Source organism: Mycobacterium sp. NTMscope_MAC_269, assembly GCF_976985695.1.
The window spans coordinates 5,099,927-5,156,474 of record NZ_OZ335668.1 but is presented as its reverse complement, the minus strand read 5'-3'; the positions used below and the strand labels follow the sequence as shown (position 1 = coordinate 5,156,474).

The window sequence follows — 56,548 nt, the reverse complement described above, 5'->3', positions numbered from 1 at the left end:
CGTCAGCCTGTTGGCGACGGTATCGAGCTTCTCGAGGCGGACCTGCACGACGCTGTCCTCGGCCTCGAACTTGCTCAGGTCCACCGCGGGCAGCGCGGGCGCCGATTTGGCCAACAGGTGCACCGCGATCAACGACAGCACGTAGATCACGACGAGGAAGGCGACCACGCCGAAAGCGATCGCCGCTTGCCGTCCGCGTGCACCGGCCGGCGCCGTGGGACCGGTGGTCATTGGGGCACCCATCAGTCCCTCGAAAAGGCAAGTGCGATCTCGGTTTCCACGTCCCGGTAGGGCCGCCCGGACAGGTCGACGGCGACCTGGGCGATGGTTCCGCCGGTGAACGTGAAAGGCGCCTTGTAGCGGCTCGACACACCGGATCCGCCGTTGCGCCCGACCGTGATGCCGGCGCCTGCCAGTCCGAAGGTGCCCGGGTGGGTGGTCACCGCGGCCAGCGTGCCGACGACCTCGTCGTCGATGAACAGCGTCAGGTCACCCAGCGGCGTATGGCTGTTTTCGACCGTGCCCGTCCGCGAATAGCTGGCGCCGAACAGGTGCCTGCCCAACGGGACGGGCCGCGACGAGGAGACCTCCTGCTGGCCCTCGCCGAGGAAGTTGTACACGTAATGCAGCCGGCCATCCTGGATGAACAGGACGTGCCCGCCGTGCGCGCCGCCCTGCTTGAACACCACGCCCTCGGCGCCGGTGGTGTCAATGGTGACGTCGGCCAGCACCGAGTACGACCGGCCGCGGATTTCGGCGGCCGCGCCGATGCCGACATCCGCGCAATCGGGATAGTAGATGTAGCTGGTCCGATCGCCGGCCAGATACGGCCGTGGCCGCCCCAGCGTCTCCATCATGTTCAGGTCCGACAGCGGCAGCCCGTTGTACTTGGCGGCCTCCGAGAACCACAGCGCCTTGAGTTCCTCGAGCTTCTCCCGGTTTTCGGCCGCCAGATCGTGGCACTGGCTGCGGTCTGCCTCGATGTGGAACAGTTCCCAGCGATCGGCGTCGAAATGCGACCAGCCGGCCGGCGTGGCCGCGTGCACGGTGTTGGCGAACCAGCCCTCATGCCAGATCCCGCGGGTGCCCAGCATGGTGTAGAACTGGGTGCTTTTGCCGGTGTCGGCACCCGGATCAGCAAGTGCCGCTTTGAAACTCACGCCATCCAGTGGCTTCTGGGCGACCCCCTTGACGGTTTCTGGCGGCGCCATGCCCAGCAGGTCGTAGATGGTCGGGGTGATGTCGCAGACGTTGACGTAGGTGTCGCGGACCTCGCCGTGCGCGGCAATCCCGTTGGGCCAGGAGATGATTGCGGTGTCGGCGATCCCGCCCTCGTGGGAGGCGTAGCGCTTGTAGAGCTTGTAGGGCGTGTTGAACGCCATCGCCCACCCGATCGGGTAGTGGTTGTAGGTCTGCGGGCCGCCGAGATGCTCGAAGAGCTTCATGCTTTCTTCGACCGTGTCGATGTAGCCGTTGAAGAACTTGCCCTCGTTGACCGATCCGTTCGGGCCGCCCTCGCCGCTGGCGCCGTTGTCGGAGATCACCACGATGATGGTGTTGTCGAGCTGACCCGATTCCTCGAGATAGTCCAGGATCCGGCCGATCTGGGCGTCGGTATAGCTCAGGAACCCGGCGAACACCTCGGCCATCCGGGAAAACAGCTTCTTCTCGTCGTCGCTCAACGAGTCCCACGGGCGCACCGTGTCCTGCAGCGGCCAGTCCTGGCCGTCGGGCCCCTTCACGTCCAGATAAGGGTTGACCGGCGACAGTTCGGTGTCCGGCGGCACGATTCCCATCGACTTCTGCTTTTCCAGCACGACCTCGCGGTAGCGCTCGTAGCCCATGTCGAAGCGGCCGGCGTAGCGGTCGGCCCATTCTTTGAAGACGTGATGCGGCGCGTGCCCGGCGCCGGGGCACACGTAGGAGAACCAAGGCTTCTCGGGCGCAATCACTTTCGCGTCGCGGATGAATTCGATCGTCTTGTCGGCGAGGTCCTTCGAGAGGTGGTAGCCGTCCTCCGGGGTCGCCGGCGGGCTCACCGGGTGGTTGTCGTAGACCAGATCGGGATACCACTGGTCGGTCTCCCCGCCCAGGAAACCGTAGAAGCGTTCGAAGCCGCGCGAGACCGGCCAGTGCCGCTTGGTCGACGCCAGGTTCGATTCCTCCAGGGGCGTCAGGTGCCACTTGCCCACGCAGTAGGTGTTGTACCCCTGTTCGGCGAGGGCCTCGGACAGCAGCGCGGTGTCGAACGGGATGCGGCCGTTGGCGTTGGGGAAGCCCTCGGTGAACTCTTCGATGGTGGCCATGCCCACGGTGGTGGCGTTGCGCCCGGTGAGCAGCGACGCCCGGGTCGGCGAACACAGCGCGGTGGTGTGGAACTGCGAAAGCCGGACGCCGCGCTCGGCGATGCGCGACATGGCGGGCATCTCGACCAGGCCGCCGAAGCAGTCCCAGGTTGCGATGCCCGTGTCATCCCACACCAAATACAGCACGTTCGGTGCGTTCTGCGGCGCGGTCGGCGCGGTGTAGGGTCCCCAATCCGGTTCGGAATCCCGGATATCGAGCGCGATCTTGCCCTGAAAGTGTCGCGAGTCAGTGGACATGCGCCGAGCGTAACGTGACCGCGAATTTTCCGATCTTTTTTCGCAGCGGCGTTACATTCGGCAAAGCGAAACGCCCGAGACGATACGTCTCGGGCGTTTCGCTGTCGCTCGAGGGCTTACTTCGCCTTTTCCAAGATTTCGACGAGCCGCCAGCGCTTGGTCGCCGACGTCGGGCGCGTCTCCATCAGCGAGACGCGGTCGCCGATCCCGGCGGCGCTGTTCTCGTCGTGCGCCTTGACCTTCGTGGTGGTCCGGATGATCTTGCCGTACAGCGGGTGACGCACGCGGTCTTCCAGTTCGACCACGATGGTCTTCTGCATCTTGTCACTCACCACGTAACCGATGCGCATCTTGCGCCGCCCGCGGACCTTCGGGTTCGCCGGAGTGTGCTGGGGGCCTTTGGGATTCCCGTCCTTCGACGCGGCTTGGGCTGCGGCGGCCTTCTTGGGGGCGGCCTTCTTGGCTTCTGCCATCACGATTCCTTACCATCGGGCCCGGAAGCCAGGCCCAGTTCTCGTTCGCGCAGCACGGTGTAGACGCGCGCGATCTCCTGACGCACGGTGCGGAGCCGGCGGTTGTTGGTGAGCTGGCCGGTCGCCATCTGAAAGCGCAGGTTGAACAGCTCTTCCTTGGACTCGCGCAACCGCTCGGTGAGCTCGTCGTCGGTGAGCTCGCGCAGTTCGCCCGGCGAAATTCCCACTGCCATCAGAACTGATCCTCTCGAGTCACGATGCGCGCCTTGATCGGCAACTTGTGGATCGCGCGGGTGAGCGCCGCGCGGGCGGTCTGCTCGTTGGGGTAGCTGAGCTCGAACAGCACCCGGCCCGGCTTGACGTTGACCACCCACCACTCCGGCGAACCCTTACCCGAACCCATCCGGGTTTCCGCGGGCTTCTTGGTCAGCGGGCGGTCGGGGAACACGTTGATCCACACCTTGCCGCCACGCTTGATGTGCCGGTTGATGGCGATACGAGCGGACTCGATCTGCCGGTTGGTGACGTAGGCGTGCTCCAGAGCCTGGATGCCGTAGTCACCGAAATTCACCGCCGTGCCGCCGCTGGCGATGCCGCGCTGGCGGGGGTGGTGCTGCTTGCGGTGTTTAACTCTGCGTGGAATCAACATGATTCAGCTCTCCGTGCTTTGCGGTTCTGCAGCGGGTGCGGCGGCGCTCGCAGCGCCCTCTTCGGCGCTGGCGGCCCGGCCGGCCTCGGTGCTGGTGGCCGTCGTGCCCGACGCGCCACTGCGGCGCGGGCGGGTGCCCGACGGACGCTCGCGGCGGGAACGCTCGGCACCCGCGGGAGCGGCGGCGGCCAATTCGCGCTTGCCGCCGACGATGTCGCCCTTGTAGATCCACACCTTCACGCCGATCCGGCCGAAGGTGGTCTTGGCCTCGTACAGGCCGTAGTCGATGTCGGCGCGCAGCGTGTGCAGCGGCACCCGGCCCTCGCGGTAGAACTCCGAGCGGCTCATCTCGGCGCCGCCGAGGCGGCCGGAGCACTGCACCCGGATGCCCTTGACGTTGGGCTGCCGCATCGCCGACTGGATGGCCTTGCGCATCGCCCGGCGGAACGCGACCCGGTTGCTCAGCTGCTCGGCGACGCCTTGGGCCACCAATTGTGCTTGCGACTCAGGGTTTCTGACCTCGAGGATGTTGAGCTGCACCTGCTTGCCGGTCAGCTTCTCCAGGTCGGCGCGGATCCGGTCGGCCTCGGTGCCGCGACGGCCGATGACGATGCCCGGACGCGCGGTGTGGATGTCCACCCGGACGCGGTCGCGGGTGCGCTCGATCTCCACGTCGGCGATCCCGGCCCGCTCCAGGCCGGTCGACAGCAGCCGCCGGATCGCGACGTCTTCCTTGACGTAGTCCGAGTACTGCTTGTCGGCGTACCAGCGTGACTTCCAGTCGGTCGTGATGCCCAGCCGGAAGCCGTGCGGATTGATCTTCTGGCCCACTAGTCTGAGCCTCCCTTCGCGTCAGAAGTCTCAGACGTCTTGGCTTCGGCTTTCGGTGCGGCCTTCTTCGCGGGCGCTTTCGTCGCGGCCTTCTTGGCGGGCGCCTTGGTGGCCGGCGCCTTCTTGGCGGCGGCCTTGCTGGCCTCGGCGCGACGGGCCCGGGTCGACTTCGCCGACCGCTGGTCCTTCGCCGGGCGGCTCTCCACCACGACCGTGATGTGGCTGGTGCGCTTGCGAATCCGGAACGCGCGGCCCTGGGCCCGCGGGCGGATGCGCTTGGCGGTCGGGCCCTCGTCGGCGTAGACGGTGGCGACCACCAGGGTCGCCGGGTCCAGCCCGTTGTTGTTCTGCGCGTTGGCCGCGGCGCTGGCGATCACCTTGGCCACCGGCTCGCTGGCGGCCTGCGGCGCCCAGCGCAAGATGTCGAGCGCGTCGGCCACCGAGCGGCCGCGCACCAGGTCGATCACCCGTCGCGCCTTTCTCGGCGACACCCGCACGAAGCGTGCTTTGGCCACCGCCGAGGGAAATTCAGTCGTGGTCATCGCCGTTTGGCCTTCCGGTCGTCCTTGATGTGTCCCTTGAAGGTGCGGGTGGGCGCGAACTCACCAAGCTTGTGGCCGACCATCGACTCGGTGACGAACACCGGGACGTGCTTGCGTCCGTCGTGGACCGCGAAGGTGTGGCCGATGAAGTCAGGAATGATCGTCGAACGCCGCGACCATGTCTTGATCACCTGTTTGGTGTTCTTCTCGTTCTGCGTGTCCACCTTCTTGAGCAGGTGGCCGTCGACGAACGGGCCCTTCTTCAGGCTGCGTGGCATGTGCTACTCCTGACTTCCCTAGCGCCCGTGCTTCTTGCCGGTGCGCCGGCGTCGGACAATGAGCTTGTTGCTGGCCTTGTTGGGATGGCGGGTGCGGCCCTCGGGCTTGCCCCACGGGCTGACCGGGTGGCGACCACCGGAGGTCTTGCCCTCACCACCACCGTGCGGGTGGTCCACCGGGTTCATGACCACACCACGGACCGAAGGGCGCTTGCCCTTCCACCGCATGCGGCCGGCCTTGCCCCAGTTGATGTTCGCCTGCTCGGCGTTGCCCACCTCGCCGACGGTGGCGCGGCAGCGCACGTCGACGCGACGAATCTCACCGCTGGGCATACGCAGCGACGCGTAGGTGCCCTCCTTGCCGAGCAACTGGATGCTCGCCCCGGCCGACCGCGCCAGCTTGGCGCCACCACCCGGCCGCAGTTCCACGGCGTGGATCACGGTACCGGCCGGGATGTTGCGCAACGGTAGGTTGTTGCCCGGCTTGATGTCCGCGTTCGGACCCGTCTCCACCACGTCACCCTGCGAAAGTCCTTGCGGCGCAATGATGTAACGCTTCTCCCCGTCCAGGAAGTGCAGCAACGCGATGTTGGCGGTCCGGTTGGGGTCGTATTCGATGTGCGCGACCTTGGCGTTCACGCCGTCCTTGTCGTTGCGACGGAAGTCGATCACCCGGTAGGCGCGCTTGTGGCCACCACCCTTGTGGCGGGTGGTGATGCGGCCGTGCGCGTTACGCCCGCCGTGACCGTGCAGCGGCCGGACCAACGACTTCTCCGGAGTGGAACGCGTGACCTCGGAGAAATCGGACACGCTTGCGCCGCGACGGCCGGGGCTCGTCGGCTTGTACTTACGAATTGCCATGTCTAATCAGGTCTTCCTCTCGCGGCGGCTAGGCCGGTGCCCCGAACAGATCGATCGGCTTGCTACCCGGCGCCAGCGTGACGATGGCCCGCTTGGTGCTCTTGCGCTTGCCGAACCCGGTCCTGGTGCGCTTCCGCTTACCCTGCCGGTTCGCGGTGTTCACCGATGCGACCTTGACGGAGAAGATCTTCTCGATGGCGATCTTGATCTGCGTCTTGTTCGAATCGGGGTGCACCACGAACGTGTACACGTTGTCATCGAGGAGCGAATAGGACTTCTCCGAGATGACCGGAGCCAGAATGATGTCGCGGGGGTCAGTAACGGTCGCCATCAGGCCGAAACCTCCTCGGGAGTACCGGTGTTGGCGCTGATGTAAGCGTTGAGCGCCTCCACACTGAACACCACGTCGTCGGAGCGCAGCACGTCGTAGGTGTTGAGCTGGCCGGGAGTCAGGATGTGCACACCGGGCAGGTTGCGCACGCTCTTGGCGCCGGCTTCGTCGCTGCGTCCGATCACGACCAGCACCTGCTTGCGGTCGGTCAGCGTGCCCAAAAACGCCTTGGCGCTCTTGGTCGACGGCGTCTGCCCGGCGACGATTTCGGTGACCGCGTGGATGCGCCCGTTGCGCGCCCGGTCGGACAGTGCACCGCGCAATGCCGCGGCGATCATCTTCTTGGGCGTGCGCTGGCTGTAGTCACGCGGCTTGGGGCCGTGCACGACGCCACCACCGGTGAACTGCGGGGCCCGCGTGGAACCCTGCCGGGCGCGGCCGGTTCCCTTCTGCCGGTAGGGCTTACGGCCACCACCGCTGACATCGCCGCGCGTCTTGGTCGAGTGCGTGCCCTGGCGCGCCGCCGCGCGCTGCGCGGTGACGACCTGGTGCATCAGCGCGATATTGGCCGGGGCATCGAACAATTCGGCCGGCAACTCGATCGAGCCGTCGACCTTGCCGGCCGGCGTCTTGACGTCGATCTTGAGTGTCTTAGAACCTTGTGCTGCCATCACTTCTCACCTCGTTTGACCGCGCTGCGGACCACCACGAGTCCACCGGTGCGGCCGGGGACCGCACCCTTGATCAGCAGCACGCCGTTCTCGGTATCGACCTTGTGCACCAACAGGTTTTGGACGGTCACCCGGTCGTTACCCATCCGGCCCGCCATCCGGGTGCCCTTGAACACGCGGGCGGGGGTGGCGCAACCACCGATGGAACCCGGGCGACGGTGCACCGCCTGGGCACCGTGGCTCGCGCCCTGACCACGGAAGCCGTGGCGCTTCATGGTGCCGGCGAAGCCCTTCCCCTTGGAGGTTCCGGTCACGTCGACGTAGCTGCCGTCGGAGAAAATCTCGGCCGTCAGCTCCTGGCCGACCTGGTATTCGGCCGCGGCGTCCGGGTTGTCCAGCCGCAGCTCGGCCAGAAACCGGCGCGGGTTGACGCCCGCGGCCGCGTACTGACCGGTCACCGGCTTGTTGACCTTGCGCGGACTGATCTCGCCGTACGCCAGCTGAACGGCGCTGTAGCCGTCCTGCTCCGGCGTGCGGATGCGGGTCACCACGTTCGGCCCGGCCTTGACGACCGTCACCGGCACAATCCTGTTGTTCTCGTCGAATACCTGCGTCATGCCCAGCTTGGTACCGAGAATGCCCTTACGCGCCATTGCTCTGTAACTCCCTACTGGATGTTGACGTCGACACTGGCCGGAAGGTCGATGCGCATCAGCGCGTCAACGGTCTTCGGCGTCGGGTCGAGGATGTCGATCAGCCGCTTGTGCGTGCGCATCTCGAAGTGCTCCCGCGAGTCCTTGTACTTGTGCGGAGAGCGGATGACGCAATACACATTCTTCTCGGTCGGCAGCGGCACCGGCCCTACGACGCTGGCACCCGTGCGGACGACGGTCTCGACGATCTTGCGCGCCGACGCGTCGATAGCCTCATGGTCGTAGGCCTTAAGCCTGATGCGGATCTTCTGTCCCGCCACGCTTCTCCTACCCTCGCTCCTGTTGAGGCCCGGTATCCGGGCTCAAATAATCCATGTCCTCAGTGCCACCGGCGCGCCGATCGGGCCGGCCGAATGTTGGCCGATCGAGCGTTGCGCCGGATGTTGCGCCGCTGTTTACCTGTCGTGGTCCACCGGCCCCCGCGGTCGGGTGTGTCACCCTCACGCGACCTCGGCGCGCCGATTTCAGGATCGAAATCGTCGCTCTCGAAGGATGGGACCGGACGCGCCCGTTTGGACGCTGGTCGTATGCCCGACCAGGCGCAAACCCGGCTCAAGGCAACCTGAACAGTATGCCCTAGATCGGGGCCCGAGCAAAATTCGGGCGAGATCTAGGCCCAGATCCGCCGCGCCCGCCCCGGACGCGGCCACCATGCGGGGTTAACGCGCAGGTCAGAGGCCTTGAGATGACCGGTGCCGGAGCCAAGACTAGTGCCATGAGCACACCGACAGTCGAGCCGAAAACCGCACAGGCCGTCAAGGTCTTCGCGGACCCCACCGCGTACGCCGACGAGCCGCGGCTGCATGCGGCGCTGACGCACCTGCGCGCGCACGCGCCGGTGTCGTTGGTCGACTGTCCGCCGTACCGGCCGTTCTGGGCGATCACCAAGCACGCCGATGTCATGGAGATCGAGCGGGCCAACGACCTCTTTCTCAACGAGCCGCGGCCGCTGCTGGCCCCCGCCGAGGCCGACGACTTCGCGCGCGCCCAGCTGGACGCCGGGATGGGGCTGCGCACGCTGATTCACATGGACGATCCCCGGCACCGGGTGGTGCGCGCGATCGGTGCCGACTGGTTTCGCCCCAAGGCCATGCGGGCGCTGAAGATCAGGGTCGACGAGCTGGCCAAGATCTACGTCGACAAAATGATGGCCGCGGGCGGCGAATGCGATTTTGTGCAGGAGGTCGCCGTCAATTACCCGCTGTATGTGATCCTGTCGCTGCTGGGCCTGCCGGAATCGGATTTCCCCCGCATGCTCACACTCACCCAGGAGCTGTTCGGCGGCGACGACGAGGAGTTCAAGCGGGGCACCACGCCCGAGGAACAGATGCAGATCCTGCTCGACTTCTTCAGCTACTTCAGCGATCTCACCGCGGCCCGGCGGGCCGAGCCCACCGACGATCTGGCGTCGGCGATCGCCAACGCGCGAGTCGACGGCGAGCCGCTGTCGGACGTCGACACGGCCTCCTATTACGTCATCATCGCGACCGCCGGCCACGACACCACCAGCGCCACCATCGCCGGCGGGCTGCAGGCGCTGATCGAAAACCCCGACCAGCGCGCCCGGTTGACCGCTGACCTGGGACTGATGCCGCTGGCGACCGAGGAGATGATCCGCTGGGTGACGCCGGTCAAAGAGTTCATGCGCACCGCGGCCGCAGACACCACCATTCGCGGGGTTCCTATCGCCGCGGGTGAATCGGTGTATCTGTCCTATGTGTCGGCGAACCGCGACGAGGAGGTGTTCGAAGACCCGTTCCGGTTCGACGTGGGCCGAGACCCCAACAAGCACTTGGCCTTTGGCTATGGCGTGCACTTCTGCCTGGGGGCCGCGCTGGCCCGGATGGAAGTGAACAGCTTTTTCACCGAACTGCTGCCCCGGCTGGAGTCCGTCGAGTGCGCCGGGGAGCCGGAACTCATCGCCACCACGTTCGTGGGTGGTCTCAAGCACCTGCCGATTCGATATTCGCTGCGTTAGCCCGATTCGTCTGCACGTGCAGGAAGCCGTCGACGGCCGCAAGCGCGCATTCGTGGTAGTCGAAATCGGGCAGGGTGGACAGGCGGCCCAGCACCAGGGGGCCGATCAGCATGGCGATCGCCCGGGACCGGTCCACCTCGCCCAGCTCGGCGGCCTCCGGGCTGTCGAAGATGACGTCGAAGGGCTCCGCGTATTGCTGAGCGATCCGCTCGCGCAGGGTGGTGATCGCCGCGCTGTCGGCGTTGACGCTGTGCCGGGGTTGGGGCAGCCCCTCCAGGTCACGGCCCAGCGCCAGCCAGGACATGGCCGTCATGACGGTCGGCGCGTGGGCCACGGATTCGGCCTGGGCCAAGACCACCGCGATCAGGCGGTCGCGCAGCGACCCCTCGGCCGGCGGGGTCGGTGACGCCGGTATCAGGCTGTTGAAAGCCGCTGCCAGTAAGTCGTTTCCGCTCGGGAAGTGGCGATACAGGGTCGCCCTGGCCACGTTGGCGGTGCGGGTGACCGCGTCGACCGTCACCGCGCTGGGGCCCCCGGCGCGCAGCAGCGTGACCGCCGCGTCCAGCAGCCTGGCCCGCGATCTCGCTGGGCGCGGATCCGTCCCGGCGGTAATGGCGACCACCTCCTGTCTGAGACGAGACTATCGGGTCCAAATCCCGGTGTCTGCTGCCAAAGGGATCACCGCCGGCGTCACCGAACGAATTCCGCGGCCCGGTGCCCGATCATCACGATCGTGGCGTGCGGTCCGCGGCTGGTGATCGAGGGCAGGATTGAGCCGTCGATCACCCACAGGTTGTCGACGCCGTACACCCGGCACCGGGGGTCGACGACGGCGCGCGGATCGCCGTCGAGACCCATCGGCGCGGTGCCGCACAGATGCTGCGACGTCGACCAGACGGCTGACCCTGAACCGATTGTGCTGCTCGCCAATTCGCGGGCCAACTCGGCGCCGCGGCGCAGGGCCGCGACGTCGTCGGGCTCGCTGTCGTAGCGGTGCTCGATGCGCGGCGTCACGTCGGGATCGGCCGAGACCAGCGTGATGCGGCCCCGCGCCCGTGGTTGCATGAGCGCCACCCCGATGTGCGGCCAGTCGGCATGCCCGGCGGTGCCGTCGCCGGTCATCGCCACGAATCCACCGGTGTACGGCCTGATCTCGAGGTCGTCGGCCGTTCTGAGCACCACCTCGAGCACCGGCCGGCCGGGGGCCACCGTCCAGTCGGTGGGCAGGACCCACTCGGCGTGGTCACTGAACGACGCCCCCACCGGCAAGGCCGCCACCACCGGCACCCCGGCGGCGGCGAGCATGTCGGCCTCGCCGATGCCCGACAGCATCAGGAGGTGCGCCGTTTCGATGGCGCCGCCGCACAAGACGATTCGCTCGGCGGTGAATGTGGTGTGGCCGTGCGGCCCTATCGCGTCCACCCCCACCGCGGCGGTCCCCGCGAAACGCAACCGCGCCACCCGGGTCCGCGCGTGCAGGTGCAGATTCGGCCTGCTCAGCGCCGGGATCAGATACCCCGCGCCCGAACCCCGGCGCACGCCGTCGACGATATTGAGCGGGACGGCGCCTATCCCCGAAACCGGCTCCGCCGCAACGTCGTTGAGGTCGGCGATCCAGCCGAACCCGGCGCGCTCCGCAGCGGCGATGAATCGCTGCGTGGTGCCCGTCATCTCGTGGGTGCGACGCACGAGAATGGGGCCGCGGTCGCCGTGGGCGGGACCGTCGAAATCCAGGTCGGTCTCGATGGCGCGGAAGCTGTCCAGCACGTCGGACCACCCCCAGCCCGGCAGGGCGATGCGGTCGAAGTCGCGGGGCAATCCGCGGCAGAAGTAGCCGCCGTTGATCGCTCCCGATCCGCCCACCGTGGCCCCGCGCACAATGGGATGCTGGCGGGAGGGTTCGTCGGTGAGACGGGTCTGATAGCGCCGGACCAGTGGGCTGCCGACGCCGATCGGCAACTGCAGCCCGTTGGCCGTCTGCGCGAGCAGCCCCGGATCATCGAGGGCCGGCCCCGCCTCGAGGACCGTGACCGTGCGGCTCGAATCGACGGAAAGACGTTCCGCGACAACCGATCCAGCACTGCCGGCGCCGACGATCAGCACATCGCTGTGCGAGACGGCTGCGGTCAAGGCGGTGGCTAACTCCGGATCTGGGGTTTCAGGGCGCGCACGTTGCGCTCCCGTAGCACACCCCACCACAACCCGAGCCCGTATGCCAGGTCGTCGACGCGCTTGAGCACCAGATACGTCGGCAACCCGATCGGTTCGACGTCGTCGTCGATGGCGTCGCGGCGGCGAAGCCAGTCCACCACCCCGTCCATGACGGCCGCGACCACCACCACCCGGCGGAAATGCCGCGACATGGTCGCGGCCACCAACGCCAACGGCCAATAGTGCCGGCACAGCGCCGACGCCAGCTGCAGCGCCGCTGACCACAGGCCGCGGCCGGCGATCATCGCGACATCGGTCATCGACGTCTCCGCGGTGCGCATCGCCCGGGCGATACGCCGCCCCGTCACGACGGCGAGCAGGATGGACGCCAGCCGCGACAGCGTGGACCCGAAGGCCATCAGGATCCACGTCGTCAGGGCCCAGCCGGAGATCACCACCGGCGCCGTCTTGTCCGGGTGGCGCACCGACAGCGGGGCCGCCGACCCCCCGTAAAAGGCTTTGCGCGCAAGCCAATCCCGTAGTTCGGTGCGGTGGTCGTGGGCGACCAGCGCGATCGGCTCGTAACGCAGCCGGGTGCCCGACTCGATCAGCCGCCAGCACAGGTCGACGTCCTCACCGGACTGCAACGTCTCGTCGAACCCGCCGACCTCCCGGATGGCCGCGCACCGGCAGATGATCGCCGCGCTGGGGACGTAGGACACCGTGCTGTGGGGCAACACCGGGGCTTCGCGCTCGCCGAGGTCGAGCGAGGAGTGCACCGCCTCGTAGCGCGCCACCACGTTCTCGCTGTGCGAGAGGCCGACGATTCGCGGTGCGACCAGGCCGACGGTGGGATCGCAGAAGTGACCGAGCAGGGCCTCCAGCCAGCCCCGGCGTGGCGCCACGTCGGAATCCAGGAATGCCACGAAGTCCGTCCGGCAGGCCGCCAGCCCGGTGTTGCGGGCTGCCGCCGGGCCCTTGCTGCGGTGGTGGCGCAACACCTCGATGTCGCAGTGCGCCCCGACGAAATCTTCGGGCTCGACGGCGTGGCATGAGCCGTCGTCGACCACGACGACGCGCAGGCCGCGCAGCGAACTCACCAGGCGTCGCACGCCAGAAAGGTTGTTGCGCACCGGGATTACCACGGTGACGTCGTGGTGCGAGGGGCCGCCCGCGGGCCGGGGGTGCGCCACGGTGGCGTCCAGCAGGGTGCGGGCGAGCTGGGCGCTGACGTCGTCACGCACCTTCAGTCGGCCGTCGCAGAGCATGTCCTGCGCGGCCGGGGCCAGCTTCAGCAGCCGGGTCGGCGAACCGCCGAGCAGCGCCGAGCCGTCGCCGAGCACCCGCACGCGGCGATCGACCTGGACGGCGAAGCCATCCGGCAGGCGGAGGGCACGCGCGCTCATGCGAGCATCCCGCCGGGGCCGGGCCCCCACCGGGCGACGCGCCGGACACACTCGTCGACCATCGTCGTGACGATGCGCTCACCGTCGGCGGCGGTGGCGGTGGTCGGGTCACCCAGCACGCCGACCGGGCTGACCGCCGCGACTCCCCCGCGGCGCATCGACCCGAGCAACTCGGGGAGGGGCGCGGTGTTGCCGGGTCGCCACCGGTCGGTCCGGACATCGGCCGGCGAGATATGCAGCAACACCGACGTTTCGGTATGCCCGGCGTGGGCGTCACCGCCGGCGGCCACACAGGGGCACCATGCGGCGTCGCGGCCCTCGGCACGCAACCTGGCCACCGCGGCGTTCAGCGCGGCGACGTTGCCACCGTGGCCGTTGACGAAGACCAGGCGCCGGGCCCACGTGCCTGCCGACCTGCCGTACTCGACCAGCAGCAGCGTCAGCGCCTCGCTGCCGAGCGAGATCGTCCCGGCAAAGCTCTGGTGCTCGCCGCTCGCGCCGTAGGCGATAGCCGGCGCCACCAGCCACTCGTCGCCGAGGCGTACCCGAGCGCGGCCGGCGACGGCCGTCGCGATCCGGGTATCGGTGTCCAGCGGCAGGTGTGGGCCGTGTTGCTCCGTCGACCCCAGCGGCACCATGATCGACGGCGCCGTGCCGGACAGCTGGCTCGACGTCGCTGTTCCGAGTTCGCCGGGTACGGGCACTCGGTGATGGTAGGACGAATTCACCTGGCGTGCACCAATTGTTGAAGCTTGAAAATAACTTTTTTTCCGTGCCGTTCATCGGGCATTCGAATTGTCGGCTCGTTCGTCACGGTTACCCCGCCAGTACCACGATTTCCGAGGCCGTCAAATAATTCCGACAAAGCCGCCCTAAATAGCCCGGCTTACCGTATCCGCCGTTATCCGGCGGTCGGCGGCACACCCAGCGCCCGGGTGAAACCGGGCGGCACCAGGATGTCGCCGGGCCCGAGGTCGTGGATCGAGGACTGTCCCAGACCCATCAGGGCCGAGTCGATGCCGCCGCGCAAGATGTCGAGGACGTTCTCCACGCCCGGTTGGCCGGCCGCAGCCAGGCCCCACAGGTAGGCCCGGCCGATCATCACCGCGCGCGCCCCCAGCGCCACGGCCTTCACGACGTCGCTGCCGCGCCGGACGCCGCCGTCGAGCAACACCTCGACCTGATCGCCGACGGCCTCGGCGATCGCCGGCAGCGCGCGGATCGCGGCCGGGGTGCCATCCAGGTTGTTACCCCCGTGATTGGACACTGAGATCGCCGAAACTCCCGCGTCCACAGCCCTTTTGGCGTCATCGACGCGGATCACGCCTTTGAGCATGAACGGCCCGCCCCACAGTTCGCGAAGCCAGGCGATGTCCTCCCAGGTCGGCGGCGGCGTGCCCATCCACTCGCCGTAGGCTTCGAAGAAGGGGGGCCCGGGCTCGCCGCGGCGGCCCTGGTTGGGGACCCGCAGCTCCGGTGGCCGCATGGTCTTCGCCCACTGCAGAAACCACCGCGGCTTGGTGATGACCTCCGGGCTCATCTTGAGGATGGTCTTGAGGTCCATCTTCTCCGGGATCGAGGGGCTGCCCCAGTCCCGGCCGTGCGAGAAGCTCCAGTCGGTGGTGACGATCAGGCCCGCCGCGCCGGCCGCCCGGGCGCGCTCGACCCGCGCGGCGATCGCGTCACGGTCACCCAGCCAATACACCTGGAAGAACACCTTGGGGTTCGCCGCGATGACCTCTTCGATCGGCTTGCTGGCGAACGAGGACAGCCCCATGGCGGTGCCGCGGGCGGCGGCGGCACGCGCGACGGCCACCTCGCCGTCGGGGTGCACGGCCTGCACGCCGGTCGGTGAGATCACGACCGGCATCGAAATGTCTTGCCCCATGACGCTGGTCGACATGTCGCGCTTTGCCGGCGCGCCGACGACGTGGGGTGCGAAACCGAGTTCGCCGAAGGCTTCGACGTTGTCGGAGACCGTGATTCCCTTTTCGCTGGCCGAAATCAACGACGAATAGGCCGATTTCGGCAGCCGGCGCTTGGCACGTTGCTGCGCGATGGCCACGGTTTCAAACCATTTCTCGGCCACCGTCACACCGGGCTTTCGTTACACAGCCGTGCCGGCGGGGCCGCCGGGGTGATGGTCGGCGGTCGCAGCGACAGCGTCAGCGGCACCGGTTGGCGGATGCGCTTGCCGCGGGAGTGGTCGGCCCGGGGGCGCGGCGTCTCGCGGTCGTGCGTCAGCGCCGTCGCGCTGTGGCCCTGGACGCATTCGGGGTCCGGCCCGTCCAGCGGCAGGCCGGTGAAGAACTTGGCCGCCATGCAGCCGCCCCGGCAGCTGTCGTAGTGCCCGCAGCTGCCGCAGGCTCCCGCCGACTGCGGCTCGCGCAGCTCGCGGAAGAGCGGAGCGTTCTTCCAGACGTTGGAGAACCCAGCCCCAAAACCGGTATCAGTCATTACGTTTCCGGCCAGGAAGCGGTCATGGATGGCGAATGGGCAGGCGTAGACGTCGCCGACGGGGTCGATCAGGCACACGACGCGGCCCGCGCCGCACATGTTCAGGCCCGCCAGGGCGCCGGATTGGCCCAGCGGGGCCAGGTGGAAGAAGGAGTCGCCGGTGAGCACCCGCTCCCCCTTGGCGACCAGCCAGTCATACAGCTGGACCTGCTGCTCGGCGGTCGGGTGCAACTCCTCCCAGACATCGGCGCCGCGTCCGGACGGGCGCAACCGGGTGATCCGCAGCGTGGCCCCGTAACGACTTGCCAGCGCGGCGAATTCGTCGAGCTGGTCGACGTTGTGCCGGGTGACCACGACGGAGATCTTGGCGTCCTTGAATCCGGCGTTGGCGAGATTCTCCAGCGCGCGTACCGCCATGTCGAACGACCCGGGTCCGCGCACGGCGTCGTTGACCTCGGCGGTGGCGCCGTCCAGCGAGATCTGGACGTCGACGTAGTCGCTGGCCGCCAACCGCGCGGCGACCTCGGGCGTGATCCGGACGCCGTTGGTCGAGAACTTGACGCCGACGTGGTGGGCGGTCGCGTAGTCGACGAGCTCCCAAAAGTCCGGGCGCACAGTGGGTTCCCCGCCGCCGATGTTGACGTAGAACACCTGCATGCGTTCCAGCTCGTCGATGATGTCCATGCACTGACGGGTGGACAGCTCGCGCGGATCCCGCTTGCCCGACGACGAGAGGCAGTGCACGCAGGCCAGGTTGCAGGCGTAGGTGAGCTCCCAGGTCAGGCAGATGGGCGCGTCGAGCCCGTGCTCGAACTGCTCGATCAGCCGCGGCACGGCCGCTTGGGACGGTGCGGTCATTGATGGTCCTCCCGGGGCACCAGCATCTTGGAGTCGACAAGCACGCCGAGCGCGTGCAGGTAGGGGCCCTGCCCGGCGTCGTCGATGCCCGCCGCACGAAAGGCGGAGCGGACATCGGGGTGCTCGGCCAGCGACTGCACCACCGTGAGGATGGTGCGGTTCTTCAGGAACGACAGCTTGCGGGTGCCGAAGTGATAGAGCAGCGCGCCGAACGGTTCCGGCCGCACCGCGACCTGCGGGTGCAGTCGCCAGCCGCGATCAGGATCGAACACGGTGTCGCCGGGCGGGCGAGCCGTGTGAGCCTGCGCGGGCGCAGGCACGGTCAGTAGACCCCGCACATGCCGTCGATGGACACCTCTTCGACCAGGGTCTCGGTGACGAGTTGGGGGTCAGTTTCGGTCTCGTGGTCCACGGGGCCTTGCCTTTCGTCGGGTCTTGACAACGATGGGGTCTGAGTCACACTCGCCGCCAGAATATGGCATCGAGTGCCGAAATGGAAGGGCGGGGTCCGAAGATGCCGCAGCCGCGGGTGGGCAGGCGCCGCTCGACCACGCCGGGCCACATCACCGACGTGGCCATCGACCTGTTCACCGCCCGCGGCTTCGCCGACGTGAGCGTCGACGACGTCGCCCACGCCGCCGGGATCTCCCGCCGCACAATCTTTCGCTATTACGCGTCCAAGAACGCCATCCCGTGGGGCGATTTCGACACCCACCTCGCTCACCTCCGGGACCTGCTCGACAACGTGGGTTCCCGGGTGCGCCTGGGCGATGCGCTGCGAGCTGCGTTGTTGGCGTTCAACACCTTTGACGAATCCGAGACCGCCCGGCACCGCCAGCGCATGCGGGTGATCCTGCAAACCGCTGAGCTGCAGGCCTATTCGATGACGATGTACGCCGGCTGGCGTGAGGTGATCGCCGGGTTCGTGGCCCGCCGGTGCGATTGCAAGACAACGGATCTGCTGCCGCAGACCGCCGCGTGGACGATGCTGGGGGTGGCGCTGTCGGCCTACGAGCACTGGCTGAGCGATGAATCCGTCCCGTTGCCGGTCGCCCTGGGCAACGCCTTCGACGTCGTCGGCGCCGGGCTCAACGAGCTGGACACTTGAGCGTCGAGCACCTTGCGCACACGCTGCGGGCCCAGGGCGGGTTCTGCGCCTCGTCGGGCTCCGCGATGTACGGCGAGCTGTTCGAGCTGGTGGCCACCGACGTCGAGGCCGGCGGCGTGTTCGCGACCATCCTGGCCGGGCACCGCGACGCTCCCTCGCGCGACGCGGTGCCGCTCCGGCTGCTCGGCGGGCTGCACCGGCTGGTGCTCGACGGCCGGGCGGCGCACCTGCGCCGCTGGTACCCCAGCACCGGCGGGACCTGGGACGCCGGATCGGCCTGGCCGGAGATCCGCGACACCGCGGCCAACCACCCCGACGCGCTGCGGGCGGCGTTGGATCAACCACCGCAAACCAACGAGGTGGGGCGATCGGCCGCATTGATCGGCGGATTGCTGCACATCAATCAATTCGATTTTCCCATAAGACTTTTCGAGATCGGGACGAGCGCGGGGCTGAACCTGCGTGCCGACCATTACCGCTACCGCTTCGCCGGGGGCCAGTGGGGACCGCGCGACTCGCCGGTGCGGATCGATGACGCGTGGCGCGGCGCGCTGCCGTCCGGGCGCGATGTGCGAATCATCGAGCGGCGGGGGTACGACATCGCCCCCATCGACGTCGGCGGCACCGACGGGGAGATGACCGTGCTGAGCTACGTCTGGCCCGACCAGGTCGCGCGGCTTGCCCGGCTCCGCGGGGCCATCGAGGTCGCCCGCCGGGTGCCGGCGCGGCTCGAGCGCCGGAGCGCGGCCAGTGCGGTCGCCGGCCTGCGGCCGGCCGACCGCGCGCTCACCGTCCTGTGGCATTCCATCACCTGGCAATACCTGTCGGCCGCCGAACGCGACGCGGTGAGCGCCCACGTGGACGCGCTGGCCGCACGGGCCGATACGCGCTCGCCGTTCGCCCACCTGACGATGGAGCCCGCACGCTCTTGCCCCGGCGCCCCGATCAGGTTCGAGGTGTGCGCCCGCAGCTGGCCGGACGGCGAGTCGCGCGTGCTGGGCGAATGCCACCCGCATGGCCCGCCGGTGCACTGGCAGTAACGCATGCGGCCGAATTACCGGACTATGTCCGGCAATTCGGCCGCATTGACGTTGCGTGTACTAGGTCCCCATGAAGGTCATGGGATCGTGCAGCACCCGGGTGCCGTCGTGCAATCCGTCGATGGCCTCCATGTGCTCGGGCTCCAGGGTGAAGTCGAACACGTCCAGGTTCTGGGCGACCCGCTCGGGCTTGGACGACCGCGAGACGACCACGTTGTCCAACTGCAGGTTCCACCGGACCAGCACCTGCGCCGGCGTGCGGCCGTACTCGGCGGCGATCGACGTGACGATCGGGTCCTCGAGCATCTTGCCGACACCCAGCGGGCTGTAGGACTGTGTCTGTACCTCGTGCTTGAGGTGGGCCTCGCGCAGCTCGGCCTGGTTGAGGCGCGGGTGCAGCTCGACCTGGTTCACCGCGGGAACCTCGGCGGTCTCCTCGATGACGTTCGCCAGCAATTCCTCGGTGAAGTTGCAGACGCCGATCGAGCGGACGTGCCCCTCGTCGCGGGCGATCTTCATACCCTCGAAGCTCTCCACGTACTTGCCCAGCTTCGGCGCCGGCCAGTGGATCAGGTAGAGGTCGAGGTAGTCCAGCCCAAGGCGGTCCAGGCTCTCCTTGCACGACTCCTGGGCACTCTGGAAGCCCTGCCTCGAGGTGCCCAGCTTGGTGGCGACGAACAACTCCTCGCGCGGGATGCCCGACGCGGCGATCGCGCGCCCGACGGCTTCTTCGTTTCCGTAGGAGGCAGCGGTGTCGATGAGGCGGCAGCCGACCTCCAGGGCCGCGAGTACCGAGCTTTCCGTCTCCGCATCGGACAGCTTGGCTACGCCCAAGCCGAGTACGGGCATCTTCGCCTCGTCATTGAGGGCGACGGTCGGAATCGTGCTGGGAACGCTGTATATCTCATCAATCACTGTCACTTTTTCAATCACCTGCCTGCCAGGTTGGGGTGTGGGGTTTCTTCGACGTAAACGATTCAGGGACAGCACACCAGGCGGCTTTAGCCAACCCTTCTGGTACGTAGTGGCCCCCAAACATCGTTCGCTTGGAGACAATAACCGAGGCGGGCGGACGTCGCCCGGACCGCAACCGCCAACGTCGCATTAGCAAAAAAACGCGAGCACAGAAGTTACCCCTTTCCAGCACAATAAGATTGGCGATGGAATTTTGGCAATTTTGTGACACCGCAGACACGAGGCCGCAGCGCCCTCTGCGAAGGCAAACAAAACCTCCAATCGATGTGACGTACAACACCATCCAATTGCCTTGTGGCGCATTACGGATTTCCGCGCAATTCTCCTGCGCAAAGGCGGATTATCGGCGAAAACACCGACAATGGTGGGTGTTTAGCTCTCGGGAATCGATGTGATGGGAACGTGATACACCGTGATGCGGCTGTGATGTGAAATCACCTATCCCCTATCCTCGAGAGACGCCGACCACGCGCTACCCCTGGAAGCGAGGCAGTCTGTCGCATGAAGACAATGCAAGAGCTTTTTGAAATTGCCTGGCAAGCAACACAAATCGGTGCCGCCACGCTCAAGAAATCACAGCCGAGTTCGGTGCAGCACAAAGGTGACCGTGACCTGGTCACCGACATCGACCTCGCGATCCAACGCGACATCGCCGACTACCTGGCCCAAACCACGCCGGACATCCCCTTGCTGGCCGAAGAGTCCGAGCAACAACCGGACATCGAAACCTCCGAATGGCTCTGGGTGCTCGATCCCATCGACGGAACCTCGAACTTCGTCCATGGGCTCCCGTTGTGCGCGGTATCGCTCGCGCTGCTGCGCGAAGGCCGCACCGTGGTGGCCGTCACGCACGCACCCCTGCTCGGCAAGACCTATCACGCCATCGAGGGCAAGGGCGCGTTCCTCAACGGTCAGCGGATCAACGCCAGCGCAGCCGACAGCCTCAGCGGGGCCATCGTGTCCCTCGGCGACTACGCCGTCGGCCACGACGCCGGCCGGCTGAACCAGCAGCGGCTGGCGCTGACCGCCGAGCTGGTGCCGCGGGTCGAGCGCATCCGCATGATCGGGGCGGCGACCCTGGACCTCGCCTTCGTCGCCGAGGGCTCCCTGGACGCCTGCGTGATGATGTCCAACAAGCCCTGGGACACCGCGGCGGGGACCCTGATCGCCCGCGAAGCCGGCGCGCAGCTCACCGACGCCCAGGGCAATCCCCACACCCACAAGTCCGCGTCGACCGTCATCAGCGCGCCGGGCATCGCCGAGCAACTCGCGACCGTCATCCGCAACACCGAGATCCCCAGCGACCGGTACGCGGCCGCCGTCGGCTAGCGGCGGCTCAGCCCAGGACCTCGGAAATGGGCACGGCCGCGGCGATCTTTGCGCGCATCTTCATGACCTTGCCGGGCATCCCGCCACCGACCACCCCGGCCAGGGCGCCGTCGCGTTCGTAGTAGGCCAGGAACTTGCGGCCGTCGTCCTCGACGACGTGCACGATGTCGTCGGCCTCCGGCTCGCCCAGGCACTGGATCTTGACGTCGTACTGGTCGCTCCAGAAGTAGGGGACGACCACCGCGGGCGCCACATCCTGGCCCAGCATCGCGGGCACCACGGCGCGGGCCTGATCGGCGACGTTGCTCCAATGTTCCACGCGCCCTTGATGTCCCGTCGCGTCGCGCCACGACGCGACATCCCCGAGCGCCCACACGTTCGGCGCGCTGGTGCGTCCGGCCTCGTCACAGATGATTCCGTTGTCGACGGTGACACCACTGCCCTCGAGCCATTCGGTCGCCGGGCGTGACCCGATGCCGACCACCACCACGTCGGCTGTCAGCTCGGTGCCGTCGCCGAGCACCACCGCCTCGACATGCGTGTCACCGCGCACCTCGGCCACGCCGACGCCGAGCCGTACGTCGACGCCCTCGGCGCGGTGCAGCCGGGCCACCAGTTCGCCGATCTGCTCGCCGAGCACCGCGGCCAGCGGTGTCGGCTGCGGCTCCACCAGCACCACGTCCACCCCCAGGCTGCGCAGGCTGGCCGCCACCTCGCAGCCGATGAAGCCGGCGCCGATGACGACGGCGCGCTGCGCCGCGGACGCGTGCTCGCGCAACGCCAGGCACTCGTCGAAAGAGCGCAGCACGCGGATGCCCTCGAGATCGGGGATCGCCGGGATGCGCCGCGGCACCAACCCGGTGGCGATGACGAGTTCGTCGTAGCCCAGCGTCGTCCCGTCGTCGAGCGTCACCGTCTGCGCCGCGGTGTCCAGACTCGTCGCGGCCGACCCCAGGCGCAGGGTGATGTCGTTCTCGTCGTACCACTCGCGCGGCTTGAGCGCGGTGTCGTCGACCTCTTTGCGCAGCACCTCTTTCGACAGCGGCGGGCGGTCGTACGGCAGGTGCACCTCGTCGCTGACGAGTGTGATGGGCCCGGAATACTCCGATTTGCGCAGCTGCTCGGCGGTGCGGGCGGCGGCCAATCCGCCGCCGACGATCACGATTCCGTTGGTGGCGCTTTCGTCACTACTCACGTGGAGTTCTTAGCACGATGGCGCCTCAGTACTTTAGGGCACCCTTATCCACGGGGATCTGCGTGCCGGTGAGTGTGCCCGACCCGTCGCCGGCGAGCCATGCCACGACGTCGGCGACCTCGTCGGCCGCCATGAAGCCGTTGGGCTGCACCGGCATTGGGGGGAAGCTGTGCACGAAGTTGGGATGTTTGGCAAAGATCTCCATCATCGCTTCGGGTTCGATCATCGGGGTTTCGACCGAGTACGGATGGATCGAGTTGACCCGGATGCCGTATTCGCCGAGCTCGATGGCGAGGGTGTTGGTGAGCGCGGTGAGCCCGTGCTTGCTGGCCGAGTAGTGGCCGTTGCCCGGTGTCGCCTTGAGTCCCGCCGACGAGCTGACCACGACGATGGAACCGCCGTTGCCCGCCTCGATCATCGCGGGCACCGTGGCGCGCAGCGTGCGCCAGGTGCCGGTCAGGTTGACGCCGATGACCGCGTCCCACTGCTCGTCGGTGAGCTCCCAGATGCGGCCCCAACTCAGCACTCCGGCGTTGGCGACCACGATGTCGAGGCGGCCGAACTGTTCCATCCCGACGGCCACCAACTCCTTCAGCGCGGCGTCGTCGCGGACGTCGAGGACGCGGGCCAGGATCTTGCGCCCCTGCCCCTCCACCAGGCGCGTGGTCTCGTCGAGGTCCTCGCGGGTGGCGGGCGGATAGGTCACGCTGGCCGACGCCGGCGCGCAGATGTCGAGCGCGATGATGTCGGCGCCCTCGGCTGCCAGCCGCACCGCGTGCGACCGCCCCTGTCCGCGAGCGGCCCCGGTGATGAAAGCCACCCGCCCGTGCAGTGATCCGGTCTGTCCAGCCACGTGTAACCCCTTCGACCGCCGATAGACCAAGCCAGGCTAGCAGCGGAACTGAAACGTGTTCTAATTCACCCGCCGGTCGGCGGAGGAGCGCTTCAGATTTCGGAGATGATCTGAGCGCGCCGGCTGTTGTATTCCTGGTCGGTGAGCGCGCCACTGGCGTGCAGATCGGTCAACTCCTGCAGCCGCGCGGCGATCGACGGTTCGGGCGGCGTGACGACCGCCGACGGCGCCACGGTCGACGCTGGAGCCGACTGGGTGGCAGGTGTCTGCTGATCGACGGCCCGGCGCACCACCGCCTGAATCTGGCCACGCAGCGCCGGGTTCGACCGGATGTCGACCATCCGGTTGAGCGGAATGTTGTTGGGCTTGAGGATCTGCAGGATCTCCATCAGCGGGCCCGCCTGTCCGCTCAGGTCGTAGGTCCGGTTGTCCTCGGCCACCGTGAACTGCGCGGGCATCAGGCCGTTGACCAAAGCGCTGCGCTCCCAGTCGATCCGGTATTCGTTGGTGGTGGGATTGACCAGGACCACCACCTTGCGGGCGTTGAGGTTGCCGAGCCGGGTGACGCCGGCGATCACGCGGTCTTCGCTGTCGAACGGCAGGAGGCCGGGCCCCGCGATGTGTAGGTGCACCTTGACGACCTGCTGGTTGTTGACCCAGGTGCCCGTTTCCGTGATGCCGGTGATCTGCGCGAGCGCCAGCACGCCGCTCTGCTCGAGCGCGGCCACCTTCGCCGACGTCTTCGCGCCGTAGTTCGCCAGCGCGAGCGCGACCAACACGTCGGCCACGGTGACGAGCAGGCCTACGTAGAACATCCACTGCAGCAGGCTGTCGAGCCCCATGACGAAGTACACGACCAGGAAAATCGGTCCGACGAGGCCTCCGCACAGCAAAACGACCAACTGTGCCTTCAGATAGCGTGCTAACACTTGCCCCTCCTCGACTTGCTGGGGATTTGTGTCAGATTAGCGCTCGCGTTATCGCCGCGAGCGCGATACGCGCAAACCGATTTCGGTCGCCGTCACGTGAGCGTTTCGGGCGGGACGATCGGCATCCGCCGCACGGGCGGCGCCGCCGGCTGCGTCCCCGCCGGCGCGTGCGGCGCCGCGCGCGGCGATACCGGCAGCGTCGTGGCCGGGGAGGGCTGCGGCGCCACCTCGGCCTGCATCGGTGCGGCGGGCGTACCGGTCAGTGGCGACGCCGAAGGCTGGACGGTGCTCGGGGAGCCGGAGGGAGCGTAGGCCGGTGTCGCCACCCGCGCCGGTCCGGCCGGCGCGGTGGCCGAGGCCAGCGTCGCCGATCCCACCGGCGCGGCCGCGACCGGTGCGCCGGCCGGTGCCGGCGCCGCGGCGGCCGCTGGGGCCACCGCCGCCAGGGGCCCCGCGGGCGCGGTCGGCGCGGACGCGCCCATGGCGCCGGCAGTCATCGTCGGTACCTGCGCGGCCATCGACGCGGGCGCCGCCGCGGTCTGCAACGGCGTCGCGTTCGCCGCCTCGGCGGCGGCGTACTGCATCGCGCCGCCGTTCATCAGCTGCACGAACTGGCTGTGGAACGCGGCCGCCTGAGCGCTGAGAGCCTGATAGACCTGGGAGTGGGCGTCGAACAGGGCGGCGATGCTCGCCGACACCTCGTCGGCACCGGGGGCGAGCACCGCCGACGTCGGCCCCATCGCCGCCGTGTTGGCGGACGTGATCACCGACCCGATACTGGCCAGGTCCGTCGCGGCAGCCGCGACGAATTCGGGAGTCGCTTGAACGAACGACATCGGCACCTCCCCGCCACGCCCTACGGTCACCGAGAACTATGCCGAAATCCTAGTCCAGGGCGCGCGGCGGCCGCATCATTTCGGCCCGGTCCCGACCGGCGAGGCGCACAACACGACAAAGCCCGGATTGCCGAGTGGGCAATCCGGGCTTTGCGATGCTTCGAACTACTTGATGATCTTGACGACCCGGCCGGCGCCGACGGTGCGGCCACCCTCACGGATCGCGAACCGCAGACCGTCGTCCATGGCGACGGGCTGGATCAGCTTGACCGAGATGTTGGTGTTGTCACCGGGCATCACCATCTCGGTGCCCTCCGGCAACGTCACCACACCGGTCACGTCGGTGGTGCGGAAGTAGAACTGCGGGCGGTAGTTGTTGAAGAACGGCGTGTGCCGGCCGCCCTCGTCCTTGGACAGGATGTAGACCTGACCCTCGAACTCGGTGTGCGGCGTGGTGGTGCCGGGCTTGGTCACGACCTGGCCGCGCTCGACGTCCTCACGCTTGATACCACGCAGCAGCAGACCGACGTTGTCACCGGCCTGACCCTGGTCGAGCAGCTTGCGGAACATCTCCACACCGGTGACCGTGGTCTTGGTGCTGGTCGGGCGGATGCCGACGATCTCGACCTCTTCGTTGACGTTGACCACACCGCGCTCGACACGACCGGTGACGACCGTGCCACGGCCGGTGATGGTGAAGACGTCCTCGACCGGCATCAGGAACGGACGGTCGGTCTCGCGGACCGGGTCCGGGATCGACTCGTCGACGGCCTCCATCAGCTCCTCGACGGACTTGACCCACTTCTCGTCGCCCTCGAGCGCCTTGAGCGCGGAGACCCGCACCACCGGGGCGTCCTCGTCGAACTCCTGGGCGGCCAGCAGTTCGCGGACCTCCATCTCGACGAGCTCGAGCAGCTCCTCGTCGTCGACCATGTCGGCCTTGTTCAGGGCGACCAGGATGTAGGGCACGCCGACCTGACGGGCGAGCAGCACGTGCTCACGGGTCTGCGGCATCGGGCCGTCAGTGGCGGCGACCACCAGGATCGCGCCGTCCATCTGGGCCGCACCGGTGATCATGTTCTTGATGTAGTCGGCGTGACCCGGGGCGTCGACGTGGGCGTAGTGACGCTTGTCGGTCTGGTACTCCACGTGGGAGATGTTGATGGTGATACCGCGCTGACGCTCCTCGGGCGCGTTGTCGATCTGGTCGAACGCGCGGGACTCGTTCAGGTCCGGGTACTTGTCGTGCAGAACCTTGGTGATAGCCGCGGTCAGCGTGGTCTTGCCGTGGTCAACGTGACCAATGGTCCCGATGTTGACGTGCGGCTTCGTCCGCTCGAACTTCGCCTTCGCCACTTCTGTGTCCTCCTGGACTAGTTGGTGCTTGTTAAAGCAGTGTTGGTGTTTTCAGTTGTGCCGCGCCCAAGGCATTCCAATGACCCGGCAAGATTACTCCGTCGCCGATGCTTACTGGCCCGTCGCCTTCGCGATGATCTCCTTTGACACGTTCGCCGGCACTTCGGCGTACGAGTCGAAGACCATGGAGTAGTTCGCCCGGCCTTGGGTCTTGGACCGCAGGTCGCCGACGTAGCCGAACATCTCCGACAGCGGCACATGCGCTTTCACGACGCGCGCACCGCTCCGCTCCTCCATGGCCTGGATCTGGCCACGGCGGGAGTTCAGGTCGCCGATCACGTCGCCCATGTAGTCCTCGGGCGTGGTGACCTCGACGGCCATGATCGGTTCCAGGATGACTGGTTGCGCTTGCGACGCAGCCTTTTTCAGCACCTGCGAACCGGCGATCTTGAAGGCCATTTCCGACGAGTCGACCTCGTGGAACGCCCCGTCGAGCAGGGTGACCTTCATGTTCACCAGCGGGTAACCGGCCAGCACACCGTACTGCATGGCGTCCTGGGCGCCGGCATCCACCGAGGGGATGTACTCACGCGGGATGCGCCCACCGGTGACCTTGTTCTCGAACTCGTAGGTCGCGCCGTCCTCGCCGGTGAACGGCTCGAGGTTGATCTGCACCTTGGCGAACTGGCCGGAGCCACCCGTCTGCTTCTTGTGGGTGAACTCGACGTTCTCCACCTTGCGGCGGATGGTCTCCTTGTAGGCCACCTGCGGCTTACCGACGTTGGCCTCGACCTTGAACTCGCGCCGCATCCGGTCCACCAGGATGTCCAGGTGCAACTCGCCCATCCCGCCGATCACGGTCTGGCCGGTCTCGTGGTCCAGGTGCACCTTGAAGGTCGGGTCTTCCTCGGCGAGCTTCTGGATCGACAGCGACAGCTTCTCCTGGTCGCTCTTGGTCTTGGGCTCGATCGCCACCTCGATGACCGGGTCGGGGAAGGTCATCGACTCCAGCACGACCTGCTGGTTCGGGTCGCTCAGGGTGTCACCGGTGGTGGTGTCCTTGAGCCCGATCACCGCGTAGATGTGCCCCGCCGAGGCGGTCTCCACCGGGTTCTCCTTGTTGGAGTGCATCTGGAACAGCTTGCCCAGCCGCTCCTTCTTGCCCTTGGTGGCGTTGATGACCTGGCTGCCGGAGTCGACCTTGCCGGAGTACACCCGGACGTAGGTCAGCTTGCCGAAGAACGGGTGCGTGGCGACCTTGAACGCGAGCGCGGAGAACGGCTCGTCGGTGGACGGCTTGCGGGTGACCTCTTCGTCCTCCTTGCCCGGCGCGTGCCCGACGGCCGGCGGCACGTCCAGGGGCGAGGGCAGGTAGTCGATGACGGCGTCCAGCATCGGCTGCACACCCTTGTTCTTGAAGGCGCTGCCGCACAGCACCAGGTAGGCCTCGGAACTGATGGTCAGCTTGCGCAGCGCACCCTTGATCTCCTCGACCGACAGTTCCTCGCCACCCAGGTACTTCTCCAGCAGCGCCTCGTCGGTCTCGGCGACCGCCTCGAGCAGCTTGGTGCGGTACTCGTCGGCCCTCTCGGCCAGGTCGGCCGGGATGTCGACGGTGTCGTAGGTCTCGCCCAGCTTGGTCTCGCCGCGCCAGACCTTGGCGTTCATCTCGACCAGGTCGACGATGCCCTCGAAGTCACCCTCGGAGCCGACCGGCAGCTGGATCGGGATGACGTTGGCGCCGAGGCGCTCCTCCATAGTGCGGACCGAGAAGTAGAAGTCGGCCCCGATCTTGTCCATCTTGTTGACGAAGCAGATGCGCGGGACGTCGTACTTGTCGGCTTGGCGCCATACCTGCTCGGACTGCGGCTCGACACCCTCCTTGCCGTCGAACACGGCGACGGCGCCATCGAGGACCCGGAGCGAACGCTCGACTTCCACAGTGAAGTCGACGTGCCCGGGGGTGTCGATGATGTTGATCTGGTTGTCTTTCCAAAAGCAGGTGGTGGCCGCGGAGGTGATGGTGATCCCCCGCTCCTGCTCCTGCTCCATCCAGTCCATGGTGGCGGCGCCGTCGTGCACCTCACCGATCTTGTAACTGATACCGGTGTAGTAGAGGATGCGCTCGGTCGTCGTCGTCTTGCCGGCGTCGATGTGCGCCATGATGCCGATGTTGCGGACCTTGGTGAGGTCGGTCAGCACGTCCTTCTGTGCCACAGAAGTCTTCCCACTCTTTCGATTGCTTAGTTGCTGTCTTTCGCGGTCAGGCCAGCGCCCCGGCGCGCGGGCCGCAGAGACCTACCAGCGGTAGTGCGCGAAGGCGCGGTTGGCCTCGGCCATCTTGTGGGTGTCCTCACGTCGTTTGACGGCGGCCCCCAGACCGTTGCTGGCATCCAGGATCTCGTTTGCCAGGCGCTCGACCATGGTCTTCTCCCGGCGTTGCCGCGAGAAGCTGACGAGCCAGCGCAGCGCCAGCGTGGTGGACCGATCCGGACGCACCTCGACCGGCACCTGATAGGTGGCACCACCGACGCGGCGGCTACGCACCTCCAGGGCGGGCTTGACGTTGTCGAGAGCACGCTTGAGCGTGATCACGGGATCGGTACCTGTCTTGTCCCGAGCTTGTTCGAGCGCACCATAAACAATGCGCTCGGCGAGCGATTTCTTCCCCTGCAGCAGGACTTTGTTCACCAGCTGAGTGACCAGCTGCGACCCGTAGACCGGGTCGTTGACCAGCGGGCGCTTCGGCGCGGGCCCCTTGCGCGGCATCAGCTCTTCTCCTTCTTGGCGCCGTAACGGCTGCGAGCCTGCTTGCGGTTCTTGACGCCCTGGGTGTCGAGCGAACCGCGGATGATCTTGTACCGGACACCGGGCAGGTCCTTCACCCGGCCACCACGCACCAGCACCATCGAGTGCTCCTGCAGGTTGTGACCCTCGCCGGGGATGTAGGCCGTCACCTCAACCTGACTCGTCAGCTTCACGCGGGCGACCTTCCGAAGAGCGGAGTTCGGCTTCTTCGGAGTGGTGGTGTACACGCGGGTGCATACGCCACGGCGCTGCGGGCTGCCCTTGAGGGCCGCGGTCTTGACCTTGGCGACCTTGTCGCGGCGACCCTTGCGGACCAGCTGCTGAATGGTTGGCATCTACCGGCTTTCTCTGTTCGTGTTCGGCATATTTCTGGCGTCTTCAAGTCTGTGTACTGCAGTTATGTCCGCCCGCGTCACCCCGCGGCCGGGTGTGTCGCATGCGCTGCGCACCGGAGGTAGGTCCGAAGCATCGTGGACACGCGAATTCGCCCGGCATTCACTTCCTTACGGTTAGGCGCCGTAAGCCGCCAGGCACGAGGAACCACAATACCCGCCGCCGGTCTTGCAGGTCAAAGCGGCGGATCCACCATCGGGACTACTACCTGGCGCCGTCGTGGGCGGTGCGCCGTTCCAGGCCCTCCAACCCCCGAGCCAACCGCAACACCATGTCGGAGAACAACACATCGGTGTCGATGTCGTCCATGACGCCGGTCATCTCCAGCAGCACGAAACCGTGCATCGCGGACCAGAATTCCAGCGCGGCGTGGAAGGCTTCGGCACCGTCGAGCCCGTACGAGGACAGCACGGCGATCACCGGTGCGGCCGCGCCGCGGGTCGCAGCCGCGTATTCGGCGTCTTCGCCGCCCAACGGCATCCGGGTGAAGGCCGAGTAGCGACCCGGGTGATGGTGGGCATAGCTGCGGTACGCGCCCGCCATGACGAGCACCGCGTCGTCGCGGGCGCGGCCCTCGCCCACCCGGTTGAGCATCATGATGATGTCGTCGATCACCCGAATCCGCACCGCGCGGCGCAAGTCCTCCAGGCTGTCCACGTGGTTGTAGAGCGAGGGCCCTTTGGTGCCCAACTGCGTCGCGAGCGCATTGATGGTCAGCGCGTCCCAGCCCTCGCGGTCCAGGAACGTCAGCGCGCCGTCGATGATCCCTTCGCGGCTGAGCTTGGTCGGGCGCGAACCGGGCCGTCCCGCACGTTGGCGCCCGGCCGCTGACGGCGGATCCGGTTGAGCTGCCATGGCGGTCGCCCTTCGATCGCGGGAACGGGTTGCGGTTAACTAATGACTCTAGTTGAGGCCCGTTCAGACACTAATCTCCCCGGAGGGGCATAAGCGCCCGGCAACGGAAAAGAAAACCTGCCATCGGGCAGGCAATTGCACGTAATGTCATGCTTGGCTCATTCGAGCAGACGACCCGTCCAAGAGGGGGCCCGCAGTGAAGTGGACAACTGTCGCCGGGTCGTTGGCCACCTGCGCCGTCGCCGCAGTAGCCGGTGTCGCTGCCACGCCGGGACTTGCGCACGCCAAGAACGGCGATACCCATGTCATCGGGGAGGACATGGAGCAGACGGTGGACTGCAACGACGCCACGCTGCTGGTCAACGGCACGTTTTTGACCGTGACCGCGCTGGGCAACTGCTACGCCGTGACGGTGATGGGTTCGTCGAATGTCGTTATCGCCGACTCGGTTTCGCACGACATCACGGTCTACGGCTATGACCAGACCGTGCTCTACAAGGGCGGTCAGCCGGCCCTGTGGGACCGTGGCCGCGAATTGGGCATGACCAACCGGCTCCAGCAGGTGCCGGGCTGAGGCACCACAGCGAGGGGAATCGAACAACGATGCGTGTCGACACCTGGAACCACCGCCGCAGACTGGCCGCGTTCGCCGTGGCGCCCGCCGCCGCCGCCGTGATGCTGGCCGGCTGCAGTTCGACGGCCAACCCGCCGGCGGGCTCCTCCACCACCACGACGAAGAGCAGCCCGACGACGAGTGCCGGCGCCGCGCCGACGACGGGATCGAGCGGGGCGAGCACCACCGCGTCCATCGAGATCGGGAACACCGTGAACTACGGGTCGATGGGCACCACCACGAGCCTCGACTGCGCCAGCGGCAAGTCGCTGAACGTGGCCGGGTCGGACAACACGCTGACCGTGACGGGCAGCTGCGCGACGGCGAACATCGGCGGCACCAACAACAAGATCACCTTCGACAAGGTCGAGACGCGGATCACTGTGCTCGGGATGAACAACACCATCACCTACAAAGACGGTGATCCCAAGGTCGACAACCTCGGCTCGGGCAACACGATCAACAAGGGCAGCTGACCTGCGCTCAGCCGGCGGACGCGCCGTGTCGTCCCGCGCCGGCGGCGAACCGCCCGGCCCCCTCGTTCGCCTCCGCTGCCACCCGGGAGATGCTGGCGAATTCGGCATCGAGCGCCTCGGATTCCGTTGCCCCCCATTGGTGTAGCGCCGAGAGCCGATCCGAACGCAGGCACTGCTGCGGCAACGCCGCCAGTTGTGCCGCCAATTCCTCTGCGGCCTGGCGTGATTGGCCCTTGGGGACCACCCGGTTCGCCAGCCCGATGGCGTGGGCTTCGTCGGCGGCCACGGCGCGGCCGGTGAGGATCATGTCCATCGCGCGGCTGTGACCGATCAGCCGCGGCAACCGCACGGTGCCCCCGTCGATCAGCGGGACGCCCCAGCGCCGGCAGAACACCCCGAACACGGCGTCCTCCTCGACTACCCGCAGATCACACCAGATGGCCAACTCGAGACCGCCGGCGACGGCGTAGCCGCTGACCGCGGCGATGACGGGCTTGGACAGCACCATCCGCGTCGGCCCCATCGGGCCCGGCCCCGTCCGGTGCACTGCGTTGGCGTCGGGCGTGCCGAACGCCTTCAAATCGGCTCCCGCGCAGAACGTTCCGCCGTCGCCCCACAGCACGGCCACCGACGCCGTGTCGTCGCGGTCGAACTCCTCGAATGCCGCGTACAACGCGGCGGCCGTCGGGCCGTTGACCGCGTTGCGCGCCCCCGCCCGGTCGATGATCACCGTGGTCACCTCGCCGTTGCGTTCGACACGCACCGGATCGCTCATCTCGCCTCCGCCCATAGTGGTTCGCGCCGCCGCAGCAGTTCGGCGGCGAAGTCGTGGTAGGCCGCCCGCAGCCTTGTCCCGGGCCAGTCGGGCGGCAGTAGTTCGTCGGGCAGGACCGGGTCGGTGAGCAGGTGCCGGACGGTGGCCGCGGCCACCACGAAACGGCCGGGAATGTCTGGCGCGGCAGCCATGTCGTCGAGCAACCGGTGGCCGTCCTGCGCCCACGCGGGTAGGTCCCACAGCTGCGCGGCCAGTCCGGCAGGGTCACCGTCGCGCGCCCGCAGGACCCTGACCCTGGCCATGATGTCGGGGCCGAGTTCCGCGTCGATGTTGTCGGGGCGCATCCACACCCCCTCGCGTAATTCACCGAAGCGCTTGTCGTGCATGGCCGTTCGCAGTGTTGCCCGGGTGCGTGCGTTATCCCCCACGCTCGTCACGATCAGCGTGATCCACTCCCCCTGCCAGGGACGCACGCGCGGGTCGATGGCATCGTCCTGGCGTCGTTGGCGGGCGAGCAGGCGATCCGAGAGTTGGTAGCCGTCCGCATTTCGGATCAGGTCGCCCGCCCCGACCATCCGGGTCAGCGCCACGCGCAGGGTCGATTCCTTGATGCCGAAATCAGAAGTGAGCCTGACCAATTCGCTGGCGCGGGCGCGGGCAGGGTGGGCGCCGAGCAGCACGCTGAGCACCACCGACCGGGCCGTCATGTCCGGCATGGCTACACCCCGGACGCCCGGCGGCCGTGGTCGCCGAACGGTTCGTCACGATGCCGCACCGCCTCACGGAATCCGTGCTCGACCGCGTCGGCGACGAACGCGTGACCCTCGGGCGTGTGCCGGGCGACACCGTCGAACACCGTGCTGACCATCCTGCTGGTGGCCACCCCCTGTTGCAGCAGAGCGGAATTGCACGCGAGCTTGACCATGATCAGCTGGTTGACCGGCACCGCGGCGATCCGCTCGACCAGCCGCTCGGTGCGCTCGTCGAGGTCCGCCGGATCCGGCGCCTCGACCGCCCATCCCCACTCGGCGGCCTGCGCGCCGGTGAGGCAATCGCCGGTGAACAGCAGCCGTTTGGCGCGCTGGTCGCCGAGGCGGTGCGCCCACAGGCCGGCGGCCGGCACGCCCCACACCCGGGTCGGCGGATAGCCGATCTTGGCGTCGGCGGCGGCGATCACCTGGTCGGCGTGCAGCGCGATGTCCGTCCCCCCGGCCACGCAGTAGCCGTGGATCTTGACCACTGTGGGCTTGTCGGCGTGCATGAGGCTGGAAAAGCCCCGCACGAAGCGGCTCATCATCTGGTAGTCGATCATCGGGTCCCATGGCTGATCCGCCAGATGATTGACCGCCTGGGTCTTTCCGTCGAGCACGGTGCCGGCGTACGCGCCGGTGCCACCGGCCGAGCCGGTGCGGTCGGCGTAGGCGCTCAGGTCGAAGCCCGCGCAGAATCCCTCGCCGCGGCCGGACACCAGGATGACGTGCACGGCTGGATCCAGATCGGCCCGCTCCACCAGCGCCGAGAGCTCCAGCGGGGTGTCCGCGACGATCGCGTTGCCCTTTTCGGGCCGGTTGAAGGTGATGCGCGCGACCCGGTCCGTCACCTCATAGGTCATCGTCTTGAGGTTGTCGAAGTCGACCGGTCTAATGGCGTGCGTCATGGGCTCCGCTCCTCCCGACCCTTTTGGATCGCACTGCCCTGTCTATCGTCGTCGGCGCGCATCATCCCTTTACTAGAGCACGCTCGAGGATGGGCGCCAGATCCAGACCGTCGGGCATGGTGCCGAACGCGCCGCCCCACCGGCGGTCGAGGCGGGTCGTCAGGAATGCCTCGGCGACGGCGGGATGGCCGTGGCGCACCAGCAGCGAGCCCTGTAGCGCCAGGCAGATGTCCTCGGCGACCTTGCGGCCGCGGTAGGCGATGGTCTCCAGGTTGGTCAGGTCGGCGCGCAGCCGCCCGACATGGTTGCCCAGGCGCGGGTCCTGACCCGCGCTCTCGGCGATTTCGTCGAACAGCACCTCGATGCATTCGGGGCGAGTCGCCATGGCGCGCAACGTATCCAGCGCGCTGACGTTGCCAGAGCCCTCCCAGATGCCCATCAGCGGCGCCTCGCGGTACAGCCGCGGCATGCCGGAGTCCTCGACATAGCCGTTGCCGCCCAGACATTCCAGCGCTTCTGCGGCGTGCGGGGTGGAACGCTTGCACACCCAGTACTTGCTGGCGGCCAGGCCGATGCGGCGCAGTAGCGCTTCGGTCTCGTCGCCGCGCACCGCCTTGTCGGTGGCGCCGGCCATCCGCATCGCGACCATGGTGGCCGCCTCGGCCTCGACGGCCAGGTCGGCCAGCACGTTGCGCATCAGCGGCTGGTCAATGAGGTAGGCGCCGAAGGCCTTTCGGTGCTGGGCGTGGTAGATCGCGCGCGTCAGTCCGGTGCGCATGCTGGTTGCACTGCCCAGCGTGCAGTCCAGCCGCGTGAGGTTGACCATCTCGATGATGGTGGGCACCCCGCGGCCCTCCTCCCCCACCAGCCAGGCGACCGCGCCGTCGTATTCGACTTCGCTGGAGGCGTTGGCGTGGTTGCCGAGCTTGTCCTTGAGCCGCTGCAGGAACATCCGGTTGCGGGTGCCGTCGGGCAGCACGCGCGGAAGCATGAAGCACGAGAGCCCTTGGGGGGCCTGCGCGAGCACCAGGAAGATGTCACACATCGGCGCCGAGGTGAACCATTTGTGGCCGGTCAGGCTGTAGGTTCCGTCGGCGTTGGGGGTGGCCTGCGTGGTGCCGGCGCGCACGTCGGAGCCGCCCTGCTTCTCGGTCATCGACATGCCCGCGGTGATGCCCGGTTTGGTGGTGGCCGGCTTGAGTTCCGGGTCGTATTCGCGCGCGGTCAGCAGCGGCTCGTAGACCTTGGCCAGCTCGGGGTTGTAGCGCAGCGCGGGCACCACGGCATACGTCATCGAGATCGGGCAGACGTGCCCCGGCTCGACCGTCCACACCGAGGTTTTGGCGGCCCGGACGACGTGCGCCCCCGGCCGCTCGTCGGCCCAGGGCGCGGCGTGCATCCCGTGGGAGATCGCCGCGCGCATCAGTTTGTGGTACGCCGGGTCGTATTCGACCTCGTCGACGCGGTGCCCGTTGCGGTCGTGCGTGTGCAGGATGGGCCGGTTGCGGTCGGCGAGGTCGCCCCATCGCTGCGCTTCGCGGCTGGCCGACAGCGCGCCGACCTCGTTCACCTCGTCCAGGCCCCACTGCCCGCCCTCGCGAATCAAGGCCTCGATGAGCACCGCCGAGGTGGCTGGGTTGTGGTCTTCCAGGGGCGGGACCTGATTGGTGACGACATGGGTATCCGACATGGGATCAATGTTACATTTTCCCGACAGTTGCACAAGAGGTGTAATGATCAGCGCGTGTGTGCGGCGAAGAAGTCCCACAGCTCCCGTGACGCGAAGTCCGGCCACTCGTGGTCACCCTGGTCGACCGTGATGAGCACGACGCCGCGGCCCTCGGCGCACCCGGCGGTCGAGGTGGTGACCGCGCCGCCGGTGGTGGTGGACGGGGCGCCGCACTGATCGACGTTGCGCCAGAACGCATTCACGTCTGGCACCGGTGGTCCGTTGATGACGCTGTATCCGGGCCCGCCGCCGTAGGGCACCAGCTGATCGGCCGTGCCGTGAATGTGCATCACCGACATCGGGTGCGGCGTGCGGCACGCGTTCAGCTGGGTGCCCGCGACCGGGCCGATCGCCGCGAAGATGTCGGTGGTGCAGGCCAGCGTGTAGGACATGATGCCGCCGTTGCTCATGCCGGTGGCGTACACCCTGGCGGTATCGATGCCGACGTTCTTGGCGATGTCGGCGACGGCCGCGCTGATGAAGCCGACGTCGTCAACGCCCTCTCGTCCCGACCGCCCGCAGCACGTTTGGCCGTCGACGTTCCAGGCGCGGTCGAGGCCATCCGGGTAGGCGACGACGAACTTGCCCGAATCGGCCAATCCGTCCCAGCGGTAATCTCTTTCGGCTTCGCTGGCGCTTCCCGACACGCCGTGCATCATGACCACCAGCGGGGCCGAGGCCGGCGTCCCCGCGGGCTTGTACAGGCGATAGCTGCGATCGAGATCGCCGACCTTGAGGTGGTGAACGCTGGTGCCGGTCACGAAGCCCGACGGCACGTTGGCGACTCCCGGGATGCAGCCCGCGACCGCCAGGGCAACGATCAAGATCATGGGCAGCCGGCGCAGCATGGGTCAAAGGTAAGCGGTTGCCCGCTCTCAGCCGCTCGTTTTGTCGCGGAGGAACGCGATGTCGTCCTTGCGGCCCTCGTCGGCGGTCTCGCAGATGACGGGTGCGTCGGCGGCCGTGACCACCGCGGCGAGCAGCTCGGGATCGATCTTTCCGGTGCCGAAGTTGGCGTGGCGGTCGGCGCCGGAGCCCGCCGCGTCCCGCGAGTCGTTGCAGTGCACCAGGTCGATGCGGCCCGTCAGCGCCTTGATCCGGTCGACCGCGTCGATCAGCTGCTCACCGGCTGCCCAGGCGTGGCAGGTGTCCAGGCAGAACCCAATTCCCTTGTCGCCGATGTGATCCCAAAGCCGGCCGATGGTGTCGAAGTGGCGGGCCATCGCGTGGTCGCCGCCGGCGGTGTTCTCCAGGTAGACCGCCACGTCGGTTTCCAGGTAGTCCATGGCCTTGACCCACCGCTCGAAGCCGGCCTCCATATCGTTGTCGTCGGCGTGGCCGCCGTGCACGATCACCGCCGTCGCGTTGATCGCCGCGGCCGCGTCGCAGGTGTCCTGCAGGATCTTGCGCGACGGGATGCGGATGCGGTTGTTGGCTGAGGCCACGTTGATCAGGTATGGCGCGTGGACGTACAGCGGTATGGTCGACGCCTTCAGCGTCTCGGCGTCGTCGCGCGGCTTGGGTTTCTTCCAGCTCTGCGGGTTGCCGAGGAAGAACTGCACCACGTCGGCGCCGTCGGCCTGCGCGGCGGCCAGGGGATCGTCGTTGCGGACGTGCGAACCGATGAGCACGGTGGCCAGTGTAGTGAGGGGTGCCGACGGGCTCCTAGGTCGACCTCGAACGTGAAGCTAGATGCACGCTCGGCGCCGAGTGTGAAGTTAACTTCACGTTCGGCAATGGCACGCAACGAAAAAGCCCCGGGGGCGCACCCCGGGGCTTTTTCGTTGCCTGACTAGCGGTAGTCGCTGTAGCCGTAGTCGTCCAGCGGAACCGCGGCGCCGGTGGCCGCACCGAAGTCCGGGCTGTAGTACTGATCCTCGTAGGACGGGATCGTGTACGCGGCGGCCCGGGCCTCCTCGGTCGGCTGCACCGCGATGTTGCGGTAGCGGTTGATCCCGGTACCGGCCGGGATCAGCTTTCCGATGATCACGTTCTCCTTCAGACCGTTGAGCTTGTCGCTGCGGCAGTTGATCGCCGCATCGGTCAGCACTCGCGTGGTCTCCTGGAACGACGCCGCACTCAGCCACGAGTCCGTGGCCAGGCTCGCCTTCGTGATGCCCATCAGCACCGGACGGCCGGCGGCGGGCTCGCCGCCCTCGGCCACCACCCGGCGGTTCTCCGCCTCGAACTCCGCACGGTCGATCAGCGAGCCGGGCAGGAACTCCGTCGAGCCCGAATCGATGATGGTGACGCGGCGCAGCATCTGGCGAACGATCACCTCGATGTGCTTGTCGTGGATCGACACACCCTGCGCGCGATAGACCTCCTGGACCTCGCGGACCAGGTGGATCTGCACCTCGCGCGGGCCCTGCACGCGCAGCACCTCGTGCGGGTCGGCCGAGCCTTCCATCAGCTGCTGGCCCACCTCGACGTGGTCGTTGTCGGAGAGCACCCGCTCGGAACCGTCTTCGTGCTTGAACACCCGCAGCCGCTGCCGCTTGGAGAGCTTGTCGTACACGACCTCCTCGCTCCCGTCGTCGGGAACGATGGTGATCTTGTAGAAGCGCTCACCCTCCTCGAGGTGGACCCGGCCGGTGACGTCGGCGATCGGCGCCTTGCCGCGCGGGATGCGGGCCTCGAACAGCTCCTGCACCCGGGGCAGACCGCCGGTGATGTCCTCACCGACACCACCCTGGTGGAACGTGCGCATGGTCAGCTGAGTACCGGGCTCACCGATGGACTGGGCCGCGACGATACCGACGGCCTCGCCGATGTCGACCAGCTTTCCGGTCGCCATCGAGCGCCCGTAGCACGTCGCGCACACGCCGGTGCCGGTGGTACACGTCAGCACCGAGCGCACCTTGATCTGCGTGATGCCCGCCGCCAACAGGGCCTCGATCGACGGGTCACCCAGGTCCTCACCGCGAGCGACCACGACGTTGCCGGCCTCGTCGACCGCGTCGGCACCCAAAGTCCGTGCGTACGCCGAGGTTTCGATGTACGGATCGCGGATCAAGGTGCCGTCGGGCTGACGCTCGGCCAGCTCGACGATGATGCCCCGCTCGGTCTCGCAATCGTGCTCGCGGACGATGACGTCCTGGCTCACGTCCACCAGACGACGGGTCAGGTACCCGGAGTCAGCGGTACGCAACGCGGTGTCCGCCAAGCCCTTTCGGGCGCCGTGGGTGTTGATGAAGTACTCCAGCACCGTCAGGCCCTCGCGGAACGACGACTTGACCGGACGCGGGATGAACTCACCCTTCGGGTTGGTCACCAGACCCTTCATGCCGGCCAGCGTCCGCGTCTGGGTGAAGTTACCGGTGGCACCCGAGTCCACGATCGTGATGATCGGGTTGTCGGCCGGGTAGTGCTCGCGCAGCGCCTGACCGACCTCGTCGGTGGCTTCCTTCCAGATCTCCACCAGCGCCTCGTTGCGCTCGTCGTGGTTCAAAGCACCACGCTGGAACTGCTTTTCGACCTTCTCGGCCCGCTCCTCGTACTGGTCGAGGATCTCCTTCTTGCGCGGCGGCACGAGCACGTCGGCCATCGACACGGTGACACCGCTGCGGGTCGCCCAGTAGAAACCGGCGTCCTTGAGCTTGTCCACGGTCTGTGCGACCACGATCATCGGGTAGCGCTCGGCCAGATCGTTGATGATCGAAGCCTGCACCTTCTTGTGCATCTGCTTGTTCACGAACGGGTAGCCCACCGGCAGCAGCTCGTTGAAAAGCACTCGGCCCAAGGTGGTCTCGGCCATCCAGGCGTCGCCCGGCTGCCAGCCGTTGGCGCCGAAGCGCTCCGCCTCGATCTCGGCCGGCGGACGCAGCTGGGTCAGCCGCACCTTGATCTTGGCCCGTACCGACAGCACGCCACGGTCGGACGCCATGATCGCCTCGGCCGGCGAGGAGTACACGCCCACCTCGGGCTCGTCCTTGGCGGCCGCCTTGAATTCGCCCTTGTCGCCGTCCACCTCGGTGGTCAGGAAGTACAGACCGGTCACCATGTCCAGACGCGGCATGGCCAGCGGGCGGCCCGACGCGGGCGACAGGATGTTGTTGGACGACAGCATCAGGATGCGGGCCTCGGCCTGCGCCTCGGCGGAAAGCGGCAGGTGCACCGCCATCTGGTCACCGTCGAAGTCGGCGTTGAACGCCTCACACACCAGCGGGTGCAGCTGAATGGCCTTGCCTTCCACCAGCATTGGCTCGAAGGCCTGGATGCCCAACCGGTGCAGGGTCGGCGCGCGGTTCAGCAGCACCGGGTGCTCGGCGATGACCTCTTCGAGGACATCCCACACCTGGGGACGCTGACGCTCGACCATGCGCTTGGCGCTCTTGATGTTCTGCGCGTGGTTGAGGTCGACCAGTCGCTTCATCACGAACGGCTTGAACAGCTCCAGCGCCATCAGCTTGGGCAGACCGCACTGGTGCAGCTTGAGCTGCGGACCGACCACGATGACCGAACGGCCCGAGTAGTCGACACGCTTACCGAGCAGGTTCTGGCGGAACCGGCCCTGCTTACCCTTGAGCAGATCGGAGAGCGACTTCAGCGGGCGGTTACCCGGCCCGGTGACCGGGCGGCCGCGACGACCGTTGTCGAACAGCGCGTCCACGGATTCCTGCAACATCCGCTTCTCGTTGTTGACGATGATCTCGGGCGCGCCGAGGTCGATCAGCCTCTTGAGGCGGTTGTTCCGGTTGATCACGCGGCGGTACAGGTCGTTGAGGTCGCTGGTGGCGAACCGGCCACCGTCGAGCTGAACCATCGGGCGCAGTTCCGGCGGGATCACCGGGACGGCGTCGAGCACCATGCCCATCGGTGAGTTGCCCGACTGCTGGAAGGCGGCGACCACCTTGAGCCGCTTGAGGGCGCGAAGCTTCTTCTGCCCCTTACCGTTCTTGATCACGTCGCGCAGCGACTCGGCCTCGGCGTCGATGTCGAAGTTCTCGATCAGCTTCTGGATCGACTCCGCACCCATGGCGCCGGTGAAGTACTCACCGAAGCGGTCGATCAGCTCGCGGTAGAGGTTCTCGTCGACGATCAGCTGCTTGGGGGCCAGCTTGGTGAAGGTCGTCCAGATCTCCTCGAGCCGGTCCAGCTCACGCTGGGCCCGGTCGCGCAGCTGACGCATCTCGCGCTCACCACCGTCGCGAACCTTGCGGCGCGCGTCGGCCTTGGCGCCCTCGGCCTCCAGCTCGGCCAGGTCGGCCTCGAGCTTTTGGGCACGGGCCTCCAGGTCGGCGTCGCGCTGGTCCTCAATGGCCTTGCGCTCCACCATCATTTCGGCCTCGAGCGTGGAGAGCTCGTTGTGGCGCATCTCGTCGTCGACCGCGGTGATGACGTAGGCGGCGAAGTAGATGATCTTCTCGAGATCCTTCGGCGCCAGGTCGAGCAGATACCCCAGCCGCGAGGGCACGCCCTTGAAGTACCAGATGTGCGTGACGGGCGCGGCCAGCTCGATGTGGCCCATCCGCTCGCGGCGCACCTTGGCGCGGGTCACCTCGACGCCACAGCGCTCACAGATGATGCCCTTGAACCGGACCCGCTTGTACTTGCCGCAGTAGCACTCCCAGTCGCGAGTCGGTCCGAAGATCTTCTCGCAGAACAGGCCGTCCTTCTCCGGCTTCAGCGTGCGGTAGTTGATCGTCTCCGGCTTCTTGACCTCGCCGTAAGACCATTGCCTGATGTCCTCCGCGGTGGCCAGACCGATCCGGAGTTCATCGAAGAAGTTGACGTCGAGCACGTAACTCCCTTTCCCCTTGCGGGTTTTAGTAACTAATAAAACGCTTGCGTTGGGTCAAGCTAGGCCAGGTCCTCTACGGACGCGGATTCGTTGCGGGACAAATTGATTCCCAGGTTCGCCGCGGCCCGCTCGAGGTCCTCGTCCTCGCCTTCGCGCAATTCGATCGCCGCGCCGTCCGAGGAGAGCACCTCGACGTTGAGGCATAGCGACTGCAGTTCCTTGAGCAACACCTTGAAGGACTCGGGGATGCCCGGTTCCGGGATGTTCTCGCCCTTGACGATCGCCTCGTACACCTTGACCCGGCCGACGGTGTCGTCGGACTTGATGGTCAACAGCTCCTGCAGCGTGTACGCCGCGCCGTAGGCCTGCATGGCCCAGCACTCCATCTCACCGAAGCGCTGGCCACCGAACTGTGCCTTACCACCCAGCGGCTGCTGGGTGATCATCGAGTACGGACCGGTGGAGCGGGCGTGGATCTTGTCGTCCACCAGGTGGTGCAGCTTCATGATGTACATGTAGCCGACGGTCACCGGGTACGGGAACGGCTCGCCACTGCGCCCGTCGAACAGCACGGACTTGCCGTCGCCGTCCACCATGACCTCACCGTCGCGGTTGGGCAGCGTGCACGACAGCATGCCGGCCAGCTCCTCCTCCTTGGCGCCGTCGAACACCGGCGTCGACACGATCTGGTCCGGCTGCGCGTGCCGCAGCTCCTCGGGCAGGTTCACCGCCCATTCGGGGGAGCCGTCGATGTTCCAGCCGGACTTGGCGACCCACCCGAGGTGGGTTTCCAGGATCTGGCCGATGTTCATCCGTCGCGGCACCCCGTGCGTGTTCAGGATGATGTCCACCGGCGTGCCGTCCGGCAGGAACGGCATGTCCTCCTGGGGCAGGATTTTGCCGATCACGCCCTTGTTGCCGTGCCGTCCGGCGAGCTTGTCGCCGTCGGAGATCTTTCGCTTCTGGGCCACGTAGACGCGCACCAGCTCGTTGACGCCGGCCGGCAGCTCGTCGTCGTCCTCGCGGGAGAACACGCGGATGCCGATGACCTTTCCGGACTCGCCGTGCGGCACCTTCAGCGAGGTGTCGCGGACCTCACGGGCCTTCTCGCCGAAGATCGCCCGCAGCAACCGCTCCTCCGGGGTCAGCTCGGTTTCCCCCTTCGGGGTCACCTTGCCAACCAGGATGTCGCCGTCGCGGACCTCGGCGCCGATGCGCACGATGCCGCGCTCGTCGAGGTCGGCCAGCACCTCGTCGGAGACGTTCGGGATGTCCCGGGTGATCTCCTCGGCGCCCAGCTTGGTGTCGCGGGCGTCGATCTCGTGCTCCTCGATGTGGATCGAGGTGAGCACGTCCTCCTCAACCAGGCGGTTGGAGAGGATGATCGCGTCCTCGTAGTTGTGGCCCTCCCACGGCATGATCGCCACGAGCAGGTTCTTGCCCAGCGCCATCTCACCGTTCTCGGTGCACGGCCCGTCGGCGATCACCTGGCCGGCCTCGACGCGGTCACCCGCGTCGACGATCGGCGACTGGTTGGCGCAGGTGCCGTGGTTGGACCGCTCGAACTTGCGCATCCGGTAGGTGTGCCGGGTGCCGTCGTCGGCCATCACGGTGATGTAGTCGGCGGAGACCTCCTCGATCACCCCGGCCTTCTCCGCGACGACGACGTCGCCGGCGTCGATCGCCGCGCGCAGCTCCATGCCGGTGCCCACCAGCGGCGCCTCGCTGCGCACCAGCGGAACCGCCTGACGCTGCATGTTGGCGCCCATCAGGGCACGGTTGGCGTCGTCGTGCTCGAGGAACGGGATCATCGCGGTGGCCACCGACACCATCTGGCGCGGCGACACGTCCATGTAGTCCACCTCGGACGACGGCACGTACTCGACCTCGCCCGCCTTCCGGCGGACCAGGACCCGTGACTCCTCGAACCGGCCCTTGGCGTCGATCGGCGAGTTGGCCTGCGCCACGACGTGGCGGTCCTCCTCATCGGCGGTCAGGTAGTGGATCTCGTCGGAGACGACACCGTCGACCACCTTGCGGTACGGGGTCTCGATGAAGCCGAACGGGTTCACCCGCGCGTACACCGACAGCGAACCGATCAGCCCGATGTTGGGACCCTCCGGGGTCTCGATCGGGCACATCCGGCCGTAGTGCGACGGGTGGACGTCACGGACCTCCAGGCCGGCGCGCTCACGGGACAGACCGCCAGGGCCCAGCGCCGAGAGCCGGCGCTTGTGGGTGAGCCCGGACAGCGGGTTGTTCTGGTCCATGAACTGGGAGAGCTGGCTGGTGCCGAAGAACTCCTTGATCGCGGCGACGACCGGCCGGATGTTGATCAGGGTCTGCGGCGTGATGGCCTCGACGTCCTGGGTGGTCATCCGCTCGCGGACGACGCGCTCCATCCGCGACATGCCGACCCGGATCTGGTTCTGGATCAGCTCACCGACGGTGCGCAGGCGGCGGTTGCCGAAGTGGTCGATGTCGTCGGTCTCCACCGGCACCTCGATGCCGCCGGGGACAGTCATGACAGCGGCCTGGCCATCCGTCCGGGCGTGGTGCAGGCGCACCAGGTATTCGATGGTGGCGACGACGTCTTCCTCGGTCAGCGTCGAGCTGGTGATCGGCTCGCCGGCGTGCAGGCCGAGCTTCTTGTTCACCTTGTAGCGGCCGACACGGGCCAGGTCGTAGCGCTTCTCCTTGAAGAACAGGTTCTCCAGCAGGGTCTGCGCGGACTCCTTGGTCGGCGGCTCGCCCGGACGCAGCTTGCGGTAGATGTCCAGCAGCGCCTCGTCGGTGCCGGCGGTGTTGTCCTTCTCCAGCGTCGACATCATGATCTCGGAGAAGCCGAACCGCTCGGTGATCTGCTCGTTGGTCCAGCCCAACGCCTTGAGCAGCACGGTGACGGGCTGGCGGCGCTTGCGGTCGATGCGGACGCCGACGGTGTCGCGCTTGTCGACGTCGAACTCCAGCCAGGCGCCCCGGCTCGGGATCACCTTGACGCTGTGCAGCAGCTTCTCGGTCGACTTGTCGATGGTCTCGTCGAAGTACACACCGGGCGAGCGGACCAGCTGGGACACCACGACGCGCTCGGTGCCGTTGATGATGAAGGTGCCCTTCTCGGTCATCATCGGGAAGTCACCCATGAACACCGTCTGGCTCTTGATCTCGCCGGTGTTGTTGTTGATGAACTCGGCCGTGACGAACAGCGGGGCCGCGTACGTCATGTCCTTGTCTTTGCACTCGTCGACCGGCGCCTTGACCTCGTCGAAACGGGGGTCGGAGAACGACAGCGACATCGAGCCGGAGAAGTCCTCGATCGGCGACAGCTCTAAGAGCACCTCTTCCAGGCCGCCCACCGGGGTGACCCCGGCCTTGCCCTCGCCGCGCGCGGCGGCGGCCTCACGCCACCGCGGCGCGCCGATCAACCACTCGAAGGAGTCGATCTGCACGTCAAGCAGGCCCGGAACCTCGAGGGGTTCGCGGAGCTTGGCGAAGGAAACTCGGTTGGGGGCTCCAGGCACGGAGCCGTTTAAGGAACTTCCATTAGAGGAACTATGTGGGCGATCCGTCTTGCTCTGGCGGAAATCAGCCAAGATGCATCCTTCCAGCACCTCGTGCGACTCACGAAGACCGGGACCACCGGCCAGCTCGCCGCGAATTGTGTCGGTTCGGCCGGCGAACGAACTGTCCGGATCTCACGCGCAACTAAAGAACAAAGCCACGCAAGGAGGCTCAGGCTTAGACCACGGTGTCAGGTGGCGGGTGAGGTGGGCAGGAGGTAGCCAGCGCAACGTCCAACAATAGCGCAGGACTGCGCATTCCTCAACTTCCCAGCATCAGCAGTCCAGGGACATCGGCGCTGGCTGGCGTTTCGACTTTCCGCTGGATACATGCTGCCCAACAGACTGGCCCGTTTACGGCCCGTCGTCAAGAGGGCGGGCCGTCGCGTTACGCGGAGTTATCGCGAAACACGACGGGCCGGCCGACTAGTCACCGAACTCGTGCGTCGGGAACTTGTGGGTGCCTTCGAGGTCGTCGAGGATGGCGGCCTGAGCGTCCTTGGGCAGCGTGTGCAGGATCTCGCGCACCCGGGCCTGCCGGCGGGCGACCGCCTTGCGCTCCGGCATGCCGGGCGAGGCGACGATCTGCGGGGGCACGCCCTCGACTTCCTCGACACCGCCGGCGTGCTGCCCGGCGTCCAGCGCGGCCTGCTCCTCGGCCATGGTCGCCTCGTCCTTTTCCTCGGACATGCCGATCGGCCCGATGCGGCGGCCGTTGAGGAACTGGCGCACCACCGGCTCGTCGCTGGTCAACAGCACCTCGCGCGGGCCGAACATGACGAGCTTGCGACGGAACAGCATGCCCATGTTGTCCGGCACGGTGCGGGCGATGTTGATGTTGTGGGTAACGATCAGCACCGTGGCGTCGATCTGGGCGTTGATGTCGAGGATCAACTGGCTCAGGTAGGCGGTACGAACCGGGTCCAGGCCGGAGTCGGGCTCGTCGCACAGGATGATCTGCGGGTCCATCACCAGGGCGCGGGCCAGGCTGGCGCGCTTGCGCATACCGCCGGAGATCTCGCCGGGGAACTTCTTCTCGTCGCCACCCAGACCGACCAGGGTCAGCTTCTCCATGACGATGTCACGGATCTCGCCTTCCTTCTTCTTGGTGTGCTCGCGCAGCGGGAACGCCGCGTTGTCGAACAGGTTCATCGACCCGAACAGGGCGCCGTCCTGGAACATCACGCCGAACAACGTGCGGATCTCGTAGAGCTCCTTGGCCGTGCACTGCAGGATGTCCGTGCCGTCGATGACGACCGAGCCGCGCTCGGGGCGCAACAGACCGATCAATGACTTCAGAAAAACCGATTTGCCGGTACCCGACGGCCCCAGCAGGACGCTGACCTCCCCGGCGGGGATTTCCAACGTCACGTCTTCCCAGATTCTCGAGGAGCCGAAGGACTTCGTGAGTCCATTCACCTCGATTGCGACGCCCATGGGAAATCCTTCCGTCGACACTCATGCCTGCCACCTGCCCTTTTGTGTGGCATGAGTCACTGTAGCGCACGCCTGCCACACGGCATCAGGGTTGCGGAACACAGCGGGGAAAATTGGCCGTCCCGAGATCAGCCGGAAGGCCCGACGGCGCAACTTATTTGACGCGCGTGTTAGCCAGCCGGCGCCCAGTTGCCGTGGAAACCCATCGGCACCCGCTGCGGCAGATGCACGGTGGCGACGTGCCCGAGGGTCTGTGCGTCCAGTAACACCAGCTGCCCTTCGGCGCGGTCGCGGTGATACCCGAAGCCCATCAGGACGCCGTCGTCCTCGGCGCGCGCCGCGGGGTTGGGCACAAAGGACATCTCGCCGAGCAACAGGCCGGCGTCGAGTTCGGCGGCCGAACTGGATCCGCTCGCGTAGTCGTGTTTGTACACGGCGGTGGACATCTCGGACGCCCCGCCGGACAGGTAGCCGCCCTCGGTGCCGATGGTGTAGCCGAACCGGTGCCGCCCGCCCAGTAGAGATTCGTTGATGCGCGGGAACTCCTGGGGGCGGTCGTCGCGGCGCTCGCTGGTCACCGCGCCCGTCGCGAGGTTGACCGTCCAGCGGTCCAGCGTCGGCCGGCTGTCGCCAGGACCGCGCAGGTCACGATCGAACATCCGCGAATAACGCACCACGTCGAGCACCAAAACCTCTGCGCCGTTGCGTATCTCGGAGTAGGCGTTGAGCGGGTGGTAGACGTAGCAAGGCTCGATGTCGAACCAGTGCATGTCTTCATTGCCGCCCTCGCGCGGCATCACCCCGATGCGCGCCGGGTAGTCAGGGTTCCAGCGGTACGGCATCCGGTTGATCGGATCACGGTTGCGGTTGAGTGCCGTCGTCACCGGGCTGGGCAGCCGCACCCGCCCGATGAGCGACTGCATGACCAGCCGGGCCGGCAAACTCAGCCAGCGGGGCACGCTGGCCGGCATCACCTGGACGGGGTCGAAGGTGACCGGCAGGTCGTAGAGCACCACGTACTTGTCGGTCAGTGAGAAGTCGTGCATCATCGGCGACCCGCCCACCTCGATGTCGACGGTGCGCCGGGCCCGGCCCCGGGTATCGATGACCGAGTACTGCACGGTCCGCCCGCGGGTGAACGAGTAGGACACCGCGTGCAATTCGCCCGTCCGCGGATCGGCGTGCGGGTGGGCGGTGTATCCGCCGAACAGGGTCCCGTCGAAGTCGCAGGGCCCCTCGGTGTCCAGCTCGTCGGTCAGGCGGTAGTTCGCCCCGCCCCCCTCGACGAGCGCAAGCGTGTGCCCGGCATGGCTGAGCACGTTGGTGTTAGGGCCCACGGAGAGCATGCCTGCCCGTGGGTCCAGTCCGCGCGGCGCCGCCTCGCCGAGTTCGGCGCAGACGTGGGCGGTGCGCACCCACCGGTTGCGATACCAGCGCGCCTCGCCCTCGCGCAGCGCGACCCCGTGCACCATGCCGTCGCCGCTGAACCAGTGGTAGACGGCCGGGTCGACCTCGGCGACCGGGTTGGGCCCGTTGCGCAGGTAGCGCCCGTCGAGGTGGTCGGGGATGCGCCCGGTGACCTTGAGGTCGGTGGCGGTGACCTCCACGCTCACCGGGGCTAGGACGTCTTCGAGGTAGGGATTGCCGGACTTGGCGGTTGTCGCGGTCGCCATGGCTGAGCTCCTATAACATTGTTATTTCAATGTTATTGGCACCGTACGCCCCCGATGAGAAGATGGCAACGATGACTTCAGACATCCAGCGCAGCGTTCGTCAGGACATGCTGTCCGCGGCGGTCGACCTGCTGCACGAGCACGGCCCCGATGCGCTGCAGACCCGCAAGGTGGCCGGCGCCGCGGGCACCTCGACGATGGCGCTCTACACCCACTTCGGCGGGATGGGCGGGCTGATCGCGGAGGTGGCCGAGGAGGGCTTGCGGCAGTTCGACGCCGCCCTGACCGCGCCCGAGACCGGCGATCCGGTCGCCGACCTGTTGGTCATCGGCGCCGCCTACCGGCGCTACGCGATCAAGCGCCCGCACATGTATCGGCTGATGTTCGGCAGCACCAGCGCCCACGGCATCAACGCGCCCGCCCACAACGTCCTGACGCTGACGATCGGCGAGATCGAGCGGGGTTACCCCAGCTTTGCGCACGTCGTGCGCGCGGTTCACCGATGCGTGCTGGCGGGGCGCATCGGCGCCGGCGCGGCCGACGACGACGCGGCGGTGGTGGCGATCGCGGCCCAGTTCTGGGCGTCGATCCACGGCTTCGTCATGCTGGAGCTGGCCGGCTATTACGGCGATGACGGCTCGGCCGTCGTCCCGGTGCTGGGTTCGATGACGTCGAACCTGCTTGTGGCCCTTGGGGATTCACCGGAGCGGGTGACGCAGTCGCTGCACACGGCGATGCACGCGCGCTGAGCGCACGAAACCCCCGGGATCTCGATCCCGGGGGTTTACGCGCAGTGACTTACTTGACGGTGACCGTGGCGCCGGCGGCCTCGAGCTTGGTCTTGGCCTCGTCGGCGGCCTCCTTGGCGACCTTCTCGAGCAGCGGCTTGGGCGCGCCGTCGACCAGGTCCTTGGCCTCCTTGAGGCCCAGGCCGGAGACGATCTCGCGGACCACCTTGATGACGCCGATCTTCTTGTCGCCGGCGGACTCGAGGATCACGTCGAACTCCGACTGCTCCTCGGCGGCCTCGGCGGGCGCGCCACCGCCGGCCGGGCCGGCTGCGGCGACGGCGACCGGGGCGGCCGCGGTGACCTCGAAGGTCTCCTCGAACTTCTTGACGAAGTCGGAGAGCTCCAGCAGCGTCATTTCCTTGAACGCGTCGAGCAGGTCGTCGGTAGACATCTTTGCCATGGGTGTGGGTCCTTCCTTGTTTTTTCCAGGTTCCGGGGTGGGTTGTTATTCGGCTTCGGCCGGGGTTTCAGCAGCCTCAGTGGGTGCTTCCGAAGCGGGTTCCGGGGCGGGTTCCGCGGCAGCCGCGGGAGCCGCCGGCGCTTCTGTGGCCTTCTTCTCTTGCAGCGCGGCCGCCAGCCGGGCGACCTGCGACGCCGGGGCGTTGAACAGCCCGGCCGCCTTGGCGAGGTTGCCCTTCATCGCGCCGGCCAGCTTGGCCAGCAGCACCTCGCGCGACTCGAGGTCGGCGATGCGCTCGACCTCGGCGACCGTCAGCGGACGGCCGTCCATGTAGCCGCCCTTGATGACCAGCGCCTTGTGCTCCTTGGCGAAGGTCTTGATGGCCTTGGCGGCGTCGACCGGCTCGCCGGTGATGAACGCGATGGCCGTCGGGCCGGCGAACAGTTCGTCGAGGCCGTCGACCCCGGCTTCCGAAGCGGCCCGCTTGACCAGCGTGTTCTTGGCCACCGAGTAGGTGGCCGACGCGCCCAGCGAGCGCCGCAGCTCGGCCAGGTTGGCGACGGTCAGACCGCGGTACTCGGTGACCAGGGCCGCGGTCGATTCCTTGAACTGCTCGGCGATGTCCGCGACGGCGGTGGCCTTGTCAGCCCTGGCCATGCCTACCTCCTGAAAGTGAAGTCGTGCGACGTGTCGTCTCGGTTCCCCGAAAAACGACGAAGCCCCGGCGCAGGAAGCGGCCGGGGCGTAGAAACACGCCGGTGCGGGCCGGCGTTGTCGTTGCCTCGTCCTCCTGCGTGGGCCGCCGGGATACTCCCGGACCTTCAACCGATTGCTCGGTGACCGACGGTCTTCGGTGGAACGGCTAACACAATAGCGTGGCCTGCGCCGGTCAGCCAAAACGGCGACCTGGATACGGCTCAGATGACACCCAGGACCAGCAGCACGAACGCCGCCAGCAACAGGACCACCCGCAGCCGGTGCAGCCGGTCCCACCGGATCGCGAGCTCGCGCGAGACCTCACCTGTGGCCGGCCATTTGGCGATGCGGTTGTTGATGGGCACCAGCAGCGTGACCGTCAGCAGTACCACCAACGCCATCAGTCCGCCGGCGACGCCGTAGAACCAGGCGTCCGGCGCTGCCCGCTCCTTGATGGCGAGCGCCACCAACAGCAACAGGCTCAGGGCATACCAGAACGGCATCGTCGTGCCCAGCGCTCGGGCGGCGCCGCCGCGCGCCGCACGGAAGGCGTCGTCGGGCAGCCGGGCGATGAGCGGGTGGAAGAACACCGCGACCGCCAGCTCCACGCCCACCATCAGTCCGGTGATCACGACCGCGAGCGCGTCGATGCTGTGGTTCATGGCAGTCAGCGTAAGGAGCTGCCGGCGGCGGCATGCAGCGCGTCAGCCCGGGGCCGCGAGCCGAGCCGCGCCGATCAGACCGGCCGCGCCGCCGAGTTCGCCGGGCACCACCCGCAACCCGGACAGAAAGTCCAGGCCCGCGTAGTCGGCCAGCCTGGCCCGCAGCGGGTCGAAGAGCAGCGGTCCGGATTTGGCCACCCCTCCCCCGATCACCACGAGGTTCAGATCGCAGACCGCGCCGACCGAGGCGATCATCGCGGCCAGCGCGTTCGCTGACCGGTGAAAGGCCCGCTGCGCCACCGGGTCTCCGCCCGCAGCCGCGACGGCCAGATCCCTGGCGCCCGCCCCGGGCGGCGCCGACCACCCGTTTTCCCGAGCCCAACGCACCATCCACGGCCCGGACGCCACCGTCTCGACGCAGCCGTGGCCGCCGCAGGTGCACGGCGAGCCGTCCAGCTCGACGACGACGTGCCCGACGTGGCCGGCGTTGCCGGTGCGCCCGGCGTAGGGGACGCCGTCGAGCACCAAACCGCCGCCCACCCCGGTGGAGACCACCATGCCCAGCAGGAACCGGACGTCCGGCCCCGCGCGGCGGGCCGCCCCGATCCAGTGCTCGCCCAACGCCATACAGACGCCGTCGCCGCCCAGCACCACCGGCAGCCCCGGCACCGCGGCGGCGACCCTGTCGCGCAGCGGGAACCGGTCCCAGCTCGCGATGTTGATCGGGCTGACCGATCCGGTGTGCAGGTCGATCGGCCCGGCCGAGGCGATGCCGACGGCGGTGATCGGGGTCTCGGCCGCCCGCACCGCGTCGGCGATCATCGCTTCGACCACGGCCCACACGTCGCCGGCGACGGTCGTGGCCGGGGTGGGGCGGATCGCCGTGTACACCAGCGCGCCGTCCGAATCGACCAGGGCGGCGGCGATTTTGGTGCCGCCGATGTCCAGACTCAGCGTAGGCATGGCGCTCAGTGCCGGTGGGTGTTGTCGGGTTGACGGGGGTCGCCGGGATGCTCGTAGCCCGGCGCGAGCCGCACCAGCTCGGCGCGGCGCGCGTGCAGCCACAGCCGGAAGGCGCGCCGCCGCGCGGCGCCGCGCAGATGGTCGGCGATCGCCGATCGCACCTGGGCCAGCGGGGGCTCGTCCAACGCCGTTGTGCGCCAGCCGTTTTGAGTCCGCCGGGTCGGGGCGAACCGCAGCGGGTTGCGGGCGTGATAGGCGGCCACCTCGTCGTCGGTGACGTGCACGGCGGCGGTGACGTCGGCGAACAACGCCCGGGCGCGCGGATCGGCCAGCACCGCCGCGGCGACGCTGCCGATCTCCAGCCGCGCGGTCGCGTCGGGCAGCAACTCGGCCTCGGTGGGCACCGCGCGCGAGTCCAGCCCGCGCGCGTCGGCCTCGGTGGCGACCACCCGTTGGGCCACGACGAGTTGGGTGAGCCAGCGCCGCAGTTGGCGGCCCTCGCTGGTGCCGGCGGCCGGCAGCGCGTCCGCCCCCGGCGCGGCGCGCAGTCGCGTTTCGGCCGCGTCGATCTCGGCGCGCGACACGGGGATGCCGGCGACGGTCGCGACCGCGTGGCCGCTCATCTCACCGTCACCCGGACCGCGGGCGAGTAGACCAGCCGCCCGGCGCAGCCGATGCGCACCAGCGCCCACCACTGGCCGGGTTCCTGCCAGGGCGGCGGTGTCACCCGGAAGCCGAGGTCGACGGCGCCGCGGGCGGGCAGGACCGCGCCGAGCGCGGCGGGGCCCATCCATTCCCACGTGCCCCAGGGGCTGATCAGGTGCGCCTCGAGCGCCAGGTCGGCCCGGCCGTGGGTGCCGACGGTGACGGTCAGGTCGCCCGCTTCGCCGGGCCGCAGTGTGATTTCGCCGGGGCCGTCGGCGAGGTAGACGAGCTCGCCGGGGTCCGTCGCCGCGCCGCCCACCGCGACCACGCACACGTCCTCGACCCCCTGGCGCCAGGGGGCGGGGATCTCATCGCCGGTGAGCCGCAGCTCGGCCCGGACGGGGTAGAGGCCCGGTTCAGCGCTCGGCGGGACCGTCACCACCACGTCGGCCTCCAGGTGACCGCCGCTGCACAGGGTGAAGGGCAGCTCGGCGGGCGCGGCCGACCAGCCGTCCGGGCACGCGAGGGCGACGCCGCCGCGCAGCACGGCGTCGCTGCAGTCGCTGGCGGCGGTGAGGCGCAGCGTCACCGCGGCGCCGGGCTGGGCGCTGACCAGCGACGGGTGCAGGTGGGCGACCGCGGGCAGCCCGCCGAGGGGCGCGGGGCCGCGGTTGTGCAGCCAATAGCGGGCGTAGAGCGGCTGGGCGGCCTCGGCGTGCGGCGCCAGGGCGGCGGCATCGGCCAGCGTGGCGGGCATGTCGAAGCGGGCCAGCACGGTCGCCACCTGGTAGCCGTGCAGGTCGACGGAATCCAGGCGCCCGGCGGGTGTCTCCAGGAGATCGGCGCGCCGCAGGTCGCTGATCGCCGCGAAGTCCGAGCCGAGGGCCACCCGCGCGTCCGCCCCGGTCGTTTCCACCAGCCGCAGGGCGACCGCGTTCGGGTCGAGCGGCGCTGCGCTGCCCGCGGTCAGCGGTTCCCCGGCCGCCTTGAGGGCGGCCAGGTGGACCGACTCGGCGGGCTCGACGCGCAGCAGCGAACCGGCCGGCGGCAGCGCGCCGGGCCGCTGGCCCCCGGCGACGGCGAGCAGCGGCTGCGAGAACTGCGCGCTGCGGGCCGGGACGTCCGCGCGCCGCCAGTCGCCGTCGCCGCTGACCACGGCGTAGTCGAAATCGTGGGTCCAGTGCTGCAGCTGGAAGTTCGAGCCGTCCGGCGCGGTGCGGCGCGGGTCGTCGATCCAGATGCCCGACGGCCAGCCGGTGCAGGAGCGCATCAGCGCGGTGTGCAGGGTGCCCTCGGTGTCGACGGCGAAGCTGGGCACGCCCCGATTGAGCAGCGCGACGGTGCGGTCGTCGAACGCGTCGGTTCCCGACGCGGGTTGCTGCGCGACGACGATCTCGGCGGCACCGAGGTCCTCGGCCACCGCGGCGATCTCCGCGCGCAGGTGCTCGTCGTCACGGCCGTCGATCACCAGCACCGGCAGCGCCCGCAGCGGGCGCAGGTCGGCGCCGGGCACCCACACCGCGGCCAGCGGTGTCTCGGCCGGCACCCACACCCGGGCCCGGCCGGTCGCCGCCAGCTGCCGGTCCCGTTCCTTCGCGTACGCGGGATCGGCGTGGGCCAGCACCGCCTCGGTGAAGGCGTTGCGGCCCGGGCCGCCCAGCGCGATCCGCACGTCGGGCAGGTTGGAATCCACCTCGAGGTGGCCGTAGCGCGGCTTGTCCGCGGCGCTGCAGGTGGCCGTGACTCCGGCGCGGACCAGCGCCACCATCAGCTCGCGCGCCAGCGGCCCGGACACCGTCTCGGCCGGCGACACCACCTCGGCGACCGAGATCGCCCGCACGCCCCCTGACACCCGGACCCGGGCCGCCGAGGACAGGCCGAACCAGCCGTACGCCGGGTTGTCCAACGCCCAGAGGTGCCGGGCGGCGTCCACCGAGCGGGAGCCGCCGGGGGCGTCGTGCAGCAGCGCGAAACCCCGGCCGACGACGGCGTCGCCCACCTCGCTGACCGGCATGGCGCCCGGCACCGGGCACGGCCAGCGCAGCCGCACCAGCTGATCAGCGCCGGTGAAGTCGTCGATGGTGGTGCGGCAGTCCACCCGCGCGACGCCCCGCCACAGCGTCAGGGTCTGGGTGTAGCGCAGCAGGGTGCCGATCCGGCCGCGCACCACCACCCGCTCGCCGAGGGGTCCGCGCAAGGCCTGCACCCGCGCCGGCGATTCCGACGAGCACACCACCGGGCCCTTGGGCAGCAGATGCCACGGACCCTCGCCCTGCGTCGGGTGCGACGGGTATTCCTCGTACACGGCGAGCTCGTTGCCGACCCGGCCGGCGGCGATCAGCTCGCGGCCCCCCTGCCCAGACAAGTCGATCAGCGAGGCGACCGCCCCGCCGCGGGCCGCGTCGACCTCGAGTCGGTAGTGCTCGTTGGCGATCACCGATCCCGCAATCGGTTCCCACCCGGACGCGCGGGCGCCTTTCTCGGTGCGAGCCAGCCGGTAGGCCCGCCAGCCCAGCGACGGGACGTCGCGAGCCAGCCACGTGACCGAGCTCCCGTCGTGCTCGACCAGCGCGGGCACCTGCGCGCCGTCGGCGTCCAGCACCCGCACGCCCGCCCGCAGCGGCGGATCGACCCGCGCGGTGACGAGGTCGGTGCGCCGCTGCGCCAGCGGGTTCCACACGACGACGTCACCGTCGATGGCCCCGGACAGCAGCGCCAGCGAGGTGTCGCGGGCCGCGCGGCCCAGCTCCCACGCGTCGCGCCAGCCGGTCAACAGGTCGAGGTAAACCTGGTCGGATTCCGAGCCGGTGATCGCATCGTGGTGCGCGCCGTAGGCCAGCTGCACCCACGCCTTGGCCAAGGCCGCATGCGGGTAGTCGGCGCCGGTCATCAGGGCCGCGAACACCGCGAACCGCTCGGCGGCCAAGACGGCGTTCTCCGCGGCCCGGTTGGCTTGTTTGGTGTCGATGTAGGACACGTCCTTGCCGGTGTAGATCGGGTTCATGTCCCGGGTCTGCGGCGATGGTTCTCGAGGCGCGCCGCGCCCATGCGCCAGCTCGGCGCGCACCGCCGCGAAGAACTCGCGCGGCAGCGCGCACACGAATCGTGGCCAGGTGTAGCGGGCCGCCCAGTCGCGATGGATCGCGGTGACCCACGTGTTGGGTGGGGTGTAGTCGGTGCCGACGGGCAGCAGCACGTTGCGGGTCAGCGCGACCTTCTTGAGCTGGTCGAACAGCTCGTAGGTGGCGCCCTCGGCCTCGCTCAGCGACGCCGCGGAGTCCATCCACCAGCCGGCCGAATAGTGCGCGGGCATGTAGTGGGTGAGCAGGCCGCGGCCCGACGGCGCGATCCACTCGAACTCGCTGCAGAACTGCATGCCACCCAGGCCGCCGTCGCTGTGCGTCGGGCCCCACTGGTGGTGCGGCCCGCGGGCCCACGAACTCGACGTCAGGCCGGCGTCGGCGGCCAGTCCCGGGAACTGCGGGTCGTGGCCGAACACGTCCAGCTGCCACGCGGTCGCCGGGTCAGCGCCCAGGACGTGGCGCTGAAAACCTATGCCGTGCACCAGGTTTCGAATGGTTGTTTCCGGGCTGGTGAGGTTGGTGTTGGGTTCGTTGTAGGTGCCGCCCATCACCTCGACGCGGCCCTGCGCGATGAACCGGCGCAGGTCGGCGCGGTCCTGCGGCCGGGTGTCCCAGTACGGCTTGAGGTAGTCCACCTCGGCGAGCACGAACTTGTATTCGGGCTCGCGGCGCGCCATCTCCAGATGGGCGTGCACGAGTTCGAAGCCGTTGGTCTGCCGGGCACGCCCGGGCGGATCCTCGGTCCATTCGCTGGTGTAGGCGCCTTGGGTGTTCCACCACACCGGGTCGTAGTGGAAGTGACTGACCATGAACATGGTCCAGCCGGGTTCGGCGACGGTGAACTCGAACGGCGTGTGGGCGCGGCCCGCGCTCACCCGCGCCGACCGGCGTTCGCCGACGACCGGGCGCTGCACGTCGACCGGGACCTCGATCACGTCCTGGCCCGCCCCGGCGAGGATCTGCCCGCTCAGTCCGTCGCCGTCGACGCGGATCGGCGTCGGCTCGGCGCAGCCCGAGACCGTGACCCGAACCAGCTGCAGCGGGGCGTCCGGCGGCCCGACGAAAAGCTCGGTCGCGTGCGCCGAAACCAGCTGCATCCCCGCACTTTACGGCGTCGAGACGAACTACGATCGGCCAATGCCCGCCCTCGCCCCGTCAGTGGCCGA

General features: G+C 68.1%; 55 protein-coding genes and 1 pseudogene (2 of these 56 cut by a window edge). 9 read left to right on the top strand and 47 right to left on the bottom strand.

What is annotated here, in order from left to right; all coding sequences use genetic code 11:
* The 13 genes from ACZ50Z_RS24515 to rpsJ form a co-directional block, all read right to left on the bottom strand.
* On the bottom strand, positions 1-231 hold the 5' end (the start) of the coding sequence (locus tag ACZ50Z_RS24515; RefSeq protein ID WP_464485858.1) for a DUF4436 domain-containing protein. It extends 687 nt beyond the left edge of the window; 231 of the gene's 918 nt are visible here — the first part of the coding sequence; the start codon lies at positions 229-231; the stop codon falls past the left edge of the window.
* Between the two features lie 11 nt (positions 232-242).
* A complete protein-coding gene (locus ACZ50Z_RS24510) occupies positions 243-2,603 on the bottom strand; it encodes an arylsulfatase (RefSeq protein WP_464485857.1) in 2,361 nt (786 codons plus the stop codon).
* 116 nt (positions 2,604-2,719) lie between these two features.
* Positions 2,720-3,076 carry a 30S ribosomal protein S17 gene (gene rpsQ / locus ACZ50Z_RS24505; protein ID WP_464485856.1) on the bottom strand — a complete coding sequence of 119 codons (357 nt, stop codon included), beginning with the start codon at positions 3,074-3,076 and terminating at the stop codon, positions 2,720-2,722.
* Positions 3,076-3,309 (bottom strand): 50S ribosomal protein L29, encoded by a 234-nt coding sequence (gene rpmC / locus ACZ50Z_RS24500; protein ID WP_003873510.1) that lies wholly within the window; start codon positions 3,307-3,309, stop codon positions 3,076-3,078. Before rpmC ends, rpsQ begins: the two co-directional genes overlap by 1 nt.
* On the bottom strand, positions 3,309-3,725 hold the full coding sequence (gene rplP, locus ACZ50Z_RS24495; protein WP_007773582.1) for a 50S ribosomal protein L16: 417 nt from the start codon (positions 3,723-3,725) through the stop codon (positions 3,309-3,311). The genes rpmC and rplP overlap by 1 nt, the downstream gene beginning before the upstream one ends.
* A 3-nt stretch (positions 3,726-3,728) precedes the next feature.
* Positions 3,729-4,556 (bottom strand): 30S ribosomal protein S3, encoded by an 828-nt coding sequence (gene rpsC / locus ACZ50Z_RS24490; protein ID WP_067166305.1) that lies wholly within the window; start codon positions 4,554-4,556, stop codon positions 3,729-3,731.
* Positions 4,556-5,098: a 50S ribosomal protein L22 gene (gene rplV, locus ACZ50Z_RS24485; protein WP_464485855.1), complete on the bottom strand. Its 543-nt coding sequence runs from the start codon at positions 5,096-5,098 to the stop codon at positions 4,556-4,558. The genes rpsC and rplV overlap by 1 nt, the downstream gene beginning before the upstream one ends.
* A complete protein-coding gene (gene rpsS / locus ACZ50Z_RS24480) occupies positions 5,095-5,376 on the bottom strand; it encodes a 30S ribosomal protein S19 (protein WP_008260806.1) in 282 nt (93 codons plus the stop codon). Before rpsS ends, rplV begins: the two co-directional genes overlap by 4 nt.
* Before the next feature lie 18 nt (positions 5,377-5,394).
* The gene (gene rplB / locus ACZ50Z_RS24475) at positions 5,395-6,237 is read right to left on the bottom strand and encodes a 50S ribosomal protein L2 (protein WP_008260807.1); all 843 of its coding nucleotides are present in this window, start codon (positions 6,235-6,237) and stop codon (positions 5,395-5,397) included.
* A gap of 28 nt (positions 6,238-6,265) precedes the next feature.
* Positions 6,266-6,568 carry a 50S ribosomal protein L23 gene (gene rplW / locus ACZ50Z_RS24470; RefSeq protein ID WP_003873516.1) on the bottom strand — a complete coding sequence of 101 codons (303 nt, stop codon included), beginning with the start codon at positions 6,566-6,568 and terminating at the stop codon, positions 6,266-6,268.
* Entirely contained in the window at positions 6,568-7,239 is a 672-nt protein-coding gene (gene rplD, locus ACZ50Z_RS24465; protein ID WP_464485854.1) for a 50S ribosomal protein L4, read from the bottom strand. The genes rplW and rplD overlap by 1 nt, the downstream gene beginning before the upstream one ends.
* Complete coding sequence (rplC, locus tag ACZ50Z_RS24460) at positions 7,239-7,892, bottom strand: 50S ribosomal protein L3 (RefSeq protein ID WP_225330078.1); 654 nt, start codon at positions 7,890-7,892, stop codon at positions 7,239-7,241. Before rplC ends, rplD begins: the two co-directional genes overlap by 1 nt.
* A 14-nt stretch (positions 7,893-7,906) precedes the next feature.
* A complete protein-coding gene (gene rpsJ, locus ACZ50Z_RS24455; protein ID WP_003873519.1) occupies positions 7,907-8,212 on the bottom strand; it encodes a 30S ribosomal protein S10 in 306 nt (101 codons plus the stop codon).
* 111 nt (positions 8,213-8,323) lie between these two features.
* Between rpsJ and ACZ50Z_RS24450 the strand changes: the two are divergent.
* Both ACZ50Z_RS24450 and ACZ50Z_RS24445 read left to right on the top strand, forming a co-directional pair.
* Positions 8,324-8,529: pseudogene (locus ACZ50Z_RS24450) on the top strand (hypothetical protein); the annotation flags it as partial.
* Positions 8,530-8,667: 138 nt separating this feature from the next.
* A complete protein-coding gene (locus ACZ50Z_RS24445) occupies positions 8,668-9,930 on the top strand; it encodes a cytochrome P450 (RefSeq protein WP_464485853.1) in 1,263 nt (420 codons plus the stop codon).
* Here the strand turns inward: ACZ50Z_RS24445 and ACZ50Z_RS24440 are convergent.
* The 8 genes from ACZ50Z_RS24440 to mftA form a co-directional block, all read right to left on the bottom strand.
* On the bottom strand, positions 9,896-10,495 hold the full coding sequence (locus tag ACZ50Z_RS24440; protein ID WP_464486390.1) for a TetR/AcrR family transcriptional regulator: 600 nt from the start codon (positions 10,493-10,495) through the stop codon (positions 9,896-9,898). The two genes, ACZ50Z_RS24445 and ACZ50Z_RS24440, sit on opposite strands and share 35 nt — an antisense overlap.
* Positions 10,496-10,620: 125 nt before the next feature.
* A complete protein-coding gene (gene mftG / locus ACZ50Z_RS24435) occupies positions 10,621-12,060 on the bottom strand; it encodes a mycofactocin dehydrogenase MftG (RefSeq protein WP_464485852.1) in 1,440 nt (479 codons plus the stop codon).
* Between the two features lie 8 nt (positions 12,061-12,068).
* Positions 12,069-13,487, bottom strand: a complete 1,419-nt coding sequence (gene mftF / locus ACZ50Z_RS24430) for a mycofactocin biosynthesis glycosyltransferase MftF (protein ID WP_464485851.1) — start codon at positions 13,485-13,487, stop codon at positions 12,069-12,071.
* A complete protein-coding gene (gene mftE / locus ACZ50Z_RS24425; RefSeq protein WP_464485850.1) occupies positions 13,484-14,215 on the bottom strand; it encodes a mycofactocin biosynthesis peptidyl-dipeptidase MftE in 732 nt (243 codons plus the stop codon). Before mftE ends, mftF begins: the two co-directional genes overlap by 4 nt.
* Before the next feature lie 173 nt (positions 14,216-14,388).
* Complete coding sequence (gene mftD, locus ACZ50Z_RS24420; RefSeq protein ID WP_464486389.1) at positions 14,389-15,576, bottom strand: pre-mycofactocin synthase MftD; 1,188 nt, start codon at positions 15,574-15,576, stop codon at positions 14,389-14,391.
* Between the two features lie 2 nt (positions 15,577-15,578).
* The gene (gene mftC / locus ACZ50Z_RS24415) at positions 15,579-16,802 is read right to left on the bottom strand and encodes a mycofactocin radical SAM maturase (RefSeq protein ID WP_464485849.1); all 1,224 of its coding nucleotides are present in this window, start codon (positions 16,800-16,802) and stop codon (positions 15,579-15,581) included.
* A complete protein-coding gene (gene mftB / locus ACZ50Z_RS24410; RefSeq protein ID WP_464485848.1) occupies positions 16,799-17,140 on the bottom strand; it encodes a mycofactocin biosynthesis chaperone MftB in 342 nt (113 codons plus the stop codon). Before mftB ends, mftC begins: the two co-directional genes overlap by 4 nt.
* Complete coding sequence (gene mftA / locus ACZ50Z_RS24405; protein WP_064883852.1) at positions 17,125-17,214, bottom strand: mycofactocin precursor MftA; 90 nt, start codon at positions 17,212-17,214, stop codon at positions 17,125-17,127. The genes mftB and mftA overlap by 16 nt, the downstream gene beginning before the upstream one ends.
* 102 nt (positions 17,215-17,316) lie before the next feature.
* On the opposite strand from mftA, the gene mftR reads away from it, so the two are divergent.
* Both mftR and ACZ50Z_RS24395 read left to right on the top strand, forming a co-directional pair.
* Positions 17,317-17,910 (top strand): mycofactocin system transcriptional regulator, encoded by a 594-nt coding sequence (gene mftR, locus ACZ50Z_RS24400; protein ID WP_464485847.1) that lies wholly within the window; start codon positions 17,317-17,319, stop codon positions 17,908-17,910.
* Positions 17,907-18,950, top strand: a complete 1,044-nt coding sequence (locus ACZ50Z_RS24395) for a DUF2332 domain-containing protein (RefSeq protein ID WP_464485846.1) — start codon at positions 17,907-17,909, stop codon at positions 18,948-18,950. The genes mftR and ACZ50Z_RS24395 overlap by 4 nt, the downstream gene beginning before the upstream one ends.
* 60 nt (positions 18,951-19,010) lie before the next feature.
* Here the strand turns inward: ACZ50Z_RS24395 and ACZ50Z_RS24390 are convergent, their stop codons facing one another.
* Entirely contained in the window at positions 19,011-19,871 is an 861-nt protein-coding gene (locus tag ACZ50Z_RS24390) for an aldo/keto reductase (protein ID WP_464485845.1), read from the bottom strand.
* Positions 19,872-20,426: 555 nt separating this feature from the next.
* Here ACZ50Z_RS24390 and ACZ50Z_RS24385 point away from each other — a divergent pair.
* Entirely contained in the window at positions 20,427-21,254 is an 828-nt protein-coding gene (locus tag ACZ50Z_RS24385; protein ID WP_464485844.1) for an inositol monophosphatase family protein, read from the top strand.
* A 7-nt stretch (positions 21,255-21,261) separates the two neighbouring features.
* Here ACZ50Z_RS24385 and ACZ50Z_RS24380 read toward each other — a convergent pair whose 3' ends face one another.
* From ACZ50Z_RS24380 to ACZ50Z_RS24340, 9 genes are all read right to left on the bottom strand, one after another.
* Positions 21,262-22,449, bottom strand: coding sequence for an NAD(P)/FAD-dependent oxidoreductase (locus ACZ50Z_RS24380; protein WP_464485843.1), 1,188 nt, complete (start codon positions 22,447-22,449; stop codon positions 21,262-21,264).
* Positions 22,450-22,474: 25 nt separating this feature from the next.
* Positions 22,475-23,302 (bottom strand): mycofactocin-coupled SDR family oxidoreductase, encoded by an 828-nt coding sequence (locus tag ACZ50Z_RS24375; RefSeq protein WP_464485842.1) that lies wholly within the window; start codon positions 23,300-23,302, stop codon positions 22,475-22,477.
* Between the two features lie 92 nt (positions 23,303-23,394).
* Positions 23,395-24,231 (bottom strand): SHOCT domain-containing protein, encoded by an 837-nt coding sequence (locus ACZ50Z_RS24370; RefSeq protein ID WP_464485841.1) that lies wholly within the window; start codon positions 24,229-24,231, stop codon positions 23,395-23,397.
* A gap of 92 nt (positions 24,232-24,323) precedes the next feature.
* Entirely contained in the window at positions 24,324-25,067 is a 744-nt protein-coding gene (locus ACZ50Z_RS24365) for a PE family protein (protein WP_464485840.1), read from the bottom strand.
* Positions 25,068-25,232: 165 nt separating this feature from the next.
* Complete coding sequence (gene tuf, locus ACZ50Z_RS24360; protein WP_163712413.1) at positions 25,233-26,423, bottom strand: elongation factor Tu; 1,191 nt, start codon at positions 26,421-26,423, stop codon at positions 25,233-25,235.
* A 111-nt stretch (positions 26,424-26,534) separates the two neighbouring features.
* Positions 26,535-28,640, bottom strand: a complete 2,106-nt coding sequence (gene fusA / locus ACZ50Z_RS24355; RefSeq protein WP_464485839.1) for an elongation factor G — start codon at positions 28,638-28,640, stop codon at positions 26,535-26,537.
* 81 nt (positions 28,641-28,721) lie between these two features.
* On the bottom strand, positions 28,722-29,192 hold the full coding sequence (gene rpsG, locus ACZ50Z_RS24350) for a 30S ribosomal protein S7 (protein WP_008260850.1): 471 nt from the start codon (positions 29,190-29,192) through the stop codon (positions 28,722-28,724).
* On the bottom strand, positions 29,192-29,566 hold the full coding sequence (rpsL, locus tag ACZ50Z_RS24345; protein WP_007767794.1) for a 30S ribosomal protein S12: 375 nt from the start codon (positions 29,564-29,566) through the stop codon (positions 29,192-29,194). The genes rpsG and rpsL overlap by 1 nt, the downstream gene beginning before the upstream one ends.
* 262 nt (positions 29,567-29,828) lie before the next feature.
* On the bottom strand, positions 29,829-30,479 hold the full coding sequence (locus tag ACZ50Z_RS24340; RefSeq protein WP_464485838.1) for a TetR/AcrR family transcriptional regulator: 651 nt from the start codon (positions 30,477-30,479) through the stop codon (positions 29,829-29,831).
* A 196-nt stretch (positions 30,480-30,675) separates the two neighbouring features.
* On the opposite strand from ACZ50Z_RS24340, the gene ACZ50Z_RS24335 reads away from it, so the two are divergent.
* Together ACZ50Z_RS24335 and ACZ50Z_RS24330 are read left to right on the top strand one after the other, a co-directional pair.
* Positions 30,676-31,053 carry a DUF3060 domain-containing protein gene (locus tag ACZ50Z_RS24335; protein ID WP_464485837.1) on the top strand — a complete coding sequence of 126 codons (378 nt, stop codon included), beginning with the start codon at positions 30,676-30,678 and terminating at the stop codon, positions 31,051-31,053.
* A 29-nt stretch (positions 31,054-31,082) separates the two neighbouring features.
* Positions 31,083-31,568, top strand: a complete 486-nt coding sequence (locus ACZ50Z_RS24330) for a DUF3060 domain-containing protein (protein ID WP_464485836.1) — start codon at positions 31,083-31,085, stop codon at positions 31,566-31,568.
* Between the two features lie 7 nt (positions 31,569-31,575).
* Here the strand turns inward: ACZ50Z_RS24330 and ACZ50Z_RS24325 are convergent, their stop codons facing one another.
* The 10 genes from ACZ50Z_RS24325 to ACZ50Z_RS24280 form a co-directional block, all read right to left on the bottom strand.
* Positions 31,576-32,343 (bottom strand): crotonase/enoyl-CoA hydratase family protein, encoded by a 768-nt coding sequence (locus tag ACZ50Z_RS24325; protein WP_464485835.1) that lies wholly within the window; start codon positions 32,341-32,343, stop codon positions 31,576-31,578.
* Positions 32,340-33,059, bottom strand: a complete 720-nt coding sequence (locus ACZ50Z_RS24320) for a PaaX family transcriptional regulator C-terminal domain-containing protein (RefSeq protein ID WP_464485834.1) — start codon at positions 33,057-33,059, stop codon at positions 32,340-32,342. Before ACZ50Z_RS24320 ends, ACZ50Z_RS24325 begins: the two co-directional genes overlap by 4 nt.
* A gap of 2 nt (positions 33,060-33,061) precedes the next feature.
* A complete protein-coding gene (locus ACZ50Z_RS24315; RefSeq protein ID WP_464485833.1) occupies positions 33,062-34,000 on the bottom strand; it encodes a crotonase/enoyl-CoA hydratase family protein in 939 nt (312 codons plus the stop codon).
* Between the two features lie 61 nt (positions 34,001-34,061).
* Complete coding sequence (locus tag ACZ50Z_RS24310; protein WP_464485832.1) at positions 34,062-35,690, bottom strand: acyl-CoA dehydrogenase family protein; 1,629 nt, start codon at positions 35,688-35,690, stop codon at positions 34,062-34,064.
* Positions 35,691-35,737: 47 nt separating this feature from the next.
* The gene (locus ACZ50Z_RS24305; RefSeq protein WP_464485831.1) at positions 35,738-36,577 is read right to left on the bottom strand and encodes an extracellular catalytic domain type 1 short-chain-length polyhydroxyalkanoate depolymerase; all 840 of its coding nucleotides are present in this window, start codon (positions 36,575-36,577) and stop codon (positions 35,738-35,740) included.
* Positions 36,578-36,604: 27 nt separating this feature from the next.
* Complete coding sequence (locus tag ACZ50Z_RS24300; RefSeq protein WP_464485830.1) at positions 36,605-37,360, bottom strand: deoxyribonuclease IV; 756 nt, start codon at positions 37,358-37,360, stop codon at positions 36,605-36,607.
* Positions 37,361-37,521: 161 nt separating this feature from the next.
* Complete coding sequence (locus tag ACZ50Z_RS24295) at positions 37,522-41,472, bottom strand: DNA-directed RNA polymerase subunit beta' (protein WP_464485829.1); 3,951 nt, start codon at positions 41,470-41,472, stop codon at positions 37,522-37,524.
* A 59-nt stretch (positions 41,473-41,531) separates the two neighbouring features.
* Positions 41,532-45,065 carry a DNA-directed RNA polymerase subunit beta gene (gene rpoB, locus ACZ50Z_RS24290; RefSeq protein ID WP_464485828.1) on the bottom strand — a complete coding sequence of 1,178 codons (3,534 nt, stop codon included), beginning with the start codon at positions 45,063-45,065 and terminating at the stop codon, positions 41,532-41,534.
* A gap of 393 nt (positions 45,066-45,458) precedes the next feature.
* The gene (locus ACZ50Z_RS24285; RefSeq protein ID WP_464485827.1) at positions 45,459-46,469 is read right to left on the bottom strand and encodes an ABC transporter ATP-binding protein; all 1,011 of its coding nucleotides are present in this window, start codon (positions 46,467-46,469) and stop codon (positions 45,459-45,461) included.
* A 170-nt stretch (positions 46,470-46,639) separates the two neighbouring features.
* Positions 46,640-48,142, bottom strand: a complete 1,503-nt coding sequence (locus ACZ50Z_RS24280; RefSeq protein ID WP_464485826.1) for a carotenoid oxygenase family protein — start codon at positions 48,140-48,142, stop codon at positions 46,640-46,642.
* A gap of 71 nt (positions 48,143-48,213) precedes the next feature.
* Between ACZ50Z_RS24280 and ACZ50Z_RS24275 the strand changes: the two genes are divergently transcribed.
* On the top strand, positions 48,214-48,891 hold the full coding sequence (locus tag ACZ50Z_RS24275; RefSeq protein ID WP_464485825.1) for a TetR/AcrR family transcriptional regulator: 678 nt from the start codon (positions 48,214-48,216) through the stop codon (positions 48,889-48,891).
* 49 nt (positions 48,892-48,940) lie between these two features.
* Here ACZ50Z_RS24275 and rplL read toward each other — a convergent pair whose 3' ends face one another.
* The 6 genes from rplL to ACZ50Z_RS24245 form a co-directional block, all read right to left on the bottom strand.
* Positions 48,941-49,333 (bottom strand): 50S ribosomal protein L7/L12, encoded by a 393-nt coding sequence (rplL, locus tag ACZ50Z_RS24270; protein ID WP_163712463.1) that lies wholly within the window; start codon positions 49,331-49,333, stop codon positions 48,941-48,943.
* 45 nt (positions 49,334-49,378) lie between these two features.
* Positions 49,379-49,990: a 50S ribosomal protein L10 gene (gene rplJ, locus ACZ50Z_RS24265; RefSeq protein ID WP_464485824.1), complete on the bottom strand. Its 612-nt coding sequence runs from the start codon at positions 49,988-49,990 to the stop codon at positions 49,379-49,381.
* Between the two features lie 260 nt (positions 49,991-50,250).
* Positions 50,251-50,691: an anthrone oxygenase family protein gene (locus ACZ50Z_RS24260; RefSeq protein WP_464485823.1), complete on the bottom strand. Its 441-nt coding sequence runs from the start codon at positions 50,689-50,691 to the stop codon at positions 50,251-50,253.
* Positions 50,692-50,733: 42 nt separating this feature from the next.
* Complete coding sequence (locus ACZ50Z_RS24255; RefSeq protein ID WP_464485822.1) at positions 50,734-51,654, bottom strand: ROK family protein; 921 nt, start codon at positions 51,652-51,654, stop codon at positions 50,734-50,736.
* A 5-nt stretch (positions 51,655-51,659) separates the two neighbouring features.
* On the bottom strand, positions 51,660-52,277 hold the full coding sequence (locus tag ACZ50Z_RS24250; RefSeq protein ID WP_464485821.1) for a DUF7158 domain-containing protein: 618 nt from the start codon (positions 52,275-52,277) through the stop codon (positions 51,660-51,662).
* Positions 52,274-56,479, bottom strand: a complete 4,206-nt coding sequence (locus tag ACZ50Z_RS24245) for a glycoside hydrolase family 38 N-terminal domain-containing protein (protein WP_464485820.1) — start codon at positions 56,477-56,479, stop codon at positions 52,274-52,276. Before ACZ50Z_RS24245 ends, ACZ50Z_RS24250 begins: the two co-directional genes overlap by 4 nt.
* A gap of 61 nt (positions 56,480-56,540) precedes the next feature.
* Here ACZ50Z_RS24245 and ACZ50Z_RS24240 point away from each other — a divergent pair, with 61 nt between their 5' ends.
* Positions 56,541-56,548 carry the beginning of a DinB family protein gene (locus ACZ50Z_RS24240; RefSeq protein ID WP_464486388.1) on the top strand. Its footprint extends 577 nt past the window's final position, so 8 of the gene's 585 nt are visible here — the first part of the coding sequence; its start codon is at positions 56,541-56,543; the stop codon falls past the right edge of the window.

Bases quoted from the DNA above. Each gene is read 5' to 3' on its own strand.
- rpsS (WP_008260806.1), bottom strand. From the start codon at position 5,376: ATGCCACGCAGCCTGAAGAAGGGCCCGTTCGTCGACGGCCACCTGCTC.
- ACZ50Z_RS24275 (WP_464485825.1), top strand. From the start codon at position 48,214: ATGACTTCAGACATCCAGCGCAGCGTTCGTCAGGACATGCTGTCCGCG.
- rpsL (WP_007767794.1), bottom strand. From the start codon at position 29,566: ATGCCAACCATTCAGCAGCTGGTCCGCAAGGGTCGCCGCGACAAGGTC.
- mftF (WP_464485851.1), bottom strand. From the start codon at position 13,487: ATGAGCGCGCGTGCCCTCCGCCTGCCGGATGGCTTCGCCGTCCAGGTC.
- rplP (WP_007773582.1), bottom strand. From the start codon at position 3,725: ATGTTGATTCCACGCAGAGTTAAACACCGCAAGCAGCACCACCCCCGC.
- rplL (WP_163712463.1), bottom strand. From the start codon at position 49,333: ATGGCAAAGATGTCTACCGACGACCTGCTCGACGCGTTCAAGGAAATG.
- ACZ50Z_RS24305 (WP_464485831.1), bottom strand. From the start codon at position 36,577: ATGCTGCGCCGGCTGCCCATGATCTTGATCGTTGCCCTGGCGGTCGCG.
- rpsG (WP_008260850.1), bottom strand. From the start codon at position 29,192: ATGCCGCGCAAGGGGCCCGCGCCGAAGCGCCCGCTGGTCAACGACCCG.
- rplB (WP_008260807.1), bottom strand. From the start codon at position 6,237: ATGGCAATTCGTAAGTACAAGCCGACGAGCCCCGGCCGTCGCGGCGCA.
- ACZ50Z_RS24280 (WP_464485826.1), bottom strand. From the start codon at position 48,142: ATGGCGACCGCGACAACCGCCAAGTCCGGCAATCCCTACCTCGAAGAC.
- rpsQ (WP_464485856.1), bottom strand. From the start codon at position 3,076: ATGGCAGAAGCCAAGAAGGCCGCCCCCAAGAAGGCCGCCGCAGCCCAA.
- rplJ (WP_464485824.1), bottom strand. From the start codon at position 49,990: ATGGCCAGGGCTGACAAGGCCACCGCCGTCGCGGACATCGCCGAGCAG.
- ACZ50Z_RS24285 (WP_464485827.1), bottom strand. From the start codon at position 46,469: ATGGGCGTCGCAATCGAGGTGAATGGACTCACGAAGTCCTTCGGCTCC.
- rplV (WP_464485855.1), bottom strand. From the start codon at position 5,098: ATGACCACGACTGAATTTCCCTCGGCGGTGGCCAAAGCACGCTTCGTG.
- rpmC (WP_003873510.1), bottom strand. From the start codon at position 3,309: ATGGCAGTGGGAATTTCGCCGGGCGAACTGCGCGAGCTCACCGACGAC.
- ACZ50Z_RS24340 (WP_464485838.1), bottom strand. From the start codon at position 30,479: ATGGCAGCTCAACCGGATCCGCCGTCAGCGGCCGGGCGCCAACGTGCG.
- ACZ50Z_RS24320 (WP_464485834.1), bottom strand. From the start codon at position 33,059: ATGCCGGACATGACGGCCCGGTCGGTGGTGCTCAGCGTGCTGCTCGGC.
- ACZ50Z_RS24325 (WP_464485835.1), bottom strand. From the start codon at position 32,343: ATGAGCGATCCGGTGCGTGTCGAACGCAACGGCGAGGTGACCACGGTG.
- mftR (WP_464485847.1), top strand. From the start codon at position 17,317: ATGCCGCAGCCGCGGGTGGGCAGGCGCCGCTCGACCACGCCGGGCCAC.
- mftC (WP_464485849.1), bottom strand. From the start codon at position 16,802: ATGACCGCACCGTCCCAAGCGGCCGTGCCGCGGCTGATCGAGCAGTTC.
- rplW (WP_003873516.1), bottom strand. From the start codon at position 6,568: ATGGCGACCGTTACTGACCCCCGCGACATCATTCTGGCTCCGGTCATC.
- rplD (WP_464485854.1), bottom strand. From the start codon at position 7,239: ATGGCAGCACAAGGTTCTAAGACACTCAAGATCGACGTCAAGACGCCG.
- ACZ50Z_RS24255 (WP_464485822.1), bottom strand. From the start codon at position 51,654: ATGCCTACGCTGAGTCTGGACATCGGCGGCACCAAAATCGCCGCCGCC.
- ACZ50Z_RS24445 (WP_464485853.1), top strand. From the start codon at position 8,668: ATGAGCACACCGACAGTCGAGCCGAAAACCGCACAGGCCGTCAAGGTC.
- ACZ50Z_RS24250 (WP_464485821.1), bottom strand. From the start codon at position 52,277: ATGAGCGGCCACGCGGTCGCGACCGTCGCCGGCATCCCCGTGTCGCGC.
- rplC (WP_225330078.1), bottom strand. From the start codon at position 7,892: ATGGCGCGTAAGGGCATTCTCGGTACCAAGCTGGGCATGACGCAGGTA.
- ACZ50Z_RS24260 (WP_464485823.1), bottom strand. From the start codon at position 50,691: ATGAACCACAGCATCGACGCGCTCGCGGTCGTGATCACCGGACTGATG.
- ACZ50Z_RS24365 (WP_464485840.1), bottom strand. From the start codon at position 25,067: ATGTCGTTCGTTCAAGCGACTCCCGAATTCGTCGCGGCTGCCGCGACG.
- ACZ50Z_RS24510 (WP_464485857.1), bottom strand. From the start codon at position 2,603: ATGTCCACTGACTCGCGACACTTTCAGGGCAAGATCGCGCTCGATATC.
- ACZ50Z_RS24315 (WP_464485833.1), bottom strand. From the start codon at position 34,000: ATGACGCACGCCATTAGACCGGTCGACTTCGACAACCTCAAGACGATG.
- ACZ50Z_RS24330 (WP_464485836.1), top strand. From the start codon at position 31,083: ATGCGTGTCGACACCTGGAACCACCGCCGCAGACTGGCCGCGTTCGCC.
- ACZ50Z_RS24310 (WP_464485832.1), bottom strand. From the start codon at position 35,690: ATGTCGGATACCCATGTCGTCACCAATCAGGTCCCGCCCCTGGAAGAC.
- ACZ50Z_RS24385 (WP_464485844.1), top strand. From the start codon at position 20,427: ATGAAGACAATGCAAGAGCTTTTTGAAATTGCCTGGCAAGCAACACAA.
- ACZ50Z_RS24245 (WP_464485820.1), bottom strand. From the start codon at position 56,479: ATGCAGCTGGTTTCGGCGCACGCGACCGAGCTTTTCGTCGGGCCGCCG.